At 66.6% G+C, this 57303-nt stretch carries 55 protein-coding genes and 1 tRNA gene (2 of these 56 only partly in view); 42 read left to right on the forward strand and 14 right to left on the reverse strand.

Annotated elements, in window-relative coordinates; translation table 11 throughout:
* From HW466_RS11670 to HW466_RS11745, 16 genes are all read left to right on the forward strand, one after another.
* Window positions 1-628, forward strand: the 3' portion of a protein-coding gene (locus HW466_RS11670; RefSeq protein WP_151005272.1) for an SDR family oxidoreductase. Its footprint begins 152 nt before the window's first position; 628 of the gene's 780 nt are visible here — the last part of the coding sequence; its start codon lies off the left edge, out of view; its stop codon occupies window positions 626-628.
* Between the two features lie 55 nt (window positions 629-683).
* Window positions 684-1076 (forward strand): methylglyoxal synthase, encoded by a 393-nt coding sequence (locus tag HW466_RS11675; RefSeq protein WP_059448700.1) that lies wholly within the window; start codon window positions 684-686, stop codon window positions 1074-1076.
* A 183-nt stretch (window positions 1077-1259) separates the two neighbouring features.
* Window positions 1260-2234 (forward strand): quinone oxidoreductase family protein, encoded by a 975-nt coding sequence (locus tag HW466_RS11680; protein ID WP_059542473.1) that lies wholly within the window; start codon window positions 1260-1262, stop codon window positions 2232-2234.
* Window positions 2235-2546: 312 nt separating this feature from the next.
* The gene (gene kdpF / locus HW466_RS11685; protein ID WP_006752209.1) at window positions 2547-2639 is read left to right on the forward strand and encodes a K(+)-transporting ATPase subunit F; all 93 of its coding nucleotides are present in this window, start codon (window positions 2547-2549) and stop codon (window positions 2637-2639) included.
* On the forward strand, window positions 2636-4441 hold the full coding sequence (kdpA, locus tag HW466_RS11690; RefSeq protein WP_059770843.1) for a potassium-transporting ATPase subunit KdpA: 1806 nt from the start codon (window positions 2636-2638) through the stop codon (window positions 4439-4441). Before kdpF ends, kdpA begins: the two co-directional genes overlap by 4 nt.
* A gap of 54 nt (window positions 4442-4495) precedes the next feature.
* Complete coding sequence (gene kdpB, locus HW466_RS11695) at window positions 4496-6580, forward strand: potassium-transporting ATPase subunit KdpB (protein ID WP_059502640.1); 2085 nt, start codon at window positions 4496-4498, stop codon at window positions 6578-6580.
* Between the two features lie 27 nt (window positions 6581-6607).
* Window positions 6608-7189 carry a potassium-transporting ATPase subunit KdpC gene (kdpC, locus tag HW466_RS11700; RefSeq protein ID WP_060296584.1) on the forward strand — a complete coding sequence of 194 codons (582 nt, stop codon included), beginning with the start codon at window positions 6608-6610 and terminating at the stop codon, window positions 7187-7189.
* Between the two features lie 147 nt (window positions 7190-7336).
* On the forward strand, window positions 7337-10180 hold the full coding sequence (locus HW466_RS11705; RefSeq protein ID WP_174905837.1) for a sensor histidine kinase: 2844 nt from the start codon (window positions 7337-7339) through the stop codon (window positions 10178-10180).
* Window positions 10173-10871, forward strand: coding sequence for a two-component system response regulator KdpE (gene kdpE / locus HW466_RS11710; RefSeq protein WP_059448706.1), 699 nt, complete (start codon window positions 10173-10175; stop codon window positions 10869-10871). The genes HW466_RS11705 and kdpE overlap by 8 nt, the downstream gene beginning before the upstream one ends.
* Window positions 10872-11027: 156 nt before the next feature.
* Complete coding sequence (locus tag HW466_RS11715; protein WP_151006392.1) at window positions 11028-11312, forward strand: putative hemolysin; 285 nt, start codon at window positions 11028-11030, stop codon at window positions 11310-11312.
* Between the two features lie 179 nt (window positions 11313-11491).
* Window positions 11492-11812: a quaternary ammonium compound efflux SMR transporter SugE gene (gene sugE, locus HW466_RS11720; protein ID WP_059448707.1), complete on the forward strand. Its 321-nt coding sequence runs from the start codon at window positions 11492-11494 to the stop codon at window positions 11810-11812.
* A gap of 218 nt (window positions 11813-12030) precedes the next feature.
* Window positions 12031-12648, forward strand: coding sequence for a DUF4126 domain-containing protein (locus HW466_RS11725; RefSeq protein WP_040144699.1), 618 nt, complete (start codon window positions 12031-12033; stop codon window positions 12646-12648).
* Window positions 12649-12755: 107 nt separating this feature from the next.
* On the forward strand, window positions 12756-15260 hold the full coding sequence (locus HW466_RS11730) for an ABC transporter permease (RefSeq protein WP_420908228.1): 2505 nt from the start codon (window positions 12756-12758) through the stop codon (window positions 15258-15260).
* Between the two features lie 42 nt (window positions 15261-15302).
* The gene (locus HW466_RS11735) at window positions 15303-15713 is read left to right on the forward strand and encodes a group II truncated hemoglobin (RefSeq protein WP_059502633.1); all 411 of its coding nucleotides are present in this window, start codon (window positions 15303-15305) and stop codon (window positions 15711-15713) included.
* 103 nt (window positions 15714-15816) lie between these two features.
* A complete protein-coding gene (locus tag HW466_RS11740; protein WP_059448710.1) occupies window positions 15817-16548 on the forward strand; it encodes an alanyl-tRNA editing protein in 732 nt (243 codons plus the stop codon).
* The gene (locus HW466_RS11745) at window positions 16545-17162 is read left to right on the forward strand and encodes a DUF924 family protein (RefSeq protein ID WP_151006336.1); all 618 of its coding nucleotides are present in this window, start codon (window positions 16545-16547) and stop codon (window positions 17160-17162) included. The genes HW466_RS11740 and HW466_RS11745 overlap by 4 nt, the downstream gene beginning before the upstream one ends.
* Window positions 17163-17264: 102 nt before the next feature.
* Here HW466_RS11745 and HW466_RS11750 read toward each other — a convergent pair whose 3' ends face one another.
* The 11 genes from HW466_RS11750 to HW466_RS11800 form a co-directional block, all read right to left on the reverse strand.
* Window positions 17265-19160 (reverse strand): ArnT family glycosyltransferase, encoded by a 1896-nt coding sequence (locus HW466_RS11750; RefSeq protein WP_151006335.1) that lies wholly within the window; start codon window positions 19158-19160, stop codon window positions 17265-17267.
* 228 nt (window positions 19161-19388) lie between these two features.
* On the reverse strand, window positions 19389-20153 hold the full coding sequence (locus tag HW466_RS11755; protein WP_059448712.1) for an SDR family oxidoreductase: 765 nt from the start codon (window positions 20151-20153) through the stop codon (window positions 19389-19391).
* A gap of 22 nt (window positions 20154-20175) precedes the next feature.
* Window positions 20176-20757 (reverse strand): LOG family protein, encoded by a 582-nt coding sequence (locus HW466_RS11760; protein ID WP_059502628.1) that lies wholly within the window; start codon window positions 20755-20757, stop codon window positions 20176-20178.
* A complete protein-coding gene (locus HW466_RS11765; RefSeq protein WP_059448714.1) occupies window positions 20754-21509 on the reverse strand; it encodes a TetR/AcrR family transcriptional regulator in 756 nt (251 codons plus the stop codon). The genes HW466_RS11760 and HW466_RS11765 overlap by 4 nt, the downstream gene beginning before the upstream one ends.
* Window positions 21510-21703: 194 nt before the next feature.
* On the reverse strand, window positions 21704-22240 hold the full coding sequence (locus HW466_RS11770) for a diacylglycerol kinase (protein ID WP_059502626.1): 537 nt from the start codon (window positions 22238-22240) through the stop codon (window positions 21704-21706).
* Window positions 22237-23271: a glycosyltransferase family 4 protein gene (locus HW466_RS11775; RefSeq protein WP_059448716.1), complete on the reverse strand. Its 1035-nt coding sequence runs from the start codon at window positions 23269-23271 to the stop codon at window positions 22237-22239. The genes HW466_RS11770 and HW466_RS11775 overlap by 4 nt, the downstream gene beginning before the upstream one ends.
* Before the next feature lie 30 nt (window positions 23272-23301).
* Window positions 23302-24243, reverse strand: a complete 942-nt coding sequence (locus HW466_RS11780; protein ID WP_060273843.1) for a UDP-2,3-diacylglucosamine diphosphatase — start codon at window positions 24241-24243, stop codon at window positions 23302-23304.
* A gap of 252 nt (window positions 24244-24495) precedes the next feature.
* The gene (locus HW466_RS11785; protein WP_059979113.1) at window positions 24496-25008 is read right to left on the reverse strand and encodes an RDD family protein; all 513 of its coding nucleotides are present in this window, start codon (window positions 25006-25008) and stop codon (window positions 24496-24498) included.
* A 6-nt stretch (window positions 25009-25014) separates the two neighbouring features.
* Window positions 25015-25776: a DUF3106 domain-containing protein gene (locus HW466_RS11790; RefSeq protein ID WP_059448719.1), complete on the reverse strand. Its 762-nt coding sequence runs from the start codon at window positions 25774-25776 to the stop codon at window positions 25015-25017.
* Between the two features lie 26 nt (window positions 25777-25802).
* Window positions 25803-26228: a DUF3619 family protein gene (locus HW466_RS11795; protein WP_059448720.1), complete on the reverse strand. Its 426-nt coding sequence runs from the start codon at window positions 26226-26228 to the stop codon at window positions 25803-25805.
* Window positions 26225-26788: an RNA polymerase sigma factor gene (locus HW466_RS11800; protein WP_059448721.1), complete on the reverse strand. Its 564-nt coding sequence runs from the start codon at window positions 26786-26788 to the stop codon at window positions 26225-26227. Before HW466_RS11800 ends, HW466_RS11795 begins: the two co-directional genes overlap by 4 nt.
* Before the next feature lie 352 nt (window positions 26789-27140).
* Between HW466_RS11800 and HW466_RS11805 the strand changes: the two genes are divergently transcribed.
* From HW466_RS11805 to HW466_RS11830, 6 genes are all read left to right on the forward strand, one after another.
* Window positions 27141-28904, forward strand: coding sequence for an acetolactate synthase 3 catalytic subunit (locus HW466_RS11805; RefSeq protein WP_151005557.1), 1764 nt, complete (start codon window positions 27141-27143; stop codon window positions 28902-28904).
* Between the two features lie 111 nt (window positions 28905-29015).
* On the forward strand, window positions 29016-29507 hold the full coding sequence (gene ilvN, locus HW466_RS11810) for an acetolactate synthase small subunit (protein ID WP_034207977.1): 492 nt from the start codon (window positions 29016-29018) through the stop codon (window positions 29505-29507).
* 115 nt (window positions 29508-29622) lie between these two features.
* Window positions 29623-30639: a ketol-acid reductoisomerase gene (ilvC, locus tag HW466_RS11815; protein WP_059448723.1), complete on the forward strand. Its 1017-nt coding sequence runs from the start codon at window positions 29623-29625 to the stop codon at window positions 30637-30639.
* 127 nt (window positions 30640-30766) lie between these two features.
* The gene (locus tag HW466_RS11820; RefSeq protein ID WP_059448724.1) at window positions 30767-31411 is read left to right on the forward strand and encodes a phosphatidylserine decarboxylase; all 645 of its coding nucleotides are present in this window, start codon (window positions 30767-30769) and stop codon (window positions 31409-31411) included.
* A 15-nt stretch (window positions 31412-31426) separates the two neighbouring features.
* Window positions 31427-32299, forward strand: a complete 873-nt coding sequence (pssA, locus tag HW466_RS11825) for a CDP-diacylglycerol--serine O-phosphatidyltransferase (protein WP_059448725.1) — start codon at window positions 31427-31429, stop codon at window positions 32297-32299.
* 313 nt (window positions 32300-32612) lie between these two features.
* Window positions 32613-34157, forward strand: a complete 1545-nt coding sequence (locus HW466_RS11830) for a 2-isopropylmalate synthase (protein ID WP_059448726.1) — start codon at window positions 32613-32615, stop codon at window positions 34155-34157.
* Window positions 34158-34241: 84 nt separating this feature from the next.
* On the opposite strand, the gene HW466_RS11835 is transcribed toward HW466_RS11830, so the two are convergent.
* From HW466_RS11835 to HW466_RS11845, 3 genes are all read right to left on the reverse strand, one after another.
* Entirely contained in the window at window positions 34242-35792 is a 1551-nt protein-coding gene (locus HW466_RS11835) for a SulP family inorganic anion transporter (protein ID WP_059448727.1), read from the reverse strand.
* 35 nt (window positions 35793-35827) lie between these two features.
* Window positions 35828-36469, reverse strand: a complete 642-nt coding sequence (locus tag HW466_RS32265) for a carbonic anhydrase (protein ID WP_059502616.1) — start codon at window positions 36467-36469, stop codon at window positions 35828-35830.
* Between the two features lie 387 nt (window positions 36470-36856).
* Window positions 36857-37369 carry a hypothetical protein gene (locus HW466_RS11845; RefSeq protein WP_059448729.1) on the reverse strand — a complete coding sequence of 171 codons (513 nt, stop codon included), beginning with the start codon at window positions 37367-37369 and terminating at the stop codon, window positions 36857-36859.
* Window positions 37370-37558: 189 nt separating this feature from the next.
* Between HW466_RS11845 and HW466_RS11850 the strand changes: the two genes are divergently transcribed.
* The 20 genes from HW466_RS11850 to HW466_RS11945 all read left to right on the forward strand — a co-directional run.
* Entirely contained in the window at window positions 37559-38818 is a 1260-nt protein-coding gene (locus HW466_RS11850) for a branched-chain amino acid ABC transporter substrate-binding protein (RefSeq protein WP_059542500.1), read from the forward strand.
* 119 nt (window positions 38819-38937) lie between these two features.
* Window positions 38938-39207, forward strand: a complete 270-nt coding sequence (gene rpsO / locus HW466_RS11855; protein WP_006398792.1) for a 30S ribosomal protein S15 — start codon at window positions 38938-38940, stop codon at window positions 39205-39207.
* A 290-nt stretch (window positions 39208-39497) separates the two neighbouring features.
* On the forward strand, window positions 39498-41645 hold the full coding sequence (gene pnp, locus HW466_RS11860) for a polyribonucleotide nucleotidyltransferase (protein ID WP_059448730.1): 2148 nt from the start codon (window positions 39498-39500) through the stop codon (window positions 41643-41645).
* A gap of 141 nt (window positions 41646-41786) precedes the next feature.
* A complete protein-coding gene (locus HW466_RS11865) occupies window positions 41787-42806 on the forward strand; it encodes an NAD(P)H-quinone oxidoreductase (protein ID WP_059502612.1) in 1020 nt (339 codons plus the stop codon).
* Between the two features lie 141 nt (window positions 42807-42947).
* Window positions 42948-43703: a triose-phosphate isomerase gene (gene tpiA, locus HW466_RS11870; RefSeq protein ID WP_059950120.1), complete on the forward strand. Its 756-nt coding sequence runs from the start codon at window positions 42948-42950 to the stop codon at window positions 43701-43703.
* A gap of 75 nt (window positions 43704-43778) precedes the next feature.
* Window positions 43779-44156, forward strand: coding sequence for a preprotein translocase subunit SecG (gene secG, locus HW466_RS11875; protein WP_174905839.1), 378 nt, complete (start codon window positions 43779-43781; stop codon window positions 44154-44156).
* A gap of 109 nt (window positions 44157-44265) precedes the next feature.
* Window positions 44266-44350, forward strand: a tRNA-Leu gene (locus tag HW466_RS11880).
* A gap of 154 nt (window positions 44351-44504) precedes the next feature.
* Complete coding sequence (locus HW466_RS11885; RefSeq protein ID WP_059448012.1) at window positions 44505-44864, forward strand: NADH-quinone oxidoreductase subunit A; 360 nt, start codon at window positions 44505-44507, stop codon at window positions 44862-44864.
* A gap of 62 nt (window positions 44865-44926) precedes the next feature.
* Window positions 44927-45406 (forward strand): NuoB/complex I 20 kDa subunit family protein, encoded by a 480-nt coding sequence (locus HW466_RS11890; protein WP_006398799.1) that lies wholly within the window; start codon window positions 44927-44929, stop codon window positions 45404-45406.
* 21 nt (window positions 45407-45427) lie between these two features.
* Window positions 45428-46030, forward strand: a complete 603-nt coding sequence (locus HW466_RS11895) for an NADH-quinone oxidoreductase subunit C (protein ID WP_059502607.1) — start codon at window positions 45428-45430, stop codon at window positions 46028-46030.
* Between the two features lie 9 nt (window positions 46031-46039).
* Window positions 46040-47293 carry an NADH-quinone oxidoreductase subunit D gene (locus HW466_RS11900; protein WP_059448010.1) on the forward strand — a complete coding sequence of 418 codons (1254 nt, stop codon included), beginning with the start codon at window positions 46040-46042 and terminating at the stop codon, window positions 47291-47293.
* A gap of 168 nt (window positions 47294-47461) precedes the next feature.
* Window positions 47462-47947, forward strand: coding sequence for an NADH-quinone oxidoreductase subunit NuoE (gene nuoE / locus HW466_RS11905; protein WP_006478266.1), 486 nt, complete (start codon window positions 47462-47464; stop codon window positions 47945-47947).
* Window positions 47944-49254 (forward strand): NADH-quinone oxidoreductase subunit NuoF, encoded by a 1311-nt coding sequence (gene nuoF, locus HW466_RS11910; protein ID WP_059448009.1) that lies wholly within the window; start codon window positions 47944-47946, stop codon window positions 49252-49254. The genes nuoE and nuoF overlap by 4 nt, the downstream gene beginning before the upstream one ends.
* Before the next feature lie 84 nt (window positions 49255-49338).
* Window positions 49339-51669, forward strand: a complete 2331-nt coding sequence (gene nuoG, locus HW466_RS11915) for an NADH-quinone oxidoreductase subunit NuoG (RefSeq protein WP_059770865.1) — start codon at window positions 49339-49341, stop codon at window positions 51667-51669.
* Entirely contained in the window at window positions 51670-52737 is a 1068-nt protein-coding gene (nuoH, locus tag HW466_RS11920; protein WP_059448007.1) for an NADH-quinone oxidoreductase subunit NuoH, read from the forward strand.
* A 15-nt stretch (window positions 52738-52752) separates the two neighbouring features.
* Window positions 52753-53241: an NADH-quinone oxidoreductase subunit NuoI gene (gene nuoI, locus HW466_RS11925; RefSeq protein ID WP_011885529.1), complete on the forward strand. Its 489-nt coding sequence runs from the start codon at window positions 52753-52755 to the stop codon at window positions 53239-53241.
* A 114-nt stretch (window positions 53242-53355) separates the two neighbouring features.
* Window positions 53356-54006 (forward strand): NADH-quinone oxidoreductase subunit J, encoded by a 651-nt coding sequence (locus HW466_RS11930; protein ID WP_059448006.1) that lies wholly within the window; start codon window positions 53356-53358, stop codon window positions 54004-54006.
* An 18-nt stretch (window positions 54007-54024) separates the two neighbouring features.
* Window positions 54025-54330: an NADH-quinone oxidoreductase subunit NuoK gene (gene nuoK, locus HW466_RS11935; RefSeq protein WP_004185739.1), complete on the forward strand. Its 306-nt coding sequence runs from the start codon at window positions 54025-54027 to the stop codon at window positions 54328-54330.
* Window positions 54331-54347: 17 nt separating this feature from the next.
* Complete coding sequence (gene nuoL / locus HW466_RS11940; protein ID WP_059448005.1) at window positions 54348-56402, forward strand: NADH-quinone oxidoreductase subunit L; 2055 nt, start codon at window positions 54348-54350, stop codon at window positions 56400-56402.
* Between the two features lie 16 nt (window positions 56403-56418).
* On the forward strand, window positions 56419-57303 hold the 5' portion of the coding sequence (locus HW466_RS11945; RefSeq protein WP_059448004.1) for an NADH-quinone oxidoreductase subunit M. 606 nt of this gene lie beyond the right edge of the window; only the first 885 of its 1491 coding nucleotides appear in the window; its start codon is at window positions 56419-56421; its stop codon lies off the right edge, out of view.

The raw sequence follows: 57303 nt of genomic DNA on the forward strand, positions 1-57303 counted from the left end.
CCGCGCCGGGTCGACCGTGTCGGTCACCGCCGTCGCGTGCGACATCACGACGCCCGACGGCCGCGCGGCCGCGCTCGCCGCGTGCCCGCAGCCGGACATTCTCGTGACGAATGCCGGCGGGCCGCCGCCCGGCGACTTCCGCGATTTCTCGCACGACGACTGGATCCGCGCGCTGGAGTCGAACATGCTGACGCCGATCGAGCTGATCCGCGCGACCGTCGACGGGATGATCGCGCGCGGCTTCGGCCGGATCGTCAACATCACCAGTTCGGCCGTGAAGGCGCCGATCGACGTGCTCGCGCTGTCCAACGGCGCGCGCTCGGGGCTGACCGGCTTCGTCGCGGGGCTGTCGCGCAAGGTCGCGGGGCAGGGCGTGACCATCAACAACCTGCTGCCCGGGCTGTTCGACACCGACCGGATCGCGACGACGCTCGCGGCCTCGGCGAAGGCGCAGGGCGTGACGGTCGACGAGATGCGCGCGCGGCGCGCGAAGGAAATCCCGGCCGGGCGCCTCGGCACGCGCGCCGAATTCGGCGCGGCGTGCGCGTTCCTCTGCAGCGTGCACGCCGGCTATATCACCGGGCAGAACTGGCTGCTCGACGGCGGCGCGTATCCGGGCACGTTCTGATGCGCGCGACGCCATTCGCACCTACGACAACGATCGAATCACGAAGGAACCGGAGATGAGCAAACCCCGCATCGCATTGATCGCGCACGACGCGAAGAAGGACGAGATCGTCGCGCTCGCGGGCCAGTACCGCGAGACGCTCGCGCAATGCAGGCTGGTCGGAACGGGCACGACGGGCGGCCGCATCGCGGCCGCGCATGGCCTGGAGGTCGAGCGCAAGCTGTCGGGGCCGCTCGGCGGCGACCTGCAGATCGGCGCGGAACTGGCCGAAGGCCGCGTCGACATCGTCGTGTTCCTGCGTGACCCGATGACCGCGCAGCCGCACGATCCGGACATCACCGCGCTGGTGCGCGCGTGCGACGTGCACGACGTGCCGGTCGCGACGAACGTGGCGACCGCGCGGATGCTGCTCGACGATCTGGCGCGGATCATGCAGGACGTTTGCTAGCCCGTCGCCAGGCCGATTGCCCTTACTGACGGCAGGGCCATGCACGCTGCGCAGTGACGCGCGAGAATCGGGCGTCGCGACGTGCCCCGGCCGCCGGTCCCGTACCGATCGTGCCGGCCCGCGCCGGCGGCCCGAATATCCGTTGACCGAGATTCGGAAACTTCAGAAACGAGGAGCGAAACGATGCCGAAAGCAATCCGATACGACCAGCCGGGCGGCCCGGACGTGATGAAGTGGGTCGATGTCGAGGTCGGCGCGCCGAAGGCGGGCGAAGTCCGGATCCGGCAGCATGCGGTCGGGCTCAACTACATCGACGTGTATTTCCGCACCGGCCTCTATCCGCAGCCGCTGCCCGGCGGCCTCGGGATGGAGGCGGCGGGCGAGGTGACGGCCGTCGGCGACGGCGTGACCGCGCTCAAGGCGGGCGACCGCGTCGCCTATGTCGGGCAGCCGCCGGGCGCGTATGCGCAGGAGCGCGTGATGCCGGCCGAGCGGCTCGTGAAGTTGCCCGACGGGATCAGCTACGACGACGCGGCATCGGTGATGCTGCAGGGGCTGACCGCGCACTACCTGCTGCGCCGCACGTACCCGGTGAAAGCCGGTGACACGATCCTCATCCACGCGGCGGCCGGCGGCGTCGGCCTGCTCGTGTGCCAGTGGGCGAAGGCGCTCGGCGCGACGGTGATCGGGACGGTCGGCTCCGACGAGAAGGCCGCGCTCGCGAAAGCGCACGGCTGCGATCATCCGATCGTCTACACGCGCGAGAACTTCACGCAGCGCGTGAAGGAGATCACGCACGGCGCGGGCGTGCCGGTCGTCTACGATTCGATCGGCAAGGACACCTACGTCGGTTCGCTCGACTGTCTCGCGCCGCTCGGCTATTTCGTCAGCTTCGGCAATGCATCGGGCCCGCTGCCGCCGATCGACTCGAAGGAATTCTCGTCGCGCGGCTCGCTGTTCTTCACGCGGCCGACGCTGTTCTCGTACATCGCGAAGCGTGCGGATCTCGAGTCCGCGGCCGCCGAGCTGTTCGACGTGATCCTGTCGGGCAAGGTGAAGACCAGCATCAACCAGCGCTATCCGCTCGCGGAAGTCGGCCGCGCGCATGCCGACCTCGAGTCGCGCAAGACGACCGGCTCGACGATCCTCGTTCCGTGACGCATCCCTTCGTGCCGGCGCCACGCCGGCACGCACCGTGACGGGCGGCGCCGTCCCCCGTCCGTTCCGCCTTCATCCGTCGCGCCATTCCTGCCTCGTCGCACGCGTTTACGCGTTTTTTATACTGCTCCGATCACCTTTGACCCGACCTTTACGCGCGTTCCCATAAGGTTCTAGTCGTCCGATTTCGACGACGGAGAACACAAAAATGGATGGGGTTTTCATCGGCGCGCTGGTGTTGTTCACCGCGCTGATCCTCGGTTTGCTCGCCGGTTGCGAGAAGCTCGTGCAATACGGACGCGGGGGGCGCGCATGACCTGGATGCTTTGGCTCGCGGGTGCCTCGACGGCCCTGCTGTTCGCGTATCTCGTCTTTGCGCTGCTGCGCGCGGAGGACATCGAATGAACGCGAACAACCTGTTGCAGATGCTGCTGTTCATCGTCGTGCTGCTCGCGGCGGCGGTGCCGGTCGCGCGCTACCTGACGGGCGTGATGGACGGCAGCTCGCGCGTCGTGCGCGTGTTCGGGCCGCTCGAGCGCGTGCTGTACCGCATCGCCGGCGTCGACGCCGGCACCGAAATGAACTGGAAGCAGTATGCGATCGCCACGATCGCGTTCAACGCGCTCGGTGCGCTGTTCCTGTACGGCCTGCTGCGCCTGCAGGGCTTCCTGCCCGGCAATCCGCAGCAATTCGGCGCGATGACGGCCGACGGCGCGTTCAACACGGCCGTGAGCTTCGTCACCAACACGAACTGGCAGGACTACACGCCCGAGCAGACCGTCAGCTATCTGACGCAGATGCTCGGCCTCACCGTGCAGAACTTCCTGTCGGCGGCGACCGGCATCGTCGTCGTGATCGCGCTGATTCGCGGCTTCGCGCGCCATACCGCGCAGACGATCGGCAACTTCTGGGTCGACCTCACGCGCGTGACGATGTACGTGCTGGTGCCGATGGCCGCGCTCGTCGCCGCGCTGCTGATGAGCCAGGGCGTGATCCAGAACATGAAGGCGTACCAGGACGTGCCGGTGCTGCAGGCGAGCACGTATGCGGCGCCGAAGCTCGACGCGCAGGGCAACGCGGTGAAGGACGAAAAGGGCAACCCGGTGACGGTGCCGACCCCGCTCGTGAAGCAGACGCTCGCGATGGGCCCGGTCGCGTCGCAGGAAGCGATCAAGATGCTCGGCACCAACGGCGGCGGCTTCTTCAACGCGAACTCCGCGCACCCGTACGAGAACCCGACGCCGTTCGCGAACTTCGTGCAGATCTTCTCGATCCTGATCATCCCGGCCGCGTTGTGTCTCGTGTTCGGCCGCATGATCGGCGACCGCCGGCAGGGCATCGCGGTGCTCGCGGCGATGACGGTCGCGTTCGCGATCGCGATCGGCGTCGAGGTCAGCGCCGAGCAGGCAGGCAACCCGACGCTCGCCGCGCTGCACGTCGACCAGTCGACGAGCGCGCTGCAGCCGGGCGGCAACATGGAAGGCAAGGAAACGCGCTTCGGCATCGCGCAGACCGGCATCTTCACGGTCGCGACGACGGCCGCGTCGTGCGGTGCGGTCGACACGATGCACGATTCGCTGACGCCGCTCGGCGGTCTCGTGCCGATGTTGCTGATGCAGCTCGGCGAGGTGATCTACGGCGGGGTCGGCTCCGGCCTCTACGGGATGCTCGTGTTCGCGCTGCTCGCGGTGTTCGTCGCCGGCCTGATGATCGGCCGCACGCCCGAATACGTCGGCAAGAAGATCGAGTCGTACGAGATGAAGATGGTGTCGATCGTCGTGCTGCTCACGCCGCTGCTCGTGCTGGTCGGCACGTCGATCGCGGTGCTGGCGGACGCCGGCCGTGCCGGCATCGCGAACCCGGGCCCGCACGGCTTCTCGGAAATCCTGTACGCGTTCAGCTCGGCCGCGAACAACAACGGCAGCGCGTTCGCGGGCCTGACGGTCGGCACGCCGTTCTACAACTGGATGACCGCGATCGCGATGTGGTTCGGCCGCTTCGGCACGATCGTGCCGGTGCTGGCGATCGCCGGCTCGCTCGCCGCGAAGAAGCGCATCGCGGTGACGAGCGGCACGCTGCCGACCCACGGCCCGCTGTTCGTCGTGCTGCTGCTCGGCACCGTGATGCTGGTCGGCGCGCTGACGTACGTGCCGGCGCTCGCGCTCGGCCCGGGCGTCGAGCATCTGATGATGTGGCTGGGCGCGTGATGCGCGCGCACATGGCGACACCTTGCAAAGACTGAAGAGATTGAAGAGATCGCAATGACTCAACATTCCGCAACACGATCCATGTTCGATCCGGCGCTGCTGCGCCCGGCGATCGTGGATTCGTTCAAGAAACTCACGCCGCGCACGCAGTTCCGCAACCCGGTGATGTTCTGCGTGTACGTCGGCAGCATCCTGACCACGATCCTGTGGATCGCGGCGCTTGCCGGCCAGGCCGAGGCGCCGGCGGGCTTCATCCTCGCGATCGCGCTGTGGCTGTGGTTCACGGTGCTGTTCGCGAACTTCGCCGAAGCGCTCGCCGAAGGGCGCTCGAAGGCGCAGGCCGCATCGCTGCGCAGCGCGAAGAAGGACGTGATGGCGAAGAAGCTCAACGAGCCGCATCCGAAGTCGCCGATCCGCATCACGACCGCGTCCGACCTGCGCCGCGGCGACGTCGTGCTGGTCGAGGCCGGCGACGTGATCCCGGCCGACGGCGAAGTCGTCGAGGGCGTCGCGTCGGTCGACGAATCGGCGATCACCGGCGAATCCGCGCCGGTGATCCGCGAATCGGGCGGCGACTTCTCGTCGGTGACGGGCGGCACGCGCGTGCTGTCCGACTGGATCGTCGTGAAGGTCACGGCGAACCCCGGCGAGGCGTTCCTCGACCGGATGATCGCGATGGTCGAAGGCGCGAAGCGCAAGAAGACGCCGAACGAGGTCGCGCTGACGATCCTGCTCGTCGCGCTGACGATCGTGATGCTGCTCGCGACCGCGACGCTGCTGCCGTTCTCGATGTTCTCGGTCGAAGCGATGAAGGCCGGTCACGTGGTGACGATCACCGCGCTCGTCGCGCTGCTGGTGTGCCTGATCCCGACGACGATCGGCGGCCTGCTGTCCGCGATCGGCGTGGCCGGGATGAGCCGGATGATGCAGGCGAACGTGATCGCGACGTCGGGCCGCGCGGTGGAGGCGGCGGGCGACGTCGACGTGCTGCTGCTCGACAAGACCGGCACGATCACGCTCGGCAACCGCCAGGCGTCGACGTTCGTGCCCGCGCCGGGCGTGACCGAGGAAGCGCTGGCCGACGCCGCGCAGCTGTCGTCGCTCGCCGACGAAACACCGGAAGGCCGCAGTATCGTCGTGCTGGCCAAGGAGCGCTTCAACATCCGCCAGCGCGACATGGCGCAACTGCATGCGACGTTCCTCGGCTTCTCCGCGCAGACGCGGATGAGCGGCGTCGATCTGCCCGGCCGCGAGATCCGCAAGGGCGCGGCCGATGCGATTCGCCGCTACGTCGAGGCGCACGGCAGCCGCTTTCCGGAGGACGTGCGCCGCGCGGTCGACGACGTCGCGCGCCGCGGCAGCACGCCGCTCGTCGTGGCCGACCTGCACGACGGCGTCGCGCGCGTGCTGGGCGTGATCGAGCTGAAGGACATCGTGAAGGGCGGCATCAAGGAGCGCTTCGCGGAGCTGCGCAAGATGGGCATCAAGACCGTGATGGTGACGGGCGACAACCGCCTCACCGCCGCGGCGATCGCGGCCGAGGCCGGCGTCGACGACTTCCTCGCGGAAGCGACGCCGGAAACCAAGCTCGCGACGATCCGCGAGCACCAGGCGGCGGGGCGCCTCGTCGCGATGACGGGCGACGGCACCAACGACGCGCCGGCGCTCGCGCAGGCCGACGTGGCGGTCGCGATGAACACCGGCACGCAAGCGGCGAAGGAAGCCGGCAACATGGTCGATCTCGATTCGAACCCGACGAAGCTGATCGAGATCGTCGAGATCGGCAAGCAGATGCTGATGACGCGCGGCTCGCTGACGACGTTCTCGATCGCGAACGACATCGCGAAGTATTTCGCGATCATCCCGGCCGCGTTCGTGACGACGTACCCGCAGCTGCGCGTGCTCGACATCATGCATCTGAGCTCGCCGGCGTCGGCGATCCTGTCGGCGGTGATCTTCAATGCGCTGATCATCGTCGCGCTGATCCCGCTCGCGCTGAAGGGCGTCACTTACCGGCCGCTCGGCGCCGCGTCGCTGCTGCGCCGCAACCTGCTGGTGTACGGCCTCGGCGGCGTGCTGCTGCCGTTCCCGTTCATCAAGCTGATCGACATGACGCTCGCCGCGCTCGGCTGGGCCTGATGCGCCGTACCTGAAGGAAGAACCATCATGAAATCGTTGATTCGCCCGCTCGTCGTGATCTTCGTCGTACTGACCGTCGTGACGGGGCTCGCATACCCGGCCGCGATGACCGTGTTCGGCCAGGCCGTGTTTCCGTCGCAGGCGAACGGCAGCCTGCTCGAGAAGGACGGCAAGGCGGTCGGCTCCGCGCTGATCGGCCAGTCGTTCGATGCGCCGAAGTATTTCTGGGGCCGGCTGTCCGCCACGTCGCCGATGCCGTACAACGCGACCGGCTCCGGCGGCTCGAACCTGGGCCCGCTGAACCCGTCGCTCGCCGACCAGGTGAAGGCGCGCATCGCCGCGCTGCGCGACGCGGGCACCGACATGTCGAAGCCCGTGCCGGTCGACCTCGTGACGGCGTCGGCGAGCGGCCTCGATCCGGAGATCACGCCGGCCGCCGCCGCGTACCAGGTCGAGCGTGTCGCGAAGGCGCGCAACCTGACGGCCGGCGCGGTCGCGCAGCTCGTGGCCGCGAACACGACGGGCCGCCAGTTCGGCGTGCTCGGCGAGCCGCGCGTGAACGTGCTGAAGCTGAACCTCGCGCTCGATGCGGCGCAGGCCGCGCACTGAGCGCATGCGGCAACCGGCGTCCGGCGCGGCCCGATCCGCGCCGGGCGCGTCTTTCCGACGGCGCATGCGCCGTCTTTGCCTTTTGCGGCGATTTGGAACAACAATGACAGTACTCGTTCGCCATCTCGCGCTTCGCCTTCCTGACGCATGAACCGCCCCGATCCCGACCAACTCCTCGACAAGCTGCAGCGAGACGAAGAAAAGCAGCGGCGCGGCCAGCTCAAGATCTTCTTCGGCGCGTCCGCCGGCGTCGGCAAGACCTATGCGATGCTGCAGGCCGCGCGTCAGCGCCGGCAGGAGGGTGTCGACGTCGTCGTCGGCATCGTCGAGACCCACGGCCGCAATGAAACCGCCGCGCTGCTCGACGGCCTCGACGTGCTGCCGCTCGCGCGCATCGACTATCGCGGCCGCACGCTCAGCGAATTCGATCTCGACGGCGCGCTCGCGCGCGCGCCGCAACTGATCCTCGTCGACGAACTCGCGCATTCGAACGTGCAGGGCGCGCGTCACCTGAAGCGCTGGCAGGACGTCTACGAACTGCTCGACGCGGGCATCGACGTGTACACCACCGTCAACGTCCAGCACCTCGAAAGCCTGAACGACGTGGTCGGTGCGATCACCGGCATCCGCGTGTGGGAGACCGTGCCCGACCGCGTGTTCGACGCGGCCGACGAGGTCACGCTGGTCGACCTGCCGGCCGAGGAACTGCTCGCGCGGATGCGCGACGGCAAGGTCTATCTCGCGCAGCAGGCCGAGCGCGCGGTGCGCAACTTCTTCCGCAAGGGCAACCTGATCGCGCTGCGCGAACTGGCGCTGCGACGCACGGCCGACCGCGTCGACGCGCAGATGCGCGAATACCGTGCCGACCGTTCGATCCAGCGTATCTGGCAGGCGCGCGAGCGGCTGCTCGTATGCGTCGGGCCTGGCCCCGAGGCGCCGACGCTCGTGCGCGCGGCCGCGCGGCTCGCCGCGAGCCTGAAGGCCGACTGGATCGCCGTCTACGTGGAGACGCCGCGGCTGCAACGGCTGCCCGACGCGCGCCGGCAGCGCACGCTCGATGCGCTGAAGCTCGCGGCCGAGCTCGGCGCGGAGACGGCCACGCTCGCGGGCGACGACGCGGTCGCCGCGCTGATCGGCTATGCGAAGGTGCGCAACGTGTCGAAGCTCGTCGCGGGCGGTTCGCCGAAGGTCGGGCTCGCGCGTCGCTTCGCGCGGCCGTTCGGCGAAAAGCTCGCCGAACGCGCGGGCGACGTCGACCTGATGCTGATTCGCGCGTCCGCGAGCGACGAAGTGCGCGCGGCGCCGCTCGACGCACGCGCGCGCGACTGGCGCGACGCGTTCGCGCAGTTCGGCATGCGCCGTTCGCCGCCGCGTCACTATCTATACGCGGCCGCGATCTGCGCGGCGATCACCGGCGTCGCGAGCATCGTGTCCGAGCGGCTCGACCTGACGAACCTCGTGATGCTGTACCTGCTCGGCGTCGTGTTCTCGGCCGTGCGGCTGGGACGCGGGCCGGGCGTGCTGCAGTCGTTCCTGTCGGTCGCCGCGTTCGATTTCTTCTTCGTGCCGCCGCGCATGTCGTTCTCGGTCAGCGACACGCAGTATCTGCTGACCTTCTTCGGGATGCTGCTGACGTCGCTCGTGATCAGCCACCTGACGTCGACGCTGACGCGCCAGGCGAGCATCGCGCAGCGTCGCGAGCGGCGCACGGGCGCGATCTACGCGATGGCGCGCGAACTCGGCGCGGCGTTGACGACCGAGCAGATCGTCGAGATCGGCAGCCGCCACGTGGGCGAGGTGTTTCGCGCGCGCGTCGCGTTCCTGCTGCCCGACAGTGCGGACCAGGTGCGGCAGAAGATCGAGGAGCCCGACGCGGCCGTCACGCTCACCGGCGCCGATCTCGACAGCGACGTCGGCCAGTGGGTGTACGACCAGCAGAAGCCGGCCGGGCGCGGCACCGACACGCTGCCCGCGACCGCCGCGCTGTACCTGCCGCTGAAGGCGCCGATGCGCACGCGCGGCGTGCTCGCGGTCGCGTCGCGCGACCCTCGGGAGCTCGAGGTGCCCGAGCAGTTGCGGATGCTCGATGCATTCGCCGCGCAGATCGCGCTTGCGCTCGAGCGCGTGCACTACGTCGAGATCGCGCGCGACGCGCTCGTCAACATGGAGTCCGAGCGGCTGCGCAACTCGCTGCTGTCGGCGATCTCGCACGACCTGCGCACGCCACTCACGACGATCGTCGGTTTCTCTTCGATGCTCGCGAACGGACGCGCGGCCGCGCGCGACGGCGACGCCGCGGCGGCCGAACGCGTCGCGCAGCGCGAGGGCGAGCTGGTCGACGCGATCCACGACGAGGCGCTGCGGATGACGGGCATCGTCACGAACCTGCTCGACATGGCGCGGCTGCAGGCCGGCAGCCTGCAGCTCAAGCGCCAGTGGTCGCTGCTCGAGGAAACCGTCGGCGCCGCGCTCGCCGCGTGCAAGCGCGTGCTCGCGCGGCATCCCGCGCGCGTGTCGCTGCCGCCCGACCTGCCGCTGCTGCAGATGGACGCGGTGCTGATGGAGCGGCTGTTCACCAACCTGTTCGAGAACGCGGCGAAGTACACGCCGCCCGATACGTCGATCGACATCGGCGCCGAGCGCGTGACCGACGACGGCCAGCCATTCGTGCGCGTGCACGTCGACGATCACGGCCCGGGGCTGCCGGCCGGCATGGAAACGCGGATCTTCGACAAGTTCACGCGTGGCGAGAAGGAATCGGCGACGCCCGGCATCGGGCTCGGCCTTGCGATCTGCCGCGCGATCGTCGAGGCGCACGGCGGTAAAATCGGCGCGCTCAACCGTACCGCGCCCGACGGCCGCGTGACGGGCGCGCGCTTCTCGTTCACGCTGCCGGTCGACACGCCGCCGGCCGTGCCTGCCGTACCCGACGACGAACTCGACATGCCCGGCGCATCGTCCCCCTCCGAGCCATTGCCAGACCATGAGTGAACCGAGCCTGACCGTCGTCCTGATCGAGGACGAGAAACAGATCCGCCGCTTCGTGCGCGCCGCGCTCGAAGAGGACGGCGTCGCCGTGTTCGAGGCGGAGACGGGCAAGCAGGGGCTGATCGATGCGGCGACCCGCAAGCCCGATCTCGTGATCGTCGACCTCGGGCTGCCCGACACCGACGGCCTCGACGTGATCCGGGAGCTGCGCGGGTGGTCCGAGGTGCCGGTGATCGTGCTGTCCGCGCGCACGCAGGAAGAGGAGAAGGTCGCCGCGCTCGACGCGGGCGCCGACGACTACCTGACCAAGCCGTTCGGCGTGTCCGAGCTGCGTGCGCGCATCCGCGCGCAACTGCGCCGGCGCAACCAGGGCGGCGCGAACGAATCGCCGAAGGTGAATTTCGGCGGCGTGAGCGTCGATCTCGCGCTGCGCCAGGTGTGGCGCGACGGCGAGATCGTGCATTTGACGCCGCTCGAATACCGGCTGCTCGCGACGCTCGTGCGGCATGCGGGGCGCGTGCTCACGCACCGTCAGCTGTTGCGCGACGTCTGGGGGCCGTCGCACGTCGAGAGTCATCACTATCTGCGCATCTACATGGCGCATCTGCGCCAGAAGCTCGAACGCGATCCCGCGCAGCCCGAGCACATCGTCACCGAAACCGGCGTCGGCTACCGGCTCGTCGGCGCTGCGTGACGTCGCGGCATGGCGCGCGATGCGGCGTGAATGCAACGCGGCGCGCCGGTGAAGTTGCATCGGCGCGACATTGCCGCCGCATGCGCCGGCCGCGCACACCGGCCGCGGATTCCCCGCTATGCTGACCGTTGTGCGAACGAAACCGAGGAGCGTGCCATGTCCGTCCGTCTCGTCGTCATCAGTGCGCTGGCGCTTGCCGCGCCCCGCGCGTTCGCGCAGCCGCTGCCGCCCGGACAACAGCCTCCCGCGTCACAGCAGACGCTCGCCAATCCCGCGTCGGTCAATTGCGAAAAGCTCGGCGGACGCCACGTGATCCGCAACCTTCCGCGCGGGCAGGTCGGCATGTGCGTGTTCAAGGACGGCCGCGTGTGCGACGAGTGGGCGCTGTATCGCGACGACCGCTGCGTCGGCGGTGTCGGGGCCAAGCGCGTGTCGAACTGAAGCCGCGCGCGGCAGGGCGGGCGTGGCCGCACCGTGCGTCCGCCCGATCTCCGTTCGCCGCCGGGAGCCGCGCATCCGGCATGCCCGTTAGCGCCTTGTTATACTCGGCGCCGCCCGGGGACGACCCCGGGCCATTCGCTGCAACGGGGACGGCCCCATCCGTTCTGGAGTACGTCGAGATGGCGTGGGTATTGTTGTTGATTGCCGGTTTGCTGGAAGTGGCATGGGCGGCCGGCATGAAGTCGTCCGAGGGTTTCACGAAGCTCGGACCGTCGGTGTTTACGATCGTCACGGCGCTGGCCAGCTTCGGGCTGCTCGCGGTCGCGATGCGCCAGTTGCCGCTCGGCACCGCATATGCGGTATGGACGGGCATCGGCGCGGTCGGCGCATTCGTGTTCGGGATCGTGATGATGGGCGAGGCGCTCACGGTCGCCCGCGTCGCGAGCGCGTCGCTGATCGTGCTCGGGCTGGTCGGCCTGAAGCTGTCGTCGGCTGCCTGATGCCGACGGGCCGCGCCCGGCCGGCGCCCCCGGTCGTGATGCACCGCGGAATTGCGCCGGCCCGCCGGCGAGCCTGTCTATAATGGAACGCATTCGGGCCTGAATGTCGCCGCGCCGCTCCCGGCCGCGCGGCTCCGGTCGCCACGCGCCGCGCGGCCGTCGCACCGACTCGATCCGATCAATCGGCAAAGCGCACGGTAAAGTGCAAGGAGAGGGCCATGATCGAAGCCATTTCGCTCGGCGCGGGGCTCGCGTGGGCGAGCGGGCTGCGCCTTTACCTGACGGTGTTGATCGCCGGCGTGCTCGCGCGGGTCGGCTGGCTCCATCTGCCGGACACGCTCGCGGTCCTGACGTCGCCATGGGTCATCGGCGCGGCCGCCGTGCTCGCCGTCACCGAATTCCTTGCCGACAAGATTCCGGCGTTCGATTCGCTGTGGGACGCGGTGCACACCTTCATCCGCATTCCGGCCGGCGCGGTGCTGGCCGCCGGCGCACTCGGCCATGCCGACCCGACCGTGCTCGCGGTCGCCGGGCTGGCCGGCGGTTCGCTCGCCGGTGCCGCGCACGTCGCGAAGGCCGGCACGCGCGCGCTGATCAACCTGTCTCCCGAGCCGATCTCGAACTGGGTCGCGTCGTCCACCGAGGACGGCCTCGTGTTCGGCGGCCTCGCACTCGCGTTCTTCGTTCCGCTCGCCTTCCTCGTATTGCTCGCGGCGTTCATCGCGGCGTCGGCCTGGGCGCTGCCGCGTCTGTGGCGCGGCGTGTCGGGCGGCTTTCGCGGAATGGCGAACCACATGGTGTCGCGGCTCAACTCGATCGGGGGCAAGCGCGATTGAAGGCGCCTTCACCCGCCGAGCGGCAGCCCGCCGACCCTTTGCCGGCCGGGCGGCCCGGCCATGCCGGCCGCTTCGGCTGGCACGACCTGATCCGCCAGGCGGCGCGGATGACCGCGCGCGACTGGCGCGCCGGTGAACTCACGCTGCTCGTGCTGGCGCTGGTACTCGCGGTCGCGGCGCTGACGAGCGTCGGTTTCCTCGCCGACCGGCTGCGCCAGGGGCTCGAGCGCGACGCGCGCCAGATGCTCGGCGCCGATTTCGTCGTGCGCGCCGATCATCCCGTCGATCCGTCGTTCGACCGCGAGGCGCGCGCGCTCGGGTTGCGTACCGCGACCACCGCGATTTTCCCGAGCATGATCGCAGCGGCCGCCGGCGGGCAGGCGGGCGACGCGGCGCCCGCGCGCCTCGCGGCGGTGAAGGCCGTATCGATCGGGTATCCGCTGCACGGCGCGGTCGAGATCGTGCCGGCCGGCGCGAGCGCCGCGCACAAGGCGACCGCGATCCCCGCGCCCGGCACCGTGTGGGCCGATCCCGCATTGCTCGATGCGTTGCATCTGAAGGCAGGCGGCACCGTGCGTGTCGGGCTGCGCACGTTCACGGTCGCCGCGTCGATCTCCCGCGAACTCGATCGCGGTTTTTCGTTCGTCAATTTTTCGCCGCGGCTGATGATGCGCGCGGACGAACTCGCCGCGACCGGGCTCACCGGCTACGGCAGCCGCGTCACGTACCGGCTGCTCGTGGCCGGCGACGCGCCGGCCGTCGCGCGCTTCGAGGCTTACGCGCACGGGCGCGTCGACGGCGGCAAGCTGCGCGGCGTCGGCCTCGAATCGTTGCAGGAAGGCCAGCCGCAGGTGCGCCAGACGCTCGATCGCGCGCGCCATTTCCTGACGCTCGTCGCGCTGCTCACCGCGCTGCTCGCGGCGGTCGCGATCGCGATGGCCGCGCAGCGCTACATGCGGCGCCATCTGGACGGCTGCGCGACGATGCGCTGCCTCGGCGTGAGCCGCCGCACGCTCGGCGCGCTGTTCGCGCTCGAATTCGCCGGCGTCGGCATCGTCTCGGGGGGCGCCGGCGCGTTGCTCGGCTACGGCGGCCACTGGGCGCTCCTCGCGGCGCTCGGCAGCCTGATCGACGTCGTGCTGCCGCCGCCCACGCCCTGGCCCGCGCTCGTCGGCATCGGCGCCGCGCTCGTGCTGCTGCTCGGCTTCGCGCTGCCGCCGCTTGCACCGCTCACGCGCGTGCCGCCGGTGCGCGTGCTGCGGCGCGACTGGGGCGACGCTTCGCGCACGGCCTGGGCGTTGTATGCGCTCGGCGTCGTGCTGTTCGCGGGGCTGCTGATCGTCGCGGCGGGCAACCTCAAGCTCGGGCTGATCGTCGCGGGCGGATTCGCGGGCGCATTGATCGGTTTTTCGCTGATCGCGCGGCTCGTGCTCTACGTGGCGGCGCGCGCGGTGCGCGATGCGCGCGTGGCTGCCGGCGTCGGGTGGCGCTATGCGCTCGCGTCGCTGCACCGGCGCGGCACGGCGAGCGCGCTGCAGATCACCGCGCTCGCGCTGGGGCTGATGTGCCTGTTGCTGATCGCGATCACGCGCAACGACCTCGTCGCCGGCTGGCGGCAGTCGACGCCGCCCGACGCGCCGAACCAGTTCCTGATCGACATCCAGCCCGACCAGCGCGCCGACGTCGCGGCGTGGCTCGCCGCGCACGGCATACGCGACGCGGTGCCCGCGCCGATGGTGCGCGGCCGGCTCGTCGCGATCAACGGCAAGCCGGTCAACCCGGACGCGTATCCGTCGGACGAGGCGCGCCGGCTCGTCGACCGCGAGTTCAACCTGTCGTACACGACCGAGCTGCCTTCCGACAACCGGATCGTCGCCGGCGACTGGTTCGGCCGCTCGGCCAGCCCGCAAATCTCGATCGAAGCCGGGCTTGCGAAGACACTGAACGTGAAGCCGGGCGACACGCTGCGCTTCGACGTGACGGGGCTCACGGTCGATGCGCCGATCACCAGCGTGCGCAAGCTCGACTGGGGCTCGTTTCGCGTCAACTTTTTCGTGCTGATGCCGCCGCCGGTGCTGAAGGATTTCCCGGCCGTCTACCTGACGAGCTTCCATTTGCCGGCCGAGCAGGCGGCGTTGCTCGATCCGCTGATCGCGCGCTACCCGAACCTGACCGCGATCGACGTCGCGCCGATCCTCGCCCAGTTGCAGCGGATGATGCTGCAGGTGGTCGGCGCGGTGCAGTTCCTGTTTGCGTTCACGCTCGCGGCCGGCGTGCTCGTGCTGTACACGGCGCTTGCCGGCTCGCGCGACGAGCGCGTGCGCGAGGCCGCGCTGCTGCGTGCGCTCGGCGCGTCGCGCGCGCAGGTCAATGCGGTGCAGCGCGCGGAATTCGTCGTCGTCGGCGCGCTGGCCGGCGCGCTGGCGTCGGCCGGTGCGATCGCGGTCGGCTGGGTGCTGGCGTCGCGCGTGTTCGACTTCCAGCTCGCCGTCGATCCGTGGCTCGTGCCGGCCGGCATCGCGGCCGGCGTCGCGTGCGCCGGTGCGGCCGGCTGGCTGAGCCTGCATAATGTGTTGCGGCGCCCGGCGCTGCAGTCGCTGCGCGACGCGTGAGCGGCGCCGGCGGCCCCGACTATCCCGTTTTCGACGATTCGTATGACCGATGTGAATGATGAAGCGCCGTCGCAGCCGACGGCGTTCGAGCTCGTGGGCGGCGAAGCCCGCGTACGCGAAATGGTGGACCGCTTTTACGACCTGATGGACCTCGAGCCCGAGTTCGCGCAGATTCGCGCGCTGCATCCGGCGTCGCTCGACGGCTCGCGCGACAAGCTGTTCTGGTTCCTGAGCGGCTGGCTCGGCGGCCCCGACCACTACATCAGCCGGTTCGGTCATCCGCGGCTGCGCGCGCGGCACCTGCCGTTCCCGATCGCGTCGGTCGAGCGCGATCAATGGCTGCGCTGCATGGCGTGGGCGATGGAGGACATCGGGCTCGCCGAGCCATTGCGTGAACGGCTCATGCATTCGTTCTACGACACGGCCGACTGGATGCGCAACCGGCCCGGTTGATCGACCGGTACGCCGCTGTCCGCATCCCGGACGATCTGCGTCTGGGCGCCTGGCCGGTGCGGCGCGACACTGACCGTTTCCCCATCGATACGAGGCTCGCCCGATGACGACCCATGCCCTGTTTCGTGAAGATGCCTATCTGACGCAATGCGAGGCCGTCGTCGCGGCCGTCGGCGACGACGGCATCCGGCTCGACCGCACCGTCTTCTATCCGCTTGGCGGCGGGCAGGCCGGCGACAGCGGCACGCTGACGCTGCCTGACGGCAGCACGATCGCGATCGCCGACACGCGCAAGGCGAAGTTCGACGGCGCAACACCGGACGATGCCGTGCACGTGCCCGCGCCGGGCCAGGAAGCGCACGTCGCGGCGCTCGTGCCGGGCGCGCGCGTGGTCGCGGGCATCGACTGGCTGCGCCGCTACCGGCACATGCGGCTGCATACGGCCGCGCACCTGATGTGCGCGGTGCTGCCGTATCCGGTCGACGGCTGCAGCGTGACGGCCGACTACGTGCGGCTCGATTTCGCGACGTCGGACGCGATCGACCGCGTCGACGTCGAGCGCCGTCTCGCGGCGCTGGTCCACGGCGCGCATGCCGTCACCACCGAATGGATCACCGACGCCGAGATGACCGAGCGGCCCGAGCTCGTGCGCACGATGAGCGTGAAGCCGCCGCTGGGGCTGGGCCGCGTGCGGCTGCTGCGCATCGAGGGCGTCGATCTTCAGCCGTGCGGCGGCACGCATGTGCGCAATACGTCGGAAATCGGCGACCTGCGGGTCGCCAAACTTGAAAAGAAGAGCGCGCGGACACGGCGCCTCGTCCTGGAGTTTGCATGACGGTCGAACACGTGACGGACAGTGCCGCGGCGCTCGATCCGCAAGCACGCGAGATTCTCGATTTCTGGTTCGGCGAGCCGGGGTCGGCCGAATTCGGCCACGCGCGCAAGGTGTGGTTCAACGGCGGCGCGGCGTTCGACGACTTGCTGCGGACGCGCTACGGCGCGTTGCTCGACGCCGCGTGCGACGGCGCCCACGATCGCTGGGCCGACACGCCGCTCGGCGCGCTCGCGCTGATCGTCGTGCTCGACCAGTTCTCCCGCAACATTCATCGCGGCACGCCGCGCGCGTTCGCTGCCGATCCGAAGGCGCTGGCGCTCGCGCGGCGCGTCGTCGCGGCCGGCTGGGATGCGCGATTGCCGAGCGGCCATCACCGCGCGTTTGCGTACCTGCCGTTCGAACACGACGAATCGGGCGAGAGCCAGCGCGAGGCCGTGCGCCTGTGCGCGGGTATTCGCGGCGAGGCAGGGTGCGAGAGCTATCACGACTTCGCGTTGCGTCATGCGGCCGTCGTCGAGCGCTTCGGCCGCTTTCCGCACCGCAATGCGATTCTCGGCCGTCCGTCGACCGATGCGGAGGCGGCATTCCTGCGCGAGCCGGGCTCGTCGTTCTGACGTGCGCGGGCGGTGAGACGGCCGGCGTGAAACCGCGCTTCGATGCCGGTTGCGCGGCCTCCCGGAAATGACGACGGCGCCGTTTCGCGGCGCCGCCTCGTTTCACTGCGTTTCGTGCTCTTCGGGCGTGCGCACGTAGACGCGCAGCAGTTCCTCGTCGTCGCCCGGGCGAGCGCCGGTCCAAAACAGTTTCCATTCGCTGCCCGGCGCCGGATCGACGGCCCGCACGCCCTGGACGATCATCCACGTGCAGCGGGTCGTTTTCGCGTCGTCGATCGGCGTGTGCTGGATACCGGAGAAGTAGTACAGCATCGGCGCTTCCGATTCGCCGAGCCCGTGCAGGCTCGCCATGCAGTCGCCGTCGCTCCATTCGAGGGCGAGATGTGCGTTCAGGTCGTCGAACACCGACCGGTAGCTCTTCGCGACGTCGAGCCACGGCAGCAACAGCGTATACACGAGACCCCAGGCGACCAGTGCGCCGGCGCCCCACGACAGCGCGCCGCGCCACGGGCCCGTCGTGCGCAGCTTCGGCAGCAGCCCCAGCCAGCCGACCGTCAGCACGAGCGCGCCGATCACGAACGCGGGCACGATCGGCATCGTCCAGTCGAGCGGCAGCCAGCGGCCGAGCAGCGCGAGGCCCGCACGCGATGAACCCGGATCGGCCATTACCGCCCAGATTCCCCACGCGAGCGCGACCACGGTGCCGAACAGCAGTCGGCTCAGGTAATCCCATGCGAGATGCAGCCCGCGCGGCAGCCGCTCGATCGCCTGCGCGGCAACCAGCGCGAGCGGTGCGAAGAACGGCAGGATGTAGAGCTGGCGCGAGGTCGCGGACACTTGCAGCACCGCGAGGCCGACCCCGGCGAAGAGTACGGGCAGCGCGATGCGCGGCGTGCGCCATTCGCGCCATGCGCCGCGTGCCAGCGCGACGATCGCGAGCGGCGCGACCGGGAAGCCGAGGAGCAGGAACGCACGCAGGATGAAGAACGGCTTGTCGTTTTCCGCGCCGAGTTCCGGCACCGAGAAACCGAAGAAGCGGCCGACGTTGTTGTCCCAGAACCAGGTCATGAACAGCGTTTCGGAACGCAGGAACAGCGCCGTCGGCCAGATGAGCGCGAACGGTGCGAACACGAGCGCGGCGACACCGAGCGAGCGCGCGAACGCACGCGTGCGGCAGGCGGGGTAGAGCACCAGCGCGCCCGTGAGCGTGGCGGCGAACACGAGCGGCACGAACAGTCCCTTTGCCATCAGCGCGATGCCGACGCCCGCGCCGAAGATCGGCGCGGCCCAGCGGCCGGACGGTCGCACCGGCAGCCCGTGTCGCATCCGGCGCGCGCGCGCGACGTGCTGCATCACGAGCTCGAGCAGGCCGCAAAAGCCCATCGCGGTGCCCGCGAACAGCGCGACGTCGGTCATCATGTCGTGCACGTGCTTGACGACGACGAGCGTGCCCGCGCTCAGCACGACGGGGCCAATCACACGCAGGTCGAGCCAACTGTCGGCCCGGCTGGCACTGCGTGCCGCGCGTGCGACGAAGGCGAACGCGAGCGCCGCGAACAGCGCGCTCGCGAGCCGCGCCGCGTCGTGCAGCGGCATCACCCGCTGCAGCAGCCATGCGAGGCTCGTCGCGACCCACGCGTAGAGCGGCGGCTTTTCCATGAACGGCTGGCCGGCGTTGGTCGGCACGACGAAGTCGCCCGTCTCGAGCATGTGCTGGATGATGCCGAACGTATAGGTTTCGTCCTGCTTCCACGGATCGTGGCCGAGCACGCCCGGCAGCGTGTACGCGCAGACCAGCGCGGCAACCAGCAGCCAGACGCGCCAGCCCAGCCGCAGAGCGCGATTGCCGGCGGCGTCCGTCGCGGGGCTGCCGGCCACGGCGGGCGTGCCGGCGGCATGGAGGGTCGCGCTGAGGTCGGGATCGGCGGCTGATCGGGCGTGCATGGCCGAAGCGGGCACGGATGTGCGTCGCCGGCCGGGCGCTGCTGTTCCTGGCATGGAAAAGATCTCGGTCGGGTCAAGCGGGCCCGGCGACATGGGCCGGATCCAATAAGGGTCGCATCGAGGCGAGATGACAGCCGGATGACCGGCTGTTTTTGGTTGGCGCTAGTAGAACACGGAACTGTTACCGATGTTTACTGGAATGGTCACGATATTGTGGAGATTTGTGGTGTCGTGACCACGGACCGGCTTCAGCCGGTCCGTTTTTGCCCGTTGAGGGCGCGATTATCGGCCGCCGCCGACGTCGAGCAGGGCGCCCGTCGTGTATGACGCGGTGTCGCCGAGCAGCCAGACGATCGCTTCCGCGATCTCCTGCGCGTCGCCCGCGCGGCCGAGCGGCGTCTGCGCGCCGAGGCGTGCCGCGCGCCCCGGCTGGCCGCCGCTCGCATGGATTTCCGTCTCGATCAGGCCGGGCCGCACCGCGTTGACGCGCACGCCGTGCGGGCCGAGCTCCTTCGCGAGGCCGATCGTCAGCGAATCGACCGCGCCCTTCGAGCCCGCATAGTCGACGTACTCGTTAGGGGAACCGAGCCGCGACGCGATCGACGACACGTTGACGATCGCGCCGCCGCGCCCGCCGCGGTCGGTGGACAGCCGGCGCGCGGCTTCGCGCGCGCACAGGTAGGCGCCGAGCACGTTGGTATCGAACATCCGCCGCAGCCGGTCGAGCGGCATGTCGGCGAGCGGCATCGACGGCGCGACGATCCCCGCATTGTTCACGAGTGCGTCGAGGCGACCGAACGCGGCCGCGACGGTGTCGAACATCGCGATGACGTCTGCTTCGTTCGCGACGTCGCCGGCGACGACGCACGCGCGCGCGCCGGCGTCGCGAACCGCTTGCGCGGTCAGTTCGGCTGCTGCCGCGTCGCGTGCATAGTTGATGCCGACATCCCAGCCGCGCTCGGCCGCGAGCACGGCGGTCGCACGGCCGATGCCGCGACTCGCGCCGGTAATGAGGACGGCCTTGCGTTCGGACGACGGTGCGGGCATCGCGTGCGGCTCCCGATAAACTTTACTTGGCCGCGTCCGGCGCCCACTTGTCGCGCGCGGGCGGCTGGTAGCCGCGCAATTGTTCGATCAGCGCGACCGGTTCGGCGTCGATGCGCAGCGCGTCGAAGTAGGTCGGACGCATGAAGCCTTCGTCGACCGTGTGGCGCAGCAGCGCGATCAGCGGATCGAAGAACGAATCGATGTTGTACAGCGCGACCGGCTTGCGGTGATAGCCGAGCTGCGCCCACGTATAGACCTCGAAGAATTCCTCGAGCGTGCCGGCGCCGCCGGGCATCGCGACGAACGCATCCGCGAGGTCGGCCATCATCTTCTTGCGGTGGTGCATGTCGGGCACGACGTGCAGCTCGGACAGCCCGGTATGGCCAACTTCCTTGTCGACCAGCAACTCGGGGATCACGCCGACCGCACGGCCGCCGGCCGCCATCACTTCATCGGCGATCACGCCCATCAGGCCGACGCGGCCGCCGCCGTAGACGAGCGTGAGGCCCGCATCGACGAGCGCGCGGCCGAACGCGCGCGCGGCGTCCGCATAGACGGGCCGCACGCCGGACGCCGAGCCGCAGTAAACACAGACAGCCTTCATTGTTTCGTATCCTTTGCGGCGGGCTTGGCCGCGACCGGGCTGCCGGCGGGGCGCGGCGAACCGTCGCGCGGCGGCAGGTAGTCGGAGAACTGGCGCTTGGGCAGCTTGCCGGAGACGAGATCGTCGAACAGCTGGCGCGAACGTCCGCGCAGGTACGGGGCCATGACCGAGATCACGTGCATGCTCACCTGGTGCAGCTCTTCGCGGATCGCGTCCTGGTCGTTGTATTTGCGCGGGTGCATCACGTACTGATACGACAGCCAGTACGTCGAGATCACGGCCATGTTGGTGGCGATGACTTCGATCTCGGCGGGCGTCGCGACCATTTCGCCGTCGGACACGAGCAGCTCGCACATGTCGTGCGCGAAGCGCACCTTGTGGCTGATGATCTGCTTGAAGTGCGTCTCGAGCGTGCGATTGCGCGCGAGCAGGTCGTTGAGATCGCGATACAGGAACCGGTAGGTCCACATGAAATCGGCCATGTACTGCAGGTACGACCAGGTCTCGTCGATCGTCGGACGGTGATCTTCGGGAAAGCGCAACCGCCGTTCGATCTGCTGCTCGAACTGCGCGAAGATGCTGTTGATGATGTCGTCCTTGTTGCGGAAATGGTAGTACAGGTTGCCTGGACTGATTTCCATTTCCTCGGCGATCGTCGTCGTCGTGACGTTCGGCTCGCCGATCTCGTTGAAGAGTTTCAACGACAACTCGAGAATCCGTTCGCGGGTGCGGCGGGGAGGTTTCGCTTCCATGTCGTCCGGCCCTGTGTATGCCGGACTGGCGGGCGCTGCAATCGATGCTGCGAGATTCGTCCGGCGCGGGTTGCTGTTCTAGGTCTGGCCGACGATTATAAACCGCGGATTCCTTACAACGGGCGCATTTCGTGATCGCGATGCGTTGCGCGCATGGTGCACCGCCGCACGCGGTCGGTGCGCCGCTGGTGCCGCTAGAAGCCGAGCCAGCGCGCGACGACCGGGCCCAGCACGAAGGCCCACGTCGTCACGCACGCGAACAGCGCGACGGTAACCGCCGCGCTGCCCAGGTCCTTCGCGCGCTTCGACAACTCGTGGCGCTCGAGCGAGATGCGGTCGATCGCGGCCTCGACGCTCGAGTTCAGCAGCTCGACGATCAGCACCAGCAGGACCGATGCGATCAGCAGCGCGCGCGACGCGGCAGGCACCGGCGAGAACGCGCCGATCGGCAGCATCAGCGCGGCGAGCGTGAGCTCCTGGCGAAACGCGCTCTCCTCGCGGATCGCGACGCGAAACCCGTTCAGCGAATGCTTGAGCGCGTACCACGCGCGCGTGATGCCGCGGTGCCGCTTGTACGGGTTGGGCGGCAGCGGCGCCAGGCGATCGTCGGGGCCGAGCGGCTCGTGCGTGTGCACGTCCGCATCGGCGTGCGGTTCTTCTTCGTCGAACGGGCCATGCGGTTGCGCCGTCGCGGCGGGGAGCGGGGTCTTGTCGTTCAGGTCTCGTTTCAAACGGCGGCACCTTCGGCGGGCGAGTACGCAGTTTTCGGCAGCGGCTTCAGATGCGACGCGAACTGCTCGGACGCCGCGCGCCACGAGAAGCGCTCTGCCCACGCGCGGGCAGTTTCGCGTTCGATCTTGAGCGCCTCGAGGCAGGCCTCCTGCAGATCTTCGTGCATCGCGCCGGCGCCGCCCGTGCCGAGCACGTCGATCGGGCCCGTGACGGGGTACGCGGCAACCGGCGTGCCGCATGCGAGCGCCTCCAGCAGCACGAGGCCGAACGTGTCGGTGCGACTCGGAAACACGAACACGTCGGCCGCAGCATACACCTTGGCGAGCTCGGCTTGCGACAGGACGCCGAGATAGTTCGCCTCCGGGTAGCGCGATTTCAGTTCCGCGAGCGCCGGACCTTCGCCCGCGACCCACTTCGAGCCGGGCAGGTCGAGGCGCAGGAACGCCTCGACGTTCTTCTCGATCGCGACGCGTCCCACGTACAGGAAGATCGGCCGCGCGGTATTGAGCACCTTCGACTCCATCGGCCGGAAGATGTCGAGATCGACGCCGCGCGTCCACAGCACGACGTTCGTGAACCCGAACTTCTCGAGGTCCTGCTTCACGACCGGCGTCGGCGCCATCACCGCGAGCGACGGCCCGTGGAACCAGTGCAGGAACTTGTAGGTCGCCGCCAGCGGAATGCCGAAGCGTGCCTGCACGTATTCCGGAAAGCGCGTGTGATACGCGGTCGTGTACGGCAGCTTGCGTGCGCGTGCATAGCGTCGCGCGGCGAGGCCGAGCGGGCCTTCGGTCGCGATGTGCAGCGCATCGGGTGCGAACGCATCGATCCGCGCGCGCAGCTTGCGGTACGGCAGGATCGACAGGCGGATCTCGGGGTAGGTCGGGCAGGGCACCGTGCGGAATTCCAGCGGCGTCAGCATTTCGACGCGGTGGCCGAGCGCGGTGAGTTCGCGGGAGGTGCTCTTCAGCGTGCGCACGACGCCGTTGACCTGCGGTTCCCACGCGTCGGTGACGATCATGATCTTCATCGCGGCATGTGTCCTGTAAGTGGAGTTGTGTCAGGCGGCGGTGGCCTTGGCCTTGCGCGACGCAGCGGCGGACGGCGCGGTGCGCATCACCGTCCAGTAGACGATCTTCAGCTCGCCTTCCATCGTTTCGACGAGCGCGGACAGGCTCTCGACCCAGTCGCCGTCGTTGCAGTACAGCACGCCGTCGATGTCGCGGATCTCCGCCTTGTGGATGTGCCCGCACACGACGCCGTCGCAGCCGCGGCGGCGCGCTTCGTCGGTCATCACGGTCTCGAACTGCGAGATGAAGTTGACCGCGTTCTTCACCTGGTGCTTCAGGTACTGCGACAGCGACCAGTACTGGAAGCCGAGCCGGCTGCGGATCCGGTTGAACCAGCGGTTCAGCACGAGGATCAGCGTGTAGAGCGTGTCGCCGAGATACGCGAGCCATTTCGCGTGCTGGATCACGCCGTCGAACAGGTCGCCGTGCACGATCCACAAACGTTTGCCCGCGAGCGTCGTGTGAAATGCCTCGCCGCGCACCTGGATGTCGCCGAACGCGAGGTCGCAGAACTGCCGCGCGCCTTCGTCGTGGTTGCCCGGGATGTAGACCACCTGCGTGCCCTTGCGCGCCTTGCGCAGCACCTTCTGCACGACGTCGTTGTGCGCCTGCGGCCAGTACCAGCCCTTCTTCAGCTGCCAGCCGTCGATGATGTCGCCGACGAGGTACAGGTATTCCGAATCGTTGTGACGCAGGAAGTCGAGCAGGTACGGCGCCTGACAGCCGCTCGAGCCGAGATGGATGTCGGACAGCCAGATCGTGCGGTAGCGATGGGTGGACGGCTCCGGGTCGTCGTGTTGCCTGGCGTGCGTGGTCGTCGGTTCGTGCGACGAAACGGCATCGGTGGCGGCCGACCCGGACAGGAAGGCGGTGACGGCGCGAGCGCCGAGCGGTTGACGGAACAGGGAGGTCGCGGACGTTTTCTGGCCCATGCATGACTCGCGCCGGTTGACATTACCGGCATTGCGCCATGCGGGCGTGACCATGCCGTGACAGTCACGAGACGTTCTTATTACTGTCGTTCGGGCGTGTTTAGCAGTGAATGCGGCGGCGTTGCGTAATCTGGCGAACCGACTGTCTTGCGCCGCTCGGGCAGACGACGCGGATGGACGCCACAGTGCCTTCGAGTCATTTCGTCCGATGAATCCGCTTGGACGCGGGGCCTGTCGCCGTCGCGCGGCGCGTCAGCGCGGGATCGCGACGACGCGCGTGCGGGCGAGGCGGTCGTGCGGGAACTGGCGACCGGTGTGCAGGCGGGCCGCGCCGGCCCACGCGACGATCCACGCGGCAGCCAGCGCGAGCGTGACGGGCACCGACAGCCCGAGGAGCGGATGCAGCGCGAGCGGCGGCAGGAACCACAGCCACGCGAGCACGTAGCGGACGAGCGCGTGGCCGGCGCCGAGCGGGCGGCCGCTCGACGATTCGAGGCGCAGCCGCCAGGTCTTCATCGGCAGCGTCTGGCCGCCGTGGGTCCAGAACCAGACGAAATACGCGCCGACGACGAGCGCGATCCACGCGGCGAGGAGATTGTGATGAACGAGGCCGTTGCGCTGCTGCGTCGCGAGGCTGAATGCGAGACCGGCGAAGAACACGACGCCGAACAGCAGCACCGCTTCGTACAGCATCGCGGCGAGGCGCCGCCGCACGGACGGCGCGGCGGCGGCCGCGGCCTGGGATGCGGCGGGGGCGCTCGCCATGCCGGGTCAGGAACCCTTGAACATCGACGGCGCGTCGGCCGGCGAGACGGGCGTGACGGTCGCAGGCGCGGGAGCGGTGCCGGACGTGGACGATGCCGCCACGGGCGGCGCGCCGGCGCCCGGGGAAGCGGGCGCCGATGCCGGCGCGGCGCTGCTCGCCGGATGCTCGTGCGAATTGACGAGGCGGCGCACATCGCGGTCGGCGACCGCCGGCGGCGCGCTTACGACGCTCGGCCGGCGGCGGCGCTCGGTTGCGGCGAGGCGCTGCTTCTGTTCTTCGGGAAGTTGCTGGTAGGCCTTCCACGCACGCTCGCGGGCCTGCGCGGACAGCTCTTTCGCGCTCTGGTAATTCTCGCGCGCGACGCGACGCTGCTCGGGTGTCATCCGTGCCCACTCGGACATCCTGTCCTGCAGGTGCTTCTGCTCATCGGGCGTCAATTTCGCGAAACGTGACGCGATCTTCAGCCATTTACGCTTGCGTGCGTCGCTGAAGCCGTCCCACTGGTCGGCGAACGGCGCGAGGGCAGCGCGTTGCGCGGGCGTCAGGCGCGCCCACGACAGCGGGCCGTTGGCGGCCGGCAGCGGCAGGGGCAGCGGAACGAGTTCGGTGGTCTGCCCGGCGGCGGCCGAGGTCGGCGCGGGCGCGCTGCTGGCCGCGACGGAGGACGTCGCCGGAGGCGGGTTGAATCGGGAATAGGTGGCGACGTACGAAACGGCGATCGCGATCACGCATCCGAAAAATACGGCCAGGCCGCGTTTCTGACTCACCCGTGCGATCCCCTCGTTGTTCTCTGTTAGCGTGCGTGCGAAAGATACGCGTTGAACCCGTGGTCGAGATACGCGTTGAGCGGCAGGTCGTCGCTCAGCATCGCCGCGTCGATGTCGGCGAGCTCGGCGGTGCGCTGCATGTCTTCCCAGTACGCGATGCCGACCAGCCCGGCCAGCAGCAGCGCAAGCGGCCACGCGCGCAGCAGGCGGCGCGCGAACGACGTCTGCGGACGACTCGCGGGCGGCGTCCCGTACGCGGCGCCGGCACCGGCGAAGGCGGGCACGAACACCGGCGCGCTCGCGGTTTCCGGCTTCTTGCGCGCGAGCGCGGCCCGGCGCGCGGCGGCCAGGCGATCGGTGGTCGCGGCAGGCAGCGCCGCGGCACGTTCGTCCAGCGCGCGGCGGACCTTCAGCGCGAATTCGTGTTCTCGATTTACGGGAGCGGAGCTCATAGCGTGATTCCTTTGGCCTTGAGCGCTTGCGCCAGGGTGTGGGTGGCTCGCGAGCAGTGCGTCTTGACGCTGCCTTCTGAGCACCCCATTGCGGCGGCAGTCTCGGCGACATCCATATCTTCCCAATAACGCATCAGGAACGCTTCCCGTTGACGCGTCGGAAGTTTCTGGATTTCCTCGTCGATCAGGGCCAGAACCTGCTCCCGCTCCAGGCGGTGCTCGGTGCTCTCGACGCCCGCATTGTCGTCCGCGGACTCGAGCGTTTCCAGCGGATCGAAGTCCTCGTCGTCCGTGCTGTTGAGCGACGAGAAGAGCGTGACCCAGGTATTGCGGACCTTCTGCCGCCGGAACCAGTCGTGGATCGCATTCTGCAGGATCCGCTGGAACAGCAGCGGCAGCTCGGCCGCGGGCCGGTCGCCGTATTTCTCCGCCAGCTTGATCATCGCGTCCTGCACGATGTCGAGCGACGCATCGTCGTCACGCACGGCGTACGCAGCCTGCTTGAACGCGCGCCTTTCGACGCCCGCCAGAAAGTCGGCGAGTTCCTTGTCTGATGCCATTCCGTAAAGGTATGCGCTGCGGACTGCGGCGTGTGAAAGGTCGAAAAATTTCGTAAAACCCGCGGATGCTAACAAATTTTCGCGCGATTTGGCACCGGTGGCGGCTCGCTACGTTGCGCGGCAGCAGCGTCCGCGGCCCGGCCGGAGGCGGCCATGATGCGCTGCGGGATATTTTGCTTGACGCCCCCATCACGACCCGCTATCGTCAGCGATTCGCAACATGAAGTGATAGTCTCATTTGAGGCTGGCCCAAGAAGCCCGCCCTTCAAACTGGACGCGCCGCTTGAACCCGAGCCACAAGCCCGGCAGAGAGCACCCGATCAATTTTTTGCCGAAAATTCGAAAGGTCAAAATGAACATGCCCAGCGCGGAATTCTCCACGTCGGAACCCCTTTCCCCTCCCGATAGCGACTCCATCGGCGCCACCGTGCTCATGAAGGCACTGGCCGACGAGAACGTCGAATTCATCTGGGGCTATCCCGGCGGCTCGGTACTCTACATCTACGACGAGCTTTACAAGCAGGACAAGATTCAGCACGTGCTGGTGCGCCACGAACAGGCGGCCGTGCACGCAGCCGATGCGTATGCGCGCTCCACCGGCAACGTCGGCGTCTGTCTCGTGACGTCCGGCCCCGGTGTCACCAACGCGGTGACCGGCATTGCAACGGCATACATGGATTCGATCCCGATGGTCGTGATCAGCGGCCAGGTGCCGACTGCCGCGATCGGCCAGGACGCGTTCCAGGAATGCGACACGGTCGGCATCACGCGTCCGTGCGTGAAGCACAACTTCCTCGTGAAGGACGTGCGCGACCTCGCGGAAACCGTCAAGAAGGCGTTCTACATCGCCCGCACCGGCCGCCCGGGCCCGGTGCTGATCGACATCCCGAAGGACATCTCGAAGACCCCGTGCCAGTACGAGCCGGTCAAGAGCGTGTCGCTGCGCTCGTACAACCCCGTGACGAAAGGCCATTCGGGCCAGATCCGCAAGGCCGTGTCGTTGCTGCTGTCGGCGAAGCGTCCTTATATCTACACGGGCGGCGGCATCATCCTCGCCGACGCGTCGCGCGAACTGAACCAGTTCGCCGACCTGCTCGGCTACCCGGTCACGAACACGCTGATGGGCCTTGGCGGCTATCGCGCGTCGGACAGGAAATTCCTCGGCATGCTCGGCATGCACGGCACCTACGAAGCGAACATGGCGATGCAGCACTGCGACGTGCTGATCGCGATCGGCGCCCGCTTCGACGACCGCGTGATCGGCGACCCGGCGCACTTCGCGTCGCGCCCGCGCAAGATCATCCACATCGACATCGACCCGTCGTCGATTTCGAAGCGCGTGAAGGTCGACATCCCGATCGTCGGCGACGTGAAGGAAGTGCTGAAGGAGCTGATCGAGCAGCTGCAGACGGCCGAGCATGGCCCCGACACCGAGGCGCTCGCGCAATGGTGGAAGGACATCGAGAGCTGGCGTTCGAAGGACTGCCTGAAGTTCGACCGCGAAAGCGAGATCATCAAGCCGCAGTACGTGGTCGAGAAGGCCTGGGAGCTGACGGACGGCAACGCGTTCGTGTGCTCGGACGTCGGCCAGCACCAGATGTGGGCCGCGCAGTTCTACCGTTTCAACACGCCGCGTCGCTGGATCAACTCCGGCGGCCTCGGCACGATGGGCTTCGGCCTGCCGGCAGCGATGGGCGTCAAGATGGCGCACCCGGACGACGACGTGCTGTGCATCACGGGCGAAGGCTCGATCCAGATGTGCATCCAGGAACTGTCGACCTGCCTGCAGTACGACACGCCCGTGAAGATCATTTCGCTGAACAACCGCTATCTCGGCATGGTCCGCCAGTGGCAGCAGATCGAATACAGCAAGCGCTATTCGCATTCGTACATGGATGCGCTGCCTGACTTCGTGAAGCTCGCCGAGGCATACGGCCACGTCGGCATGCGGATCGAAAAGACCTCGGATGTGGAGCCGGCGCTGAAGGAAGCGCTGCGCCTGAAGGACCGCACCGTGTTTCTCGACTTCCAGACCGATCCGACCGAAAACGTCTGGCCGATGGTACAGGCCGGCAAGGGCATCACCGAGATGCTGCTCGGATCGGAAGATCTGTAACGGCGCGACGCGCGCGCGGGCCGAAGCGGCCGCCTTCACGAAGGGCGGTGCGGCATCGGGCGGTGCGCGGCGCGAGTGAATCGACACGGACACATTCTGGAAGAAGCGAACATGAGACACATCATTTCCGTCCTGCTGGAAAACGAACCGGGCGCGCTGTCGCGCGTGGTCGGTCTGTTTTCCGCACGCGGCTACAACATCGAAACCTTGACGGTGGCGCCGACCGAAGACCAATCGCTGTCGCGGCTGACCATCGTTTCCATTGGCTCGGACGACGTGATCGAACAGATCACGAAGCATCTGAACCGCCTGATCGAGGTGGTGAAAGTGGTGGACCTGACCGACGGTGCACACATCGAACGCGAGCTGATGCTGATCAAGGTACGTGCAGTGGGCAAGGAGCGCGAAGAAATGAAGCGGATGTCGGACATTTTCCGCGGCCGCATCATCGACGTGACCGAAAAGACCTACACGATCGAATTGACGGGCGCGAGCGACAAGCTCGACGCATTCATCCAGGGGCTGGACGCGACCGCGATCCTAGAGACCGTGCGTACCGGCAGCTCCGGCATCGGACGCGGCGAGCGCATCCTGAAGGTGTGATGCCGATATTGCAGAAAAGGCACGCCGAAGGCACGCCGGGTGCGCCGTCATGTCCCGGCCCGCAGTACTCCATCCGAACGAATTGTTGAATTTTTGAATTAGCGAAGGAACCATCATGAACGTTTTCTACGACAAAGACGCCGACCTCTCCCTCATCAAGGGCAAGCAAGTCACGATCATCGGCTACGGCTCGCAAGGCCATGCACACGCACTGAACCTGAAGGACAGCGGCGTGAACGTGACGGTCGGCCTTCGCAAGGGCGGCGCGTCGTGGAGCAAGGCCGAAAACGCGGGCCTGTCGGTCAAGGAAGTCGCGGAAGCGGTGAAGGGCGCGGACGTCGTCATGATGCTGCTGCCGGACGAGCAGATCGCCGACGTGTACGCGAAGGAAGTGCACGCGAACATCAAGCAGGGCGCCGCACTGGCATTCGCGCACGGCTTCAACGTCCACTACGGCCAGGTGATCCCGCGCGCCGACCTCGACGTGATCATGATCGCGCCGAAGGCGCCGGGCCACACCGTGCGCGGCACGTATTCGCAAGGTGGCGGCGTGCCGCACCTGATCGCGGTTGCGCAGAACAAGTCGGGCGCGGCGCGTGACATCGCGCTGTCGTACGCGGCAGCCAACGGCGGCGGCCGTGCAGGCATCATCGAGACGAACTTCCGCGAAGAAACCGAAACCGACCTGTTCGGCGAGCAGGCCGTGCTGTGCGGCGGCACCGTCGAGCTGATCAAGGCAGGTTTCGAGACGCTGGTCGAAGCGGGCTACGCGCCGGAAATGGCGTACTTCGAGTGCCTGCACGAACTGAAGCTGATCGTCGACCTGATCTACGAAGGCGGCATCGCGAACATGAACTACTCGATCTCGAACAACGCCGAATACGGCGAGTACGTGACGGGCCCGCGCGTCGTCACGGAAGAGACGAAGAAGGCGATGAAGCAGTGCCTGACCGACATCCAGACGGGCGAGTACGCAAAGAGCTTCATTCTCGAGAACAAGGCAGGCGCGCCGACGCTGCAGTCGCGCCGCCGCCTGACGGCCGAGCACCAGATCGAGCAAGTCGGCGCGAAGCTGCGCGCGATGATGCCGTGGATCGCGAAGAACAAGCTCGTCGACCAGTCGAAGAACTAAGCACGCCGTGCTGTTCCGGCCCTTCGAGTGGAGGGTCGGTATCAAAAAGCCGTCCGAAGGCAGCAGTGCCCCGGGCGGCTTTTGCTATCCTACGGGCTTTGCAATTCACCGAACACCGAACGAACCCATGAACTATCCTCATCCGATCATCGCGCGCGAAGGCTGGCCGTTCATCGCGATTGCAGCCGTCATCGCGTTGTTGATCCACGCCGTCGGGGGCTTCGGCTTCGCGTGGCCGTTCTGGCTGCTGCTCGTCTTCGTCGTCCAGTTCTTCCGCGATCCGCAGCGCCCGATCCCGGCGCAGCCGAACGCGGTGCTGTGCCCGGCGGACGGCCGCATCGTCGCCGTCGAGACCGCCCAGGATCCGTACGCGAATCGCGAAGCGCTGAAGATCAGCGTGTTCATGAACGTCTTCAACGTCCATTCGCAGCGTTCGCCGGTCGACGGTGCGGTCACCAAGGTCGAATACTTCCCGGGCGCTTTCCTGAACGCGGCGATCGACAAGGCGTCGACCGAGAACGAACGCAACGCGGTCGTGATCCAGACGGCGAGCGGCAAGACCGTCACCGCCGTGCAGATCGCAGGCCTCATCGCCCGCCGGATCCTCTGCTACGTGCGTGCGGGCGAGCCGCTGTCGCGCGGTCAGCGCTACGGTTTCATCCGCTTCGGTTCGCGCGTCGACGTGTACCTGCCGCTCGGCAGCCGCGCGAAGGTGTCGATCGGCGAGAAGGTCTACGCGTCGTCGACGATCCTCGCCGAGCTCGAACAGTAAGCGGCGGGACGCACGATGGCCGCATTCAAACCGCGTCGGCCGCGCAACGGCTCCGGCCAGACGCCACGCCCGTTCCGCCGCAACAAGGTGATGGCGTCCGATCCGGCGCCCATCGAAAGCCGCCGCGCCGCGCGCCAGCGGTTCCTCAAGACGCGCGGCATCTATCTGCTGCCGAACGCGTTCACGACCGCCGCGCTGTTCTGCGGCTTCTTCGCGGTCGTGCAGGCGATGAACGTGCGCTTCGAGATCGCCGCGATAGCGATCTTCGTCGCGATGGTGCTGGACGGGATGGACGGGCGCGTCGCGCGGATGACGCATACGCAAAGCGCGTTCGGCGAACAGTTCGACAGCCTGTCGGACATGGTGTCGTTCGGCGTCGCGCCGGCGCTCGTGATGTACGAGTGGGTGCTGAAGGATCTCGGCCGCTGGGGCTGGCTCGCCGCGTTCGTCTATTGTTCGGGCGCCGCGCTGCGTCTCGCGCGCTTCAACACGAACATCGGCGTCGTCGACAAGCGCTTCTTCCAGGGGCTGCCGAGCCCGGCCGCCGCCGCGCTGATCGCCGGCTTCGTGTGGCTCGCGACCGACAACCGCGTGCCGATGAAGCTCGGCTGGCTGCCGTGGGTCGCCTTCGCGCTGACGATCTATGCAGGCGTGACGATGGTGTCGAACGCGCCGTTCTACAGCGGCAAGGCGCTCGACGTGCGGCACCGCGTGCCGTTCGCGGCGATCCTGCTGGTCGTCGTCGCGTTCGTGCTCGTGTCGTCCGATCCGCCGTTGATGCTGTTCTGCCTGTTCGTGCTGTACGGGCTGTCCGGCTACGTGTTCTGGGCCTACATGGCCGTGCGCGGACGGGCGAACCCCGCGCGCTCGTCGCAGCGCGATCACTGACGCGCAACCTGCCCGGCAACGGCGGCCTCGAGGCCGCCGTTTTCATTTGCCCCTTTTTCGCACGGCGCGGCCCGGCATCGCGGGTGCCGTCCGATTGCGCACCCAGCGGAATGCCGCTATAGTCTTCGGCATGACTGCATTTTCCCGCCTCTCCCTCCTCCTAGCCGGTGCGCCGCTACGCGCGCTAGCTTTGGCGCGCCTGCCGCGCTGACCGTTCTCGCCCTCCGTCAAGCCTCGTCTGTTGTTGAGCGTCGCCAGCGGTGGCGCGATCTCATTACGTTTGATTCCCGTATAAAGAGCCCTGGAGCCCCCCATGACAGACAAGCTGATCATTTTCGATACGACGTTGCGTGACGGTGAACAATCGCCCGGCGCGTCGATGACGAAGGAAGAGAAAATCCGCATCGCGAAGCATCTCGAGCGGATGAAGGTCGACGTGATCGAGGCCGGTTTCGCGGCCAGCTCGAACGGCGATTTCGACGCGATCCACACGATCGCCGGCCTGGTGAAGGACAGCACGATCTGCTCGCTGGCGCGCGCCAACGACAAGGACATCCAGCGTGCGGCCGACGCACTGAAGCCGGCCAACAGCTCTCGGATCCACACGTTCATCGCGACGTCGCCGCTGCACATGGAGAAGAAGCTGCGGATGACGCCGGACCAGGTGTTCGAGCAGGCGCGCCTCGCGGTGCGCTTCGCGCGCAAGTTCACCGACAACGTCGAATTCTCGCCGGAAGACGGCAGCCGTTCGGATCTCGACTTCCTGTGCCGTGTGCTGGAAGCCGTGATCGCCGAAGGCGCGACGACGATCAACATCGCCGACACGGTCGGCTACGGCGTGCCGGAGCTCTACGGCAACCTCGTGAAGACGCTGCGCGAGCGCATTCCGAACTCGGACAAGGCGATTTTCTCCGTGCACTGCCACAACGACCTCGGGATGGCGGTGGCGAACTCGCTCGCCGGCGTGAAGATCGGCGGTGCGCGGCAGATCGAATGCACGATCAATGGTCTCGGCGAGCGCGCGGGCAACACGTCGCTCGAGGAAATCGTGATGGCCGTGAAGACCCGCAAGGATTACTTCGGCCTCGACGTCGGCATCGACACGACGCAGATCGTGCCGACGTCGAAGCTCGTGTCGCAGATCACCGGTTTCGTCGTGCAGCCGAACAAGGCCGTGGTCGGCGCAAACGCATTCGCGCACGCGTCGGGCATCCACCAGGACGGCGTGCTGAAGGCGCGCGACACCTACGAGATCATGCGCGCGGAAGACGTGGGCTGGACCGCGAACAAGATCGTGCTCGGCAAGCTGTCGGGCCGCAACGCGTTCAAGCAGCGTCTGCAGGAACTCGGCGTGTCGCTCGACAGCGAAGCCGAACTGAACGCCGCGTTCATGCGCTTCAAGGACCTCGCCGATCGCAAGGCCGAGATCTTCGACGAAGACATCATCGCGATCGTCTCCGAGGAATCGGCGCTTGCGCAGGAGCAGGAGCACTTCAAGTTCGTGTCGCTGTCGCAGCGTTCGGAGACGGGCGAGCAGCCGCAAGCGAAGATCGTCTTCGCGGTCGAAGGCAAGGAAGTGACCGGCGAGGCACGCGGCAACGGGCCGGTCGACGCGACGTTCAACGCGATCGAGGGCGAAGTCGGCAGCGGTTCCGAACTGCTGCTGTATTCGGTGAACGCGATCACGACCGGCACGCAGGCGCAGGGTGAAGTGACCGTCCGGCTGTCGAAGAGCGGGCGGATCGTCAACGGCGTCGGCACCGATCCGGACATCGTCGCGGCCTCCGCGAAGGCGTACATCTCGGCGCTGAACAAGCTGCATTCGAAGGACGACAAGGTCAACCCGCAGCGCTCGTAAGCGAAGCGCTGCGCGTCGAGCGTCCGACGCACACCAAACGCCCCGTGCGGCCTTGCGCCGCCGGGGCGTTTTCGCATGCGCCGCTCATTCGGCCGCCGGTGCGCGGAACTGCCAGCGGCGCGCGGCCGGGCGGGGCGCCGGGCTGCGGCGGCGAAATTCGACTGCGATCCCGCGCCGCGGCGCATCGGCGACGAACGCGTCGAGCAGTTCCAGCACGTCGTGATCGATGTAGTCGGCGCGCGTCGCATCGATGATCACGGCCGCGCGGTCGGGAATGTGCCGCAGGTGATGCTTGACCTGCACCTTGCCGAGGAACGACACGTCCTTGCGGAACGACAGCAGGAAGTGGTCGTCGTGCTGCGCGAGCGTGACGGGGCTTTTCAGGTTCGCCACTGCGACTGCCAGCACGCTGCACGCGAGTCCGAGCGCGATGCCGAACAGCAGGTCGACCGCCAGCACGCCCGCGATCGTCGCGGCGAACGGCACGAACGCGGCCGGGCCCTGCTTCAGCACCGAGCGGAACAACGCCGGTTTCGCGAGCTTGAAGCCGGTGTGGATCAGGATCGCGGCGAGGCTCGCGAGCGGGATCAGGTTGATCAGCCCGGTGAGCGCGAACACGCTGGCAAGCAGCAGGATCCCGTGCACGATCGCCGACATCCGGCTTTGCGCACCCGCGTGCACGTTCACCGAACTGCGCACGATCACCGACGTGATCGGCAGTCCGCCGACCGCGCCCGCGACGAGATTGCCGACGCCCTGCGCCTTCAGTTCGCGGTCCGGCTGGGTCGGCCGGCGCTTCGGATCGATCTGTTCGACCGCCTCCAGGCTCAGCAGCGTCTCGAGGCTCGCGACGACCGCGAGCGTGATCGCGACGCGCCATACGTCCGGATTGACCAGTTGCGCGAAGTTCGGGCCGAACTCGGCGTGCTTGAGCGACGCCGCGAGTGCCGCGAACGATTCGAGCTCCGGCAGCGTGACGCGATGTGCGGCGCCCGGCGCGACCGACGGTGCAACGACGCCGAGCGCGAGCGTCGCGCCGATGCCGAACACGACGACCGCGAGCGGCGCGGGCACCGAGCGCACCCAGCCGAAGCGCTTGAGCGCCGGCTGGTCCCACGCGATGAGCATGACGAGCGACACGAGTGCGATGGCCGTCGCGGCCCAGGCGGTCGGCAGGTTCGGCCATGACGCAAACGATTGCGCGGCCGGCCCGCCGATGCCGAATGCGAACGGAATCTGCTTGACGATCAGCAGCAGGCCGATCGCGGCGAGCATGCCCTTGATGACGGGCGACGGCACGTAAGCGGCGAAGCGGCCGGCGCGGAGCATGCCGAAGCCGAACTGCAGCACGCCGGACAGCAGCACCGCGAGCAGGAATGCGGAAAAGCTGCCGAGTTGCGCGATCCCTTCGACGACGATCACGACGAGGCCGGCGGCCGGTCCGCTGACCGACAGCGACGAGCCGCTCAGCAGCGCGACGACGATGCCGCCGACGATGCCGGACACGAGCCCGGCGAACGGCTCGACGCCGGATGCATTGGCGATGCCGAGACACAACGGCAGCGCGACGAGGAAAACGACGATACCGGCGACGATGTCGCGCGGCAGCGTGGAGAGGTGCTCGTTCAGTTTCATGGTTGGCGCAATTTCATTGGCGTAAGAGGGGCGGATCAGCCGAGTGCGGCGGCCGTGGCGGCATGCTCCGGCTCGACTTCGACCGGGGCTGCCGTGTAGCCGGAGTCGAGTTCCTTCAGGCGGCCGTCGGCGAGCGAAAAGATCCAGCCGTGCACGAGCGGCGGCCGCTGCCGGCCGCGCACGATCGGCGACGCACGAAGCAGCCGCACCTGTTCGAGCACGTTGAGTTCGGCCAGGCGGTCGGCGGCCGCCGTGTCGTCGAGCCCGGCGAGCGCGTCGCGATGGCGCCGCGCAAGCGCGCACAGCGGCGCGATGCGGCGTGCAACGTGCGGCAGGTCGGCGGGCGGCGGCAGCAGCGACGCGCGCACGCCGCCGCATCCGTAATGGCCGCACACGATCACGTGATCGACTTCGAGCACGCGCACGGCGTACTCGAGCACGCTCGCCGAATTGTCGTCGTCGGGATGGAACAGGTTCGCGATGTTGCGATGGACGAACAGCTCGCCGGGCGCGCAGTGCGTGATGGTTTCGGCTGGCACCCGGCTGTCGGCGCAGCCGATCCACAGCACGCGCGGGTTCTGGCCGCGGGCAAGTGCCTCGAAGAAGCCGGGCGTGTGTTCGTGCGTCTCGCGGGCCCAGGCGATGTTGGCAACCAGCATGCTCTTGGGGCGATTCATGAGGACTCCTTTCTGATAGGGGCAAACGGATACCGGACGAAGTGGAGCAATATGATGCTTTCTAAATTGAAAGGTTCAATTTCGTCCGATATTAGGGGTATGCCCTAACGTCTGGTGCCATTGATACAAATTGTTTCAACTGGATCTGACGAGGTGCATCGAATGCACCAATAGAACGCACGATATGTATCGTGCATGCCTTTTCCCGCTGGCGCCCATGTGGCAAGGGGTTCCGCATGATGCTGCCGGTGCGGCGCGAATCGGAAAGGATTGCCGCATCGAATGGGAAGTTAATCGAATATGACGGAAAAAATGAAAATGGCCATTCACGCAATAATTCGTGAATGGCCATTGTGAAAATTGCGTATGAACGCGCAATCGATCCGATCAGAACAGGTTTCGGCGGTCTGGGTCGTGCAGCGGGTCCGGCGTTTTCTGCGTGGTGCGCAGGATGCCCTGCTGGTCGAAGTAGAAGCTGTACATCATGTACCAGACGTTGTCTTCGAGATAGCGGTAAGTCCACACTTCGCGCTTCATCAGCGGAAAGTAGGACGTCTCGACCGGGCGGCCGAAATTGACCAGCACGTCGGTCTTGGTCCACTTGCCGATCTCGGCGCGATAGAACTCGCTCGGCTGCAGCACCTGGCGGACATTGACGATCCGGTGGGCCGCGTCGACGTCGGCGGCAATGGTGATTTCGCCCATCGGCTGGGTCGGCCACATCAGGCGCTTGCCGCCGCCGGGCAGATCGTAGATCTCGCGCGGCGGGCCCATGCGCGCGACGATCGCCGACTCGTCCTGGCCGGCCTGGTATTGCTGCCACGGTTGTGCACAACCGGCAAGCAGCGCCGCCGCGCAGGCGACCAGCACCGGCAGGCGCACGGGAATGCGAATGCGCATGTGTTTCTCCAGAGCTCTCTAACCGCGCAGTTGTATCACGGACGGCGCGCGCCTGTGCATCGTGCCGAAAAAATCGGTGCGGATCGCGGGCTGCGGCCGTCGACGTGTCGCGGCGCGCCGCGCTTGCGGGTGGCGGCGCTCGCGGCCTATGATCCGCGCTTCTCGGACAGATTGAAGGGCGAGGAGTCGATGCAGCTGTGGAAACGGTGTGCGCTCGCATTGAGCGCGGGGTGGATGTTTGCGTCGTCCGCGTTGGCGGCGGGCGAGCCGGTGCGGATCGCGCTGATCGAAGGCATGTCGGGCCCGTTCGCGAACGCGGGCGCGGCGGTCGAGCGCAACCTGCGCTTCGGCGTCGAACAGGTCAATGCGGCCGGCGGCGTGAAACTGCGCGACGGCGCGCATCCGCTCGAACTCGTCGTGCTCGACAGCAAGGGCAGCCCGGAGGAGGCGCTCGTGCAGTTGCGCGCGGCGGCGGACCGGCACATCGGCTTCGTCGCGCAGGGCAACAGCTCGGCAGTCGCGGCCGCGCTCGTGGCGGCGCTCGACAAGCTGAACACGCGCAATCCGGACAGCCGGATGCTGTTCCTGAACTATTCGGCCGACGATCCGGCGCTCACGGGTGCGCGTTGCAGCTTCTGGCATTTCCGCTTCGATGCGCACGCGGGGATGCGGATGGCCGCGCTGGCGGATGTCATGGCACGCGACCGCACGCTGCGCAAGGTCTACCTGCTGAACCAGGACTACAGCTTCGGTCACGACGTCAGCGCGCTGGCGCGGCAGGCGCTGGCCGAGCGACGCCCCGACGTGACTATCGCCGGCGACGAATTCCATCCGATCGGGCGCATCAAGGATTTCTCGCCTTATATCGCGAAGATCCGGGCGAGCGGTGCGGACGCCGTCGTGACCGGCAACTGGGGCAACGATCTCACGCTGCTGGTGAAGGCGGCGCGCGAGCAAGGGCTGAACGCGAAGTTCTATACGTTCTACGGCAACAGCCTCGGCGCGCCCGCCGCGCTTGGCGATGCGGGCGTCGGGCGGGTGGTGGCCGTCGCCGACTGGCATCCGAACGCAGGAGGCGCGAAGTCGGACGCATTCTACCGCGCGTTCCGGACCCGTTTCCCCGCGGCGCAAGACGACTACCCGGTGCGGCGCATGAGCCTGATGATCGAAATGCTCGCGGCGGCAATGACGCGGGCCGGCTCGGCCGATCCTGTCGCGGTGGCCCGTGCGCTCGAGGGGCTGTCGTTCGACGACGGCTTCCACGCGTCGACGATGCGCGCGCAGGATCATCAGTTGATCCAGCCCCTTTATGTCATGGAAATGGACAAGGCCGGCGCGCCGGGCGTGCGCTTCGACAACGAGGGCTCGGGATATGGCTTCCGGACGGTCCTCGCGGTGCCCGCGCAGCGTGCGCAGACGCCGTCGACCTGTTCGATGACGCGCCCGTGACAGGGGGCGGTAGGAACGGCGTGCAGTTGTGCTACAATGCCCGCCGGTTGTAAGTCACGGCACGGCCATTCTTCCGTGTCCGCCTGTTCAGTTAGCAAGTAGGAATCAAAGGAAATCACATGTCTGTTGCAGATATCAAGAAGTCGGAAGTCGTTGCTCAGTTCGCCCGCGGTACCAACGACACGGGCTCGCCCGAAGTCCAGGTCGCACTGCTGACCGCACGTATCGTCGAACTGACGGGTCACTTCAAGACCCACGCGAAGGACCACCACAGCCGCCGCGGCCTGCTGCGCATGGTGAGCCGCCGCCGCAAGCTGCTCGACTACCTCAAGGGCAAGGATGCCGACCGTTACCGCGCGCTGATCGAGAAGCTGGGTCTGCGTAAGTAATCGGGGCGATTGCCGCCAGCAAGATGCCTGTGTCAGTCCGCTGATGCAGGCATTTTGTTTTTGCGCGGTGCGTAGCGTCACGCGCACCGCGGGTAGTCCGGCACGTGAGTGCCGGCTGCCGGAACGGCTGATACCGGGGTCGGGATTTGTGTCATTCCAGCGAGGCGCTCGTCGAGCGGCGCGCTGGAATGGCATAAAAAACACACCTTGCTCCGGGTGATTCGGTCGGGACGCCGCCGCACGGGATGGCCCGCGCGGCGAATGAAATGAATGAATACAAAGGAGCAACCATGTCCATGTTCAACAAGGTCGTGAAGGAATTCCAGTGGGGCCAGCACAAGGTGCGCCTCGAAACCGGTGAAGTCGCTCGCCAGGCGAGCGGTGCCGTGATCGTCGACGTGGAAGACACCGTCGTGCTGGCAACCGTCGTCGGCGCGAAGTCGGCGAAGCCGGGCCAGGATTTCTTCCCGCTGACCGTCGACTACCTCGAAAAGACCTACTCGGCCGGCAAGATCCCGGGCGGTTTCTTCCGTCGCGAAGGCCGTCCGTCGGAACACGAGACGCTGACGTCGCGCCTGATCGACCGTCCGCTGCGCCCGCTGTTCCCGGAAGGCTTCTACAACGAAGTCCAGGTCGTGGTCCACGTGCTGTCCGTGAACCCGGAAATTCCGGCGGACATCCCTGCGCTGATCGGCGCATCGGCCGCGCTTGCCGTGTCGGGCCTGCCGTTCAACGGTCCGGTCGGCGCCGCGCGCGTTGCGTACATCGACAACGCATACGTGCTGAACCCGACGCGTGAGCAGCTCAAGGCATCGAGCCTCGACCTCGTCGTCGCCGGCACGGAGCGTGCGGTGTTGATGGTCGAGTCGGAAGCCGACCAGCTGCCGGAAGACGTGATGCTGGGCGCGGTCGTGTTCGGCCACGAGCAGATGCAGGTGGCGATCGATGCGATCCACGAACTCGTGCGCGACGGCGGCAAGCCCGAATGGGACTGGCAGCCGGCACCCAAGAACGAGGCGCTGATCGCGCGCGTGACGGAACTGGCGCACGGCGACCTGCTCGCCGCTTACCAGCTGCGCGACAAGCAAGCGCGTTCGACGAAGCTGAAGGAAGTCTACGCGGCGACCTCGGCGAAGCTCGAGGAAGAAGCGCTGGCGGCCGGCACGGTCGCGGCCGACAAGGCTACGGTCGGCAACATCCTGTTCGACATCGAAGCGAAGATCGTGCGTTCGCAGATCCTGAACGGCGAGCCGCGCATCGACGGTCGCGACACGCGCACCGTGCGCCCGATCGAGATCCGCACCGGCGTGCTGCCGCGCACCCACGGCTCGGCGCTGTTCACGCGCGGCGAAACGCAGGCGCTCGTCGTGGCGACGCTCGGCACGAAGGGTGACGAGCAGATCATCGACGCGCTCGAAGGCGAATACCGCGAGCGCTTCATGCTCCACTACAACATGCCCCCGTTCGCAACCGGCGAAACGGGTCGCGTCGGCTCGCCGAAGCGCCGTGAAATCGGTCACGGCCGTCTCGCGAAGCGCGCACTGGTCAAGTGCCTGCCGAGCGCCGAGGAATTCGGCTACTCGATCCGTGTCGTGTCGGAAATCACCGAGTCGAACGGTTCGTCGTCGATGGCGTCGGTGTGCGGCGGCTGCCTCGCGCTGATGGACGCCGGCGTGCCGATGAAGGCGCACGTCGCGGGCATCGCGATGGGCCTGATCCTCGAAGGCAACAAGTTCGCGGTGCTGACCGACATCCTCGGCGACGAGGATCACCTCGGCGACATGGACTTCAAGGTGGCCGGCACCGAGCACGGCGTGACGGCGCTGCAGATGGACATCAAGATCCAGGGCATCACGAAGGAAATCATGCAGGTCGCGCTCGCGCAGGCGAAGGAAGGCCGCATGCACATCCTCGGCAAGATGACGTCGGCGGTCTCGGGCGCGAACACGCAACTGTCGGAATTCGCGCCGCGCATGATCACGATCAAGATCAACCCGGAAAAGATCCGCGACGTGATCGGCAAGGGCGGTTCGGTGATCCGCGCGCTGACCGAGGAAACCGGCACGACCATCGACATCTCGGACGACGGCGTCGTGACGATCGCGAGCACGAGCAGCGAAGGCATGGCCGAGGCGAAGAAGCGCATCGAGAACATCACGGCCGAGATCGAAGTCGGCCAGGTGTACGAAGGCACGGTGCTCAAGCTGCTCGACTTCGGCGCGATCGTGAACCTGCTGCCGGGCAAGGACGGCCTGCTGCACATCTCGGAAATCGTCAACGAGCGCGTGAAGGACATCAACGACTACCTGAAGGAAGGCCAGCAGGTGAAGGTCAAGGTGATCCAGACGGACGAGAAGGGTCGCGTGCGTCTGTCGGCGAAGGCGCTGCTGAACGAAGCAGCGGCAGCGTCGCAGGCGGATACGCCGCCGCAGCAGTAAGCGGACAGGCGTGAGAACGGCCGGCAGTGCGAAAGCGTGCCGGCCGTTTTTTCTGTAGCATCGTTGTGCGGCGCAGCAGCGCCTGCGAGGCGCCCGTGCCGCGTGCGGGTGCGCCATCCGACCGATCCTGGAGCGACCACCATGAAAGCCATCGAAATCACCGAATTCGGCGCCCCCGACGTGCTGAAGCTCGCGGAGCGTCCACGCCCCGAACCGAAGCGCGGCGAAGTGCTGATCAAGGTGGCGGCTTCCGGCGTGAACCGGCCGGACGTGTTTCAGCGCAAGGGCGCGTACGCGCCGCCGCCCGGCGCATCGGATCTGCCTGGCCTCGAGGTCGCGGGCGAGATCGTCGGCGGCGACCTGTCCGATGCGGCGCTGAACCCGTTCGGCCTGAAGCTGGGCGATCGCGTCTGCGCGCTGCTCGCGGGCGGCGGCTACGCCGAATATGCGGTCGCGCCGCTGCCGCAATGCCTGCCGGTGCCCGACGGGCTGACCGACATCGAGGCCGCATCGCTGCCCGAAACCTTCTTCACGGTGTGGAGCAACGTGTTCGACCGTGCGCTGCTCGGTGCGGGCGAGGGCGGCGAGCAGGAAACGCTGCTCGTGCAGGGCGGCTCGAGCGGAATCGGCGTGACGGCGATCCAGATCGCGCACGCGCTCGGCTTTCGCGTGTTCGCGACGGCCGGGAATGCCGACAAATGCCGCGCATGCGAGGCGCTCGGTGCAGAGCGTGCGATCAACTACAAGACCGAGGACTTCGTCGAGGTAGTCAAGTCGCTGACGCACGATCGCGGCGTCGACGTGATCCTCGACATGGTCGCGGGCTCGTACGTGCCGCGCGAGCTGTCCGCGCTCGCGGATGGCGGCCGCCTCGTGCTGATCGCGCTGCTCGGCGGTGCGAAGGCCGAGGTCAACCTCAACGAGATCCTGCGCCGCCGGCTGACGGTGACGGGCTCGACGCTGCGCCCGCGCCCGGTGGAATTCAAGGCGCGCATCGCCGCGCAGCTGAAGGCGCGCGTCTGGCCGCTGCTCGCGGACGGCCGCATCCGGCCGGTGATCTACCGCGTGCTGCCGGCCGGCGACGCCGCGCAGGCGCATGCACTGATGGAGAGCGGCGAGCACATCGGCAAGATCGTGCTGGATTGGGGCGCGAACACGTAATGGCCCGGGCGGCGGGCTTGACATGCGTGGTTTGACCGGTTCAAGCCGTGCGCAGTAAAATCGCGGGTTTGCTTCGCCAGATCCAACCTGACGGGCCGGATTCCGGCGCGTCAATGACAAGATAGTGACGAGACAGACACGATGTCGAAACAACGAACGAAGCGAGTGATCGGCAACTGGAAGATGCACGGCCGGCTGGCCGGCAACCAGGCATTGCTGAACGAAGTGGTGCAGGGCGTGGGCGCGGTGCCGGCCGAAACGTCGGTCGGCGTATGCGTGCCGTTCCCGTACCTCGCGCAGGTTCAGGCGCAACTCGGCGGCGGCCGTATCGCGTTCGGCGCGCAAGATGTGTCCGCGCACGAGCAGGGCGCGTTCACCGGTGAAGTGGCGGCCGCGATGGTGGCGGAGTTCGGCGCGCAGTATGCGATCGTCGGTCACTCGGAGCGTCGCGCGTATCACGGCGAGCGCAACGAAACCGTCGCCGCGAAGGCGCAGCGCGCGCTCGCGGCGGGCCTCACGCCCGTCGTGTGCGTCGGCGAAACGCTCGACGAGCGCGAAGCGGGCGCGACCGAGCAGGTCGTCGGGGCGCAGCTCGATGCCGTGCTGGCCGTGCTGACGGCCGACGAGGCAGCGCGGATCGTCGTCGCGTACGAGCCGGTCTGGGCGATCGGCACGGGCAAGAGCGCGACGTCGGCGCAGGCGCAGGACGTACACGCATTCCTGCGTGCGCGTCTCGCGGCGAAGGGTGCGGCGGACGTATCGGTGCTGTACGGCGGCAGCGTGAAGCCGGACAACGCGGAAGAGCTGTTCGCGCAGCCGGATATCGACGGTGGCCTGATCGGCGGCGCGTCGCTGAAGGCGGAAGATTTCCTGGCGATCTGCCGGGCCGCGCGTTAAGCGGTCCGGGATCGAATTGAAGAACCATGATGGCGACCGGTCGATCCGGTTGCCTGATCCAATCGGGTGGGTGTGATGCTGTTATTCAAGACGCTGATTATTGTCGTGCAGGTGCTGTCTGCACTCGGTGTGATCGGACTCGTGCTGCTGCAGCATGGCAAGGGTGCCGACATGGGGGCCGCATTCGGCAGCGGTGCGTCGGGCAGCCTGTTCGGCGCAACGGGCTCCGCGAACTTCCTGTCGCGCACGACGGGCATCCTCGCGACGGTCTTCTTCGTCGCGACGCTCGCGCTGACGTACCTCGGATCGTACAAGTCGACGCCGTCGGCGGGCGTGCTCGGCGCGGTCGCGACCGCGCCGGCGTCGACACCTGCGGCTTCGGCGCCGGCCGTGGCGGCATCTGCTGCCGCGGGCTCGGCAGCGAGCGCGCCGGGCCAGGACGTCCCGAAATAAAAAGTTCGTTTTTTGCGTTTGTGCGTTGAACAAATCTGGAACTCGGGTTAGAATTTAATTCTTGAAGCGATTCGCGGGAACAAGCAGCACAACCCGAGTTGCATGCAGTGCCGACGTGGTGAAATTGGTAGACACGCTATCTTGAGGGGGTAGTGGCGAAAGCTGTGCGAGTTCGAGTCTCGCCGTCGGCACCAAAGTTACTCAATGCCAGCCGCTTCTAGTGGCTGGCATTTTTCATTTGTGGGGTGTGCCTTGCGATTGTCTTGTGATCGCATGCACTCCGAAATGATTCCTTCCGCCGGAAGTGGTATTCTCCGGACGCTCAGAACCAACCGATAGAGGATTGCCTTGAACCTCGCAGCCTATTACCCCGTCTTGTTGTTCCTCCTCGTGGGCACTGGTTTAGGTATAGCGCTGGTCAGCATCGGCAAGCTCCTTGGTCCCAACAAGCCGGACGTCGACAAGAACGCACCGTACGAGTGCGGCTTCGAAGCATTTGAAGACGCCCGGATGAAATTCGACGTCCGGTACTATCTCGTCGCAATCCTGTTCATCATCTTCGATCTCGAAACCGCATTCCTGTTTCCGTGGGGCGTCGCGCTCCGGGACATCGGCTGGCCGGGTTTCATCGCAATGATGATTTTTCTGCTCGAATTCCTGCTGGGCTTTGCCTATATCTGGAAGAAAGGCGGCCTCGACTGGGAGTGATGGGTTAATCGCCGGTTTGCATGGGCGGCCACGCTGGGCCGCTCGTCTGGAGTGGAAAGCAAATGAGTATCGAAGGGGTCTTGAAGGAAGGGTTTGTCACCACGACGGCTGACAAGCTGATCAACTGGACGCGTACCGGCTCGCTGTGGCCGATGACGTTCGGGCTCGCGTGTTGCGCCGTCGAGATGATGCATGCGGGCGCGGCCCGTTATGACCTGGACCGGTTCGGGGTCGTGTTCCGTCCGAGTCCGCGTCAGTCGGACGTGATGATCGTCGCCGGCACGCTGTGCAACAAGATGGCGCCCGCGCTGCGCCGCGTGTACGACCAGATGGCCGAGCCGCGCTGGGTGATCTCGATGGGGTCGTGCGCGAACGGTGGCGGGTACTACCACTACTCGTACTCGGTGGTCCGCGGTTGCGACCGGATCGTGCCGGTCGACGTCTACGTGCCGGGCTGTCCGCCCACGGCCGAGGCGCTGGTCTACGGCGTGATCCAGCTTCAGGCGAAGATCCGCCGCACCAACACCATCGCCCGTCAATAAAGCCCCGAGCGTCCCCTCAATATGGCAAGCAAAATCGAGACCCTCAAGGCAAACCTCGAAGCCGCGCTCGGCGCGCGCGTGGTGAGCCTCACCGAAGCGATCGGTGAACTGACGCTCGTCGTGAAGGCGAGTGATTACCTCGAAGTCGCAAAGATGCTGCGCGACGATCCGAAGCTCCGTTTCGAGCAGCTGATCGACCTCTGCGGCGTCGACTACCAGACCTACGGCGACGGCGCCTACGACGGCCCGCGTTTCGCGGCCGTGTCGCAGCTGCTGTCGGTCACGAACAACTGGCGCCTGCGCCTGCGCGTATTCGCGCCGGACGACGATCTGCCGATCGTCGCATCGCTCGTCGACATCTGGACCTCCGCGAACTGGTACGAGCGCGAAGCGTTCGACCTGTACGGCCTCGTGTTCGAGGGTCACCCCGATCTGCGCCGCATTCTCACCGACTACGGCTTCATCGGCCATCCGTTCCGCAAGGACTTCCCGGTGTCGGGCTATGTCGAAATGCGTTACGACCCGGAAGAAAAGCGGGTCGTCTACCAGCCGGTGACGATCGAGCCGCGCGAAATCACGCCGCGCGTGATCCGCGAGGATCGCTATGGCGGTCTGAAACATTAAGGGGGCGTCATGGCAGAAATCAAGAACTACACCCTCAACTTCGGTCCGCAGCACCCGGCAGCGCACGGCGTGCTGCGCCTCGTGCTCGAGCTCGACGGCGAAGTCATCCAGCGCGCCGATCCGCACATCGGCCTGCTGCACCGCGCGACTGAAAAGCTCGCGGAAAACAAGACCTTCATCCAGTCCGTGCCGTACATGGACCGTCTCGACTACGTGTCGATGATGGTCAACGAGCACGGCTACGTGCTCGCGATCGAGCGTCTGCTCGGCATCGACGTGCCGGAGCGCGCGCAGTACATCCGCGTGCTGTTCGACGAGATCACGCGCGTGCTGAACCACCTGATGTGGATCGGCGCGCACGCGCTCGACGTCGGTGCGATGGCCGTGTTCCTGTACGCATTCCGCGAGCGCGAAGACCTGATGGACGTGTACGAAGCGGTGTCCGGCGCCCGGATGCACGCGGCGTACTACCGTCCGGGCGGCGTCTACCGCGACCTGCCTGACGCAATGCCGCAATACAAGGCGTCGAAGATTCGCAACGAGAAGGCGCTCGCGAAGATGAACGAAGCGCGCAGCGGCTCGGTGCTCGACTTCATCGACGACTTCTTCACGCGTTTCCCGAAGTGCATCGACGAGTACGAAACGCTGCTGACCGACAACCGGATCTGGAAGCAGCGTCTGGTCGGGATCGGCGTCGTGAGCCCGGAACGCGCGCTGCAGATGGGCCTGACGGGCCCGATGCTGCGCGGCTCGGGTATCGCGTGGGACCTGCGCAAGAAGCAGCCGTACGAAGTGTACGACCGCATGGATTTCGACGTGCCGGTCGGCGTGAACGGCGATTGCTACGACCGCTATCTGGTGCGCGTCGAAGAAATGCGCCAGTCCGTCCGCATCGCGAAACAGTGTATTGAGTGGCTCCGCAAGAATCCGGGCCCGGTGATGACCGACAATCACAAGGTTGCGCCGCCGTCGCGCGTCGGCATGAAGACCAACATGGAAGACTTGATTCACCACTTCAAGCTCTTCACCGAAGGTTTTCACGTGCCGGAAGGCGAAGCGTACGCGGCGGTCGAGCATCCGAAGGGTGAATTCGGCATCTACCTCGTGTCGGACGGTGCCAACAAGCCGTATCGCCTCAAGATCCGCGCACCGGGCTTCGCGCACCTCGCGTCGCTCGACGAAATGGCGCGCGGCCACATGATTGCCGACGCCGTCACGATCATCGGTACGCAGGACATCGTGTTCGGCGAAATCGATCGCTAATGGTTGCGCCGCCCGCGCGAGCGGGCGGCGAGCAGTAAGTCACACGCGATGCGCGCTGAACCGGCGCGGCTTCGCAAGCTGTCAACAGTGAGCGCCAGGTCTGCCGTCCTTGCACAGCAGTGCGGCAGGTTGTTCGTTCGGTAGGAATTGAAAGAGTCGTGTCTGAAAATGATCTCAGCTGAAGGCCTGAAGGAAATCGATCGAGCGTTGACGAAGTATCCCGCCGATCAGAAACAGTCCGCCGTGATGTCGGCGTTGGCCGTCGCTCAGGAAGAGCACGGCTGGCTGTCGCCCGAACTGATGCAGTTCGTCGCGGACTATCTCGGCATGCCGGCCGTCGCCGTGCAGGAAGTCGCGACGTTCTACACGATGTACGAGCTCAAACCGGTCGGCAAGCACAAGATCACGCTCTGCACGAACCTGCCGTGCCAGCTTGGCCCGCACGGTGGCGCGGAAGCGACTGCCGACTACCTGAAACAGAAGCTGGGCATCGGCTTCGGCGAGACCACGCCCGACGGCAAGTTCACGCTGAAGGAAGGCGAATGCATGGGCTCGTGCGGCGATGCGCCGGTGCTGCTGGTGAACAATCACAGAATGTGCAGCTTCATGAGCCGCGAGAAGATCGACCAGCTGCTTGAGGAGCTCTCGAAATGACGTCCCTCCACGACCGTCACATCAAACCGCTGATCCTCGCTGGTCTGAACGGCGAGAACTGGCATCTCGAAGACTACGTTGCGCGCGGCGGCTACAAGCAGCTGCGCCGCATCCTCGAAGAAAAGATTCCGCCGGAGCAGGTGATCGCCGACGTGAAGGCATCGGGCCTGCGCGGCCGCGGCGGTGCGGGCTTCCCGACGGGCCTGAAGTGGAGCTTCATGCCGCGTCAGTTCCCGGGGCAGAAGTACCTCGTCTGCAACTCGGACGAAGGCGAACCGGGCACGTTCAAGGATCGCGACATCCTGCGCTGGAACCCGCACGCGCTGATCGAAGGCATGGCCATCGGCGCGTACGCGATGGGCATCACCGTCGGCTACAACTACATCCACGGCGAAATCTTCGAAGTGTATCGACGCTTCGAGGCCGCGCTCGATGAAGCGCGTGCCGCGGGTTTCCTCGGCGACAACATCATGGGCTCGGAATTCTCGTTCCAGCTGCACGCGCACCACGGTTACGGCGCGTACATCTGCGGCGAGGAAACGGCGCTGCTCGAGTCGCTCGAAGGCAAGAAAGGCCAGCCGCGCTTCAAGCCGCCGTTCCCGGCGAGCTTCGGCGTGTACGGCAAGCCGACCACGATCAACAACACCGAGACGTTCGCCGCGGTGCCGTTCCTGCTGTCCATCGGGCCGCAGAATTACCTCGAGATCGGCAAGCCGAACAACGGCGGCACGAAGATCTTCTCGGTGTCGGGCGACGTCGAGCGTCCGGGCAACTATGAAGTGCCGCTCGGCACGCCGTTCGCGACGCTGATGGAGCTCGCCGGCGGGATGCGCGGCGGTCGCAAGATCAAGGCCGTGATTCCGGGCGGCTCGTCGGCACCGGTGATCCCGGGCGACATCATGATGCAGACCGATCTCGATTACGACTCGATCGCGAAGGCCGGCTCGATGCTCGGCTCCGGCGCGGTGATCGTGATGGACGAGACGCGCTGCATGGTGCGTTCGCTGCTGCGCCTGTCGTACTTCTACTACGAGGAATCGTGCGGCCAGTGCACGCCGTGCCGTGAAGGCACCGGCTGGCTGTATCGCGTCGTGAATCGTATCGAGCACGGCGAAGGGCGCCAGGAAGATCTGGACCTGCTGAACTCGGTTGCAGAGAACATCATGGGCCGCACGATTTGCGCGCTCGGCGATGCGGCGGCAATGCCGGTGCGCGGCATGCTCAAGCATTACTGGGACGAGTTCGCGTACCACGTCGAGCACAAACAGTGCATGGTCGGCGGCCATGCGCACGCGGCGGCAGCCTGAAGCGAAGCACCGGTTGCGGAATTTGAGCGCACGGTCGGGCGAACGCGCGAACGGGCGGAAATAGGTTAAGGACCATTCACCATCATGGTTGAACTTGAAATAGACGGCAAGAAGGTCGAGGTGCCCGAAGGCAGCATGGTGATCCAGGCTGCGCACAAGGCGGATACGTACATTCCTCACTTCTGCTATCACAAGAAACTGTCGGTTGCGGCCAACTGCCGGATGTGTCTCGTCGAAGTCGAGAAGATGCCGAAGGCCGTGCCTGCCTGCGCGACGCCCGTGTCGGCCGGCATGATCGTGCGCACGCAGTCCGACAAGGCCGTGAAGGCGCAGCAGTCGGTGATGGAATTCCTCCTCATCAACCACCCGCTCGACTGCCCGATCTGCGATCAGGGCGGCGAATGCCAGCTGCAGGATCTGGCGGTCGGCTACGGCAAGTCGTCGTCGCGCTACTCGGAAGAAAAGCGCGTGGTGTTCCACAAGAACGTGGGCCCGCTGATCTCGATGGAAGAAATGTCGCGCTGCATTCACTGCACGCGCTGCGTCCGCTTCGGCCAGGAAATCGCCGGCGTGATGGAGCTCGGCATGCTGGGCCGCGGCGAGCATTCGGAAATCACGACGTTCGTCGGCAAGACGGTCGATTCCGAACTGTCGGGCAACATGATCGACCTGTGCCCGGTCGGCGCGCTGACCAGCAAGCCGTTCCGCTACAGCGCGCGTACGTGGGAATTGTCGCGGCGCAAGTCGGTGAGCCCGCACGATTCGGTCGGCGCGAACCTCGTCGTGCAGGTGAAGAACAACCGCGTGATGCGCGTGCTGCCGTTCGAGAACGAAGCGATCAACGAATGCTGGATCTCGGACAAGGATCGTTTCTCGTACGAAGGCCTGAACAGCGAAGAGCGCCTGACGAAGCCGATGCTCAAGCAGGGCGGCCAGTGGATCGAAACCGACTGGCAGACCGCGCTCGAATATGTCGCGAAGGGCCTGAAGGGCATCGCCGCGGATCACGGCGCGAACGCGCTGGCGATGCTCGCGAGCGCGCACAGCACGGCCGAGGAGCTGTTCCTCGTGAAGCAGCTCGCCAACGAACTGAAGACGCCGAACGTCGACTTCCGTCTGCGTCAGCAGGATTTCTCGGCACCGGTCCAGGGCGCACCGTGGCTCGGCATGCCGATCGCCGAACTGTCGAACGTGGATGCTGCGTTCGTCGTCGGTTCGTTCCTGCGCCGCGACCACCCGCTGTTCGCCGCTCGCCTGCGCCAAGCCGCGAAGAACGGTGCGACGCTGCACTTCCTGCACGCGACCGCCGATGACTCGCTGATTCCGACCGCGAAGCGCATCGTCGCCGCGCCGTCGGCATGGCTCGACGAACTGGCCGGCATCGCCGCGGCCGTCGCGCAACTGCGCGGCGTCGCGCTGCCCGACGCGCTCGCCGGCGTCGCCGCATCGCCCGCAGCGCAAGCTGTCGCGCAGTCGCTCGCGAACGGCCAGCGCCGCGCGGTGCTGCTCGGCAACGCGGCCGTCCGTCACCCGCAATTCGCGAAACTGCACGCCGTCGCACAGTGGATCGCCGACAACACCGGCGCCACGTTCGGCTTCCTGACGGAAGCGGCGAACACGGTCGGCGCGCACGTCGTCGGCGCCCTGCCGGGCGAAGGCGGCCTGAACGCGCGCGAAGCGTTCGCGCAGCCGCGCAAGGGCTACGTGCTGCTGAACGTCGAACCGGAATTCGACACCGCCGATCCGGCACAGGCGCTTGCCGCGCTGAACCAGGCCGAAATGGTCGTCGTGATGTCGCCGTTCAAGCATGGTCTCGACCATGCGGACGTGTTGCTGCCGATCGCGCCGTTCACGGAAACGGCCGGCACGTACGTGAACGCCGAAGGCTCGGTGCAGAGCTTCAACGGCGTCGTGCGCCCGCTCGGCGACACGCGTCCGGCGTGGAAGGTGCTGCGCGTGCTCGGCAGCCTGCTCGGCCTGCCGAACTTCGAATACGAAACGGCGGAAGAAGTGCGTCTCGCGGCGCTCGGCGACGCAGGCGTCGCGAACCGTCTGTCGAACCAGACGTCGGTCGCGCCGGCGCGCGCCGCGGCAGCTGCGGCGAACGGCGGCTTCGAGCGTCTCGCCGACGTGCCGATCTATCATGCCGACGCACTCGTGCGCCGCGCGGGTGCGCTGCACCTGACGGCCGCCGCGAAGGCTGCGAATGTCGCAGCGCTGCCGGCCGGGCTGTTCGACAAGCTGGGCTTGAAGGAAGGCGACGCGGTGCGCGTGCGCCAGGGCGAGCGTGCGGTGCAGTTGCCGGCCGTGCGCGACGCGAATCTTGCGGAGACGGTCGTTCGCGTGTCGGCGGCGACGCCTGCCGGCGCAGCGCTCGGCAGCCTGTCCGGTGAACTGGTGGTGGAGAAGGCGTAAATGAGCTTGTTCGATACGATCAACGCGGGCGGAGCCCAGCTTCTCGGCGTCGCGTGGCCGACGGTGTGGGCCCTCGTGCGCATCCTCGTCGTCGCCGTCGTGATTCTGCTGTGCGTCGCGTACCTGATTCTGTGGGAACGCAAGCTGATTGGCTGGATGCACGTGCGTCTCGGCCCGAACCGCGTCGGCCCCGGCGGTCTGCTGCAGCCGATCGCCGACGTGCTGAAACTGCTGCTGAAGGAAGTCATTCAGCCGAGCGCGGCGAGCCGCTGGCTGTACCTGATCGCGCCGATCATGACCGTCGTGCCGGCGTTTGCCGTGTGGGCGGTGATTCCGTTCCAGGCCGAAGCGGTGCTCGCGAACGTGAATGCGGGCCTGCTGTATGCAATGGCGATTTCGTCGATCGGCGTGTATGCGGTGATTCTCGCCGGCTGGGCGTCGAACTCGAAGTACGCGTTCCTCGGCGCGATGCGTGCCGCGGCACAGATGGTCTCGTACGAAATCTCGATGGGCTTCGCGCTCGTGCTCGTGCTGATGACGGCCGGCAGCCTGAACCTGTCGGAAATCGTCGGCTCGCAGCAGCACGGCTTCTTCGCCGGCCACGGCGTGAACTTCCTGTCGTGGAACTGGCTGCCGCTGCTGCCGGCGTTCGTCGTTTATTTCGTGTCCGGCATCGCCGAAACGAACCGTCACCCGTTCGACGTGGTGGAAGGGGAGTCGGAGATCGTCGCGGGTCACATGATCGATTACTCGGGCATGGCGTTCGCGCTGTTCTTCCTCGCCGAGTACATCAACATGATCGTGATCTCGGCGCTGGCCGCGACGCTGTTCCTCGGCGGCTGGGACGCACCGTTCGAATTCCTGTCGTTCATTCCGGGCATCTTCTGGCTGGTGCTGAAGGTATTCGCGCTGCTGTCGGTGTTCATCTGGGTGCGCGCGACGTTCCCGCGCTACCGGTACGACCAGATCATGCGTCTGGGCTGGAAGGTATTCCTGCCCGTCACGGTGATCTGGGTGGTCGTGGTCGGCTTCTGGATGATGTCGCCGCTGAACATCTGGGTGAAGTAAAGATCGGACGAAATCATGACGGCAATCCAACACTTCTTTAAGACCTTCTTCCTGACGGAACTGCTGAAGGGGCTCGCGCTGACCGGTCGTTACACGTTCCGGCGCAAGTTCACCGTGCAGTTCCCGGAAGAGAAGACCCCGATTTCGCCGCGTTTCCGCGGGCTGCACGCGCTGCGCCGCTATGAAAACGGCGAAGAGCGCTGCATCGCGTGCAAGCTCTGCGAGGCCGTGTGCCCCGCGATGGCGATCACGATCGAATCGGAAACGCGCGCGGACAACACGCGCCGCACGACGCGCTACGACATCGACCTGACGAAGTGCATCTTCTGCGGTTTCTGCGAAGAGAGCTGCCCGGTCGATTCGATCGTCGAGACGCAGATTCTCGAGTACCACGGCGAAAAGCGCGGCGATCTGTATTTCACGAAGGAAATGCTGCTCGCGGTGGGCGATCGCTACGAGAAGGACATCGCTGCGGCGAAGGCCGCCGACGCGCCGTATCGTTGATTGTGTTTGCAGTGCCGGCCCGGCATCAACGGGCCGAGCCGCCGCGACGGGTGCGGCACGCGAGAGCGTCCCGCAAGCCGCGCCTGACTATGGCCTAACGATGAACCGGTAATCATGGAATTCACGACCGTACTGTTCTACATCTTCGCGCTGCTCCTGGTGGTATCAGGGCTGAAGGTGATCACTTCGCGCAACCCGGTGGCGTCTGCGCTTTTCCTTGTGCTGGCGTTCTTCAACGCCGCCGCGATCTGGATGCTGCTGGAGGCGGAGTTCCTCGCGATCCTGCTGGTGCTGGTGTACGTGGGCGCCGTGATGGTGCTGTTCCTGTTCGTCGTGATGATGCTGGACATCAACATCGATTACCTGCGCCGCGACTTCAAGCGCTTCGTGCCGATGGCGACCGTCGTCGGCGCGATCATCGTGGTCGAGACCGCGCTGATCCTGTGGCGCGGCTACGGCGACACGAACACGGTGCACGCAATGGCGACGGGCGCGATGGCCGACTGGTCGAACACGCGACTGATCGGCAAGGTGATCTACACCGACTACATCTTCGCGTTTGAAATCGCCGGCCTGGTGCTGTTGGTCGCGATCATTGCCGCGATCGGGCTGACCGAGCGCAAGGGCAAGGACAGCAAGCGCCAGCGCGTGTCGGATCAGGTCAAGGTGCGCCGCGGCGACCGCGTGCGCCTCGTGAAGATGGAAGCGGACAAGCCGCAGCCGGAAACGGCGCAGAGCGAAGCCGGTACGAGCACCAACGGCTAAGCGGAGGAAAGGAAAACCATGCTGACTCTTGCTCATTACCTCGTGCTCGGCGCGATCCTCTTTGCGATCGCGATCGTCGGGATCTTCCTGAACCGCCGCAACATCATCATCATCCTGATGGCGATCGAACTGATGCTGCTGGCGGTGAACACCAACTTCGTCGCGTTCTCGCACTACCTCGGCGACGTGCACGGCCAGATCTTCGTGTTCTTCGTGCTGACCGTCGCCGCAGCGGAAGCCGCGATCGGTCTCGCGATTCTGGTGACCCTGTTCCGTAAGCTCGACACGATCAATGTCGAGGATCTCGATCAGCTCAAAGGTTAATTTCAGGCAACGCTGTTATGTCAACGACACTCAATGAAAACCTGCTGCTGGCGATTCCGCTCGCTCCGCTGGCCGGCTCGCTGATTGCGGGGCTGTTCGGGAACGCAGTGGGGCGCAAGGGCGCACACCGGATCACGATCCTCGGCGTATTGATCGCGTTCCTCCTGTCGGCGAAAGTCTTCGTCGACGTGATGGGCGGCGCGAGCTTCAATGCGACCGTCTACGAATGGATGAACGTCGGCTCGCTGAAGCTCGAAGTCGGCTTCCTCGTCGATTCGCTGACCGCGATGATGATGGTCGTCGTGACCTTCGTCTCGCTGATGGTGCACGTGTACACGATCGGCTACATGTCGGAAGAAGACGGCTACCAGCGCTTCTTCTCGTACATCTCGCTGTTCACGTTCTCGATGCTGATGCTCGTGATGAGCAACAACTTCCTGCAGCTGTTCTTCGGCTGGGAAGCGGTGGGTCTGGTGTCGTACCTGCTGATCGGCTTCTACTTCACGCGTGAGAGCGCGATCTACGCGAACATGAAGGCGTTCCTCGTGAACCGCGTGGGCGACTTCGGCTTCCTGCTGGGCATCGGCCTGCTGCTGGCGTTCGCGGGTTCGATGAACTACGGCGAAGTGTTCGCGAAGCGTGCCGAGCTCGCAAGCCTGCACTTCCCGGGCACCGACTGGGGCCTGCTGACCGTCGCCTGTATCTGCCTGTTCATCGGCGCGATGGGTAAATCGGCGCAGTTCCCGCTGCACGTGTGGCTGCCCGACTCGATGGAAGGCCCGACCCCGATCTCCGCGCTGATTCACGCGGCAACGATGGTGACGGCCGGCATCTTCATGGTGTCGCGCATGTCGCCGCTGTTCGAGCTGTCGGATACCGCGCTGTCGTTCATCACGGTGATCGGTGCGATCACGGCGCTGTTCATGGGCTTCCTCGGGATCGTCCAGAACGACATCAAGCGTGTCGTCGCGTATTCGACGCTGTCGCAGCTCGGCTACATGACCGTCGCGCTCGGCGTGTCCGCTTACCCGGTCGCCGTGTTCCACCTGATGACGCACGCGTTCTTCAAGGCGCTGCTGTTCCTCGGCGCCGGTTCGGTGATCATCGGCATGCACCACGACCAGGACATGCGCAACATGGGCGGCCTGCGCAAGTACATGCCGATCACGTGGATCACGTCGCTCGTCGGTTCGCTCGCGCTGATCGGCACGCCGTTCTTCTCGGGCTTCTACTCGAAGGACTCGATCATCGACGCGGTGAAGCTGTCGCACCTGCCGGGTTCGGGCTTCGCATACTTCGCGGTCGTCGCGAGCGTGTTCGTCACGGCGCTGTACTCGTTCCGCATGTACTTCCTGGTGTTCCACGGCGAAGAGCGCTTCCGCAAGCCGAAGCATCCGGAATCGCCGATGGGCATGGCGGCCGCGCACGGTCACGACGATCACGGCCATGGCCACGGTCATGACGACCACGCGCACGAGCCGCACGAGACCCCGTGGGTCGTGTGGGTGCCGCTGGTCCTGCTGGCCATTCCGTCGGTGATCATCGGCGCGATCGCGATCGGCCCGATGCTGTTCGGCGACTTCTTCCAGCACGGCGTCGCATTCGACAAGGTGATCTTCATCGGCGAAAACCATCCGGCACTGGCCGAGATGGCCGAAGAGTTCCACGGCTGGGTGGGCATGGGCCTGCACTCGGTGTCGGGCCTGCCGGTGTGGCTGGCGCTCGCCGGTGTCGTCGTCGCGTGGTTCCTGTACCTGAAGCGTCCGGAGCTGCCGGCGTCGATCCGCCGCGCGTTCGGTCCGATCTACACGCTGCTCGACAACAAGTACTACATGGACAAGATCAACGAAGTGGTGTTCGCCCGTGGTTCGGTGGCGATCGGCCGCGGCCTGTGGAAGGAAGGCGACGTCGTCGTGATCGACGGCCTCGTCAACGGCAGCGCCCGGTTCATCGGCTGGTTCGCCGGCGTGATCCGCTTCCTCCAATCCGGTTACATCTATCACTACGCGTTCGCCATGATCATCGGCATGCTGGGGCTCCTGACCCTGTTTGTAACGCTCGGCGGCAAATAAGGCGGGGGGACAACTAATGCACGCTTTTCCGATTCTCAGTACCGCGATCTGGTTGCCGATCGTTTTCGGCCTCCTCGTGCTCGCGGTGGGTAACGACAAAAATCCGGGGACGGCCCGCTGGGTCGCGCTGATCGGTTCGCTGCTCGGTCTCGCGGTCACGATCCCGCTGATCACGGGCTTCGACTCGAGCACGGCTGCGCTGCAGTTCGTCGAGAAGTCGACCTGGATCGAACGCTTCGACATTGCGTATCACCTCGGCGTCGACGGCATCTCGATGTGGTTCGTCGTGCTGACCGCACTGATCACCGTGATCGTCGTGATCGCCGCATGGGAAGTGATCACCGAGAACGTCGCGCAGTACCTCGCGGCGTTCCTGATCCTGTCCGGGATCATGATCGGCGTGTTCTCGGCGGCCGACGGCCTGCTGTTCTACGTGTTCTTCGAGGCGACCCTGATTCCGATGTACATCATCATCGGCGTGTGGGGCGGCCCGAACCGCGTGTACGCGGCATTCAAGTTCTTCCTGTACACGCTGGCCGGCTCGCTGCTGATGCTGGTCGCGCTGATCTACCTGTACACGCAGACGCATTCGTTCGATCTGGCGACGTGGCAGAACGCGAAGATCGCAATGACGCCGCAGATCATGCTGTTCATCGCATTCTTCCTCGCATTCGCGGTGAAGGTGCCGATGTGGCCGGTGCACACCTGGCTGCCGGACGCGCACGTGGAAGCGCCGACGGGCGGCTCGGTCGTGCTGGCGGCGATCATGCTGAAGCTCGGCGCGTACGGTTTCCTGCGTTTCTCGCTGCCGATCACACCTGACGCGAGCCACTTCCTGGCACCGGTCGTGATCACGCTGTCGCTGATCGCGGTGATCTACATCGGCCTCGTCGCGATGGTG

It is taken from the genome of Burkholderia territorii (assembly GCF_902833055.1).
In the GTDB taxonomy this organism is placed as follows: domain Bacteria; phylum Pseudomonadota; class Gammaproteobacteria; order Burkholderiales; family Burkholderiaceae; genus Burkholderia; species Burkholderia territorii.

Coding starts and splice junctions, on each gene's coding strand:
- HW466_RS11675 (WP_059448700.1), top strand. CDS start 684: ATGAGCAAACCCCGCATCGCATTGATCGCGCACGACGCGAAGAAGGAC.
- HW466_RS11680 (WP_059542473.1), top strand. CDS start 1,260: ATGCCGAAAGCAATCCGATACGACCAGCCGGGCGGCCCGGACGTGATG.
- kdpF (WP_006752209.1), top strand. CDS start 2,547: ATGACCTGGATGCTTTGGCTCGCGGGTGCCTCGACGGCCCTGCTGTTC.
- kdpA (WP_059770843.1), top strand. CDS start 2,636: ATGAACGCGAACAACCTGTTGCAGATGCTGCTGTTCATCGTCGTGCTG.
- kdpB (WP_059502640.1), top strand. CDS start 4,496: ATGACTCAACATTCCGCAACACGATCCATGTTCGATCCGGCGCTGCTG.
- kdpC (WP_060296584.1), top strand. CDS start 6,608: ATGAAATCGTTGATTCGCCCGCTCGTCGTGATCTTCGTCGTACTGACC.
- HW466_RS11705 (WP_174905837.1), top strand. CDS start 7,337: ATGAACCGCCCCGATCCCGACCAACTCCTCGACAAGCTGCAGCGAGAC.
- kdpE (WP_059448706.1), top strand. CDS start 10,173: ATGAGTGAACCGAGCCTGACCGTCGTCCTGATCGAGGACGAGAAACAG.
- HW466_RS11715 (WP_151006392.1), top strand. CDS start 11,028: ATGTCCGTCCGTCTCGTCGTCATCAGTGCGCTGGCGCTTGCCGCGCCC.
- sugE (WP_059448707.1), top strand. CDS start 11,492: ATGGCGTGGGTATTGTTGTTGATTGCCGGTTTGCTGGAAGTGGCATGG.
- HW466_RS11725 (WP_040144699.1), top strand. CDS start 12,031: ATGATCGAAGCCATTTCGCTCGGCGCGGGGCTCGCGTGGGCGAGCGGG.
- HW466_RS11730 (WP_420908228.1), top strand. CDS start 12,756: ATGACCGCGCGCGACTGGCGCGCCGGTGAACTCACGCTGCTCGTGCTG.
- HW466_RS11735 (WP_059502633.1), top strand. CDS start 15,303: ATGACCGATGTGAATGATGAAGCGCCGTCGCAGCCGACGGCGTTCGAG.
- HW466_RS11740 (WP_059448710.1), top strand. CDS start 15,817: ATGACGACCCATGCCCTGTTTCGTGAAGATGCCTATCTGACGCAATGC.
- HW466_RS11745 (WP_151006336.1), top strand. CDS start 16,545: ATGACGGTCGAACACGTGACGGACAGTGCCGCGGCGCTCGATCCGCAA.
- HW466_RS11750 (WP_151006335.1), bottom strand. CDS start 19,160: ATGCCAGGAACAGCAGCGCCCGGCCGGCGACGCACATCCGTGCCCGCT.
- HW466_RS11755 (WP_059448712.1), bottom strand. CDS start 20,153: ATGCCCGCACCGTCGTCCGAACGCAAGGCCGTCCTCATTACCGGCGCG.
- HW466_RS11760 (WP_059502628.1), bottom strand. CDS start 20,757: ATGAAGGCTGTCTGTGTTTACTGCGGCTCGGCGTCCGGCGTGCGGCCC.
- HW466_RS11765 (WP_059448714.1), bottom strand. CDS start 21,509: ATGGAAGCGAAACCTCCCCGCCGCACCCGCGAACGGATTCTCGAGTTG.
- HW466_RS11775 (WP_059448716.1), bottom strand. CDS start 23,271: ATGAAGATCATGATCGTCACCGACGCGTGGGAACCGCAGGTCAACGGC.
- HW466_RS11780 (WP_060273843.1), bottom strand. CDS start 24,243: ATGGGCCAGAAAACGTCCGCGACCTCCCTGTTCCGTCAACCGCTCGGC.
- HW466_RS11785 (WP_059979113.1), bottom strand. CDS start 25,008: ATGGCGAGCGCCCCCGCCGCATCCCAGGCCGCGGCCGCCGCCGCGCCG.
- HW466_RS11795 (WP_059448720.1), bottom strand. CDS start 26,228: ATGAGCTCCGCTCCCGTAAATCGAGAACACGAATTCGCGCTGAAGGTC.
- HW466_RS11800 (WP_059448721.1), bottom strand. CDS start 26,788: ATGGCATCAGACAAGGAACTCGCCGACTTTCTGGCGGGCGTCGAAAGG.
- HW466_RS11805 (WP_151005557.1), top strand. CDS start 27,141: ATGAACATGCCCAGCGCGGAATTCTCCACGTCGGAACCCCTTTCCCCT.
- ilvN (WP_034207977.1), top strand. CDS start 29,016: ATGAGACACATCATTTCCGTCCTGCTGGAAAACGAACCGGGCGCGCTG.
- ilvC (WP_059448723.1), top strand. CDS start 29,623: ATGAACGTTTTCTACGACAAAGACGCCGACCTCTCCCTCATCAAGGGC.
- HW466_RS11820 (WP_059448724.1), top strand. CDS start 30,767: ATGAACTATCCTCATCCGATCATCGCGCGCGAAGGCTGGCCGTTCATC.
- pssA (WP_059448725.1), top strand. CDS start 31,427: ATGGCCGCATTCAAACCGCGTCGGCCGCGCAACGGCTCCGGCCAGACG.
- HW466_RS11830 (WP_059448726.1), top strand. CDS start 32,613: ATGACAGACAAGCTGATCATTTTCGATACGACGTTGCGTGACGGTGAA.
- HW466_RS11835 (WP_059448727.1), bottom strand. CDS start 35,792: ATGAAACTGAACGAGCACCTCTCCACGCTGCCGCGCGACATCGTCGCC.
- HW466_RS32265 (WP_059502616.1), bottom strand. CDS start 36,469: ATGAATCGCCCCAAGAGCATGCTGGTTGCCAACATCGCCTGGGCCCGC.
- HW466_RS11845 (WP_059448729.1), bottom strand. CDS start 37,369: ATGCGCATTCGCATTCCCGTGCGCCTGCCGGTGCTGGTCGCCTGCGCG.
- HW466_RS11850 (WP_059542500.1), top strand. CDS start 37,559: ATGCAGCTGTGGAAACGGTGTGCGCTCGCATTGAGCGCGGGGTGGATG.
- rpsO (WP_006398792.1), top strand. CDS start 38,938: ATGTCTGTTGCAGATATCAAGAAGTCGGAAGTCGTTGCTCAGTTCGCC.
- pnp (WP_059448730.1), top strand. CDS start 39,498: ATGTCCATGTTCAACAAGGTCGTGAAGGAATTCCAGTGGGGCCAGCAC.
- HW466_RS11865 (WP_059502612.1), top strand. CDS start 41,787: ATGAAAGCCATCGAAATCACCGAATTCGGCGCCCCCGACGTGCTGAAG.
- tpiA (WP_059950120.1), top strand. CDS start 42,948: ATGTCGAAACAACGAACGAAGCGAGTGATCGGCAACTGGAAGATGCAC.
- secG (WP_174905839.1), top strand. CDS start 43,779: ATGCTGTTATTCAAGACGCTGATTATTGTCGTGCAGGTGCTGTCTGCA.
- HW466_RS11890 (WP_006398799.1), top strand. CDS start 44,927: ATGAGTATCGAAGGGGTCTTGAAGGAAGGGTTTGTCACCACGACGGCT.
- HW466_RS11895 (WP_059502607.1), top strand. CDS start 45,428: ATGGCAAGCAAAATCGAGACCCTCAAGGCAAACCTCGAAGCCGCGCTC.
- HW466_RS11900 (WP_059448010.1), top strand. CDS start 46,040: ATGGCAGAAATCAAGAACTACACCCTCAACTTCGGTCCGCAGCACCCG.
- nuoE (WP_006478266.1), top strand. CDS start 47,462: ATGATCTCAGCTGAAGGCCTGAAGGAAATCGATCGAGCGTTGACGAAG.
- nuoF (WP_059448009.1), top strand. CDS start 47,944: ATGACGTCCCTCCACGACCGTCACATCAAACCGCTGATCCTCGCTGGT.
- nuoG (WP_059770865.1), top strand. CDS start 49,339: ATGGTTGAACTTGAAATAGACGGCAAGAAGGTCGAGGTGCCCGAAGGC.
- nuoH (WP_059448007.1), top strand. CDS start 51,670: ATGAGCTTGTTCGATACGATCAACGCGGGCGGAGCCCAGCTTCTCGGC.
- nuoI (WP_011885529.1), top strand. CDS start 52,753: ATGACGGCAATCCAACACTTCTTTAAGACCTTCTTCCTGACGGAACTG.
- HW466_RS11930 (WP_059448006.1), top strand. CDS start 53,356: ATGGAATTCACGACCGTACTGTTCTACATCTTCGCGCTGCTCCTGGTG.
- nuoK (WP_004185739.1), top strand. CDS start 54,025: ATGCTGACTCTTGCTCATTACCTCGTGCTCGGCGCGATCCTCTTTGCG.
- nuoL (WP_059448005.1), top strand. CDS start 54,348: ATGTCAACGACACTCAATGAAAACCTGCTGCTGGCGATTCCGCTCGCT.